General features: G+C 63.3%; 49 protein-coding genes and 2 tRNA genes (1 of these 51 running past the window's edge). 30 read left to right on the forward strand and 21 right to left on the reverse strand.

Annotated features, from left to right (window positions below; translation table 11 throughout):
* Positions 1-98 precede the first annotated feature (98 nt).
* Positions 99-174: transfer RNA gene (locus AACZ17_RS12085), tRNA-Asn, on the reverse strand.
* A gap of 158 nt (positions 175-332) precedes the next feature.
* On the opposite strand from AACZ17_RS12085, the gene uvrB reads away from it, so the two are divergent.
* On the forward strand, positions 333-2,351 hold the full coding sequence (gene uvrB / locus AACZ17_RS12090) for an excinuclease ABC subunit UvrB (RefSeq protein WP_290739753.1): 2,019 nt from the start codon (positions 333-335) through the stop codon (positions 2,349-2,351).
* On the opposite strand, the gene AACZ17_RS12095 is transcribed toward uvrB, so the two are convergent.
* Positions 2,344-4,416, reverse strand: a complete 2,073-nt coding sequence (locus AACZ17_RS12095; protein ID WP_290739756.1) for an ATP-binding protein — start codon at positions 4,414-4,416, stop codon at positions 2,344-2,346. The two genes, uvrB and AACZ17_RS12095, sit on opposite strands and share 8 nt — an antisense overlap.
* 3 nt (positions 4,417-4,419) lie before the next feature.
* On the reverse strand, positions 4,420-5,112 hold the full coding sequence (gene pdsR, locus AACZ17_RS12100; protein WP_290739759.1) for a proteobacterial dedicated sortase system response regulator: 693 nt from the start codon (positions 5,110-5,112) through the stop codon (positions 4,420-4,422).
* A 167-nt stretch (positions 5,113-5,279) separates the two neighbouring features.
* On the opposite strand from pdsR, the gene AACZ17_RS12105 reads away from it, so the two are divergent.
* Positions 5,280-7,421 carry a marine proteobacterial sortase target protein gene (locus tag AACZ17_RS12105; protein ID WP_290739762.1) on the forward strand — a complete coding sequence of 714 codons (2,142 nt, stop codon included), beginning with the start codon at positions 5,280-5,282 and terminating at the stop codon, positions 7,419-7,421.
* The gene (locus AACZ17_RS12110) at positions 7,405-8,022 is read left to right on the forward strand and encodes a class GN sortase (protein WP_290739765.1); all 618 of its coding nucleotides are present in this window, start codon (positions 7,405-7,407) and stop codon (positions 8,020-8,022) included. Before AACZ17_RS12105 ends, AACZ17_RS12110 begins: the two co-directional genes overlap by 17 nt.
* Here the strand turns inward: AACZ17_RS12110 and AACZ17_RS12115 are convergent.
* The gene (locus tag AACZ17_RS12115) at positions 7,976-9,649 is read right to left on the reverse strand and encodes an EAL domain-containing protein (protein WP_290739768.1); all 1,674 of its coding nucleotides are present in this window, start codon (positions 9,647-9,649) and stop codon (positions 7,976-7,978) included. The genes AACZ17_RS12110 and AACZ17_RS12115 overlap by 47 nt on opposite strands.
* A 372-nt stretch (positions 9,650-10,021) precedes the next feature.
* On the opposite strand from AACZ17_RS12115, the gene thrS reads away from it, so the two are divergent.
* The 11 genes from thrS to secF all read left to right on the forward strand — a co-directional run bounded on the left by thrS (position 10,022) and on the right by secF (position 19,202).
* On the forward strand, positions 10,022-11,953 hold the full coding sequence (gene thrS / locus AACZ17_RS12120; protein ID WP_290739771.1) for a threonine--tRNA ligase: 1,932 nt from the start codon (positions 10,022-10,024) through the stop codon (positions 11,951-11,953).
* Positions 11,949-12,485: a translation initiation factor IF-3 gene (gene infC, locus AACZ17_RS12125; protein ID WP_290740155.1), complete on the forward strand. Its 537-nt coding sequence runs from the start codon at positions 11,949-11,951 to the stop codon at positions 12,483-12,485. The genes thrS and infC overlap by 5 nt, the downstream gene beginning before the upstream one ends.
* 58 nt (positions 12,486-12,543) lie before the next feature.
* Positions 12,544-12,738, forward strand: a complete 195-nt coding sequence (gene rpmI, locus AACZ17_RS12130) for a 50S ribosomal protein L35 (protein WP_123035199.1) — start codon at positions 12,544-12,546, stop codon at positions 12,736-12,738.
* A 30-nt stretch (positions 12,739-12,768) separates the two neighbouring features.
* Positions 12,769-13,125, forward strand: a complete 357-nt coding sequence (gene rplT / locus AACZ17_RS12135) for a 50S ribosomal protein L20 (protein WP_027949006.1) — start codon at positions 12,769-12,771, stop codon at positions 13,123-13,125.
* A gap of 135 nt (positions 13,126-13,260) precedes the next feature.
* Positions 13,261-14,274, forward strand: coding sequence for a phenylalanine--tRNA ligase subunit alpha (gene pheS, locus AACZ17_RS12140; protein WP_290739779.1), 1,014 nt, complete (start codon positions 13,261-13,263; stop codon positions 14,272-14,274).
* A gap of 21 nt (positions 14,275-14,295) precedes the next feature.
* Entirely contained in the window at positions 14,296-16,695 is a 2,400-nt protein-coding gene (gene pheT / locus AACZ17_RS12145; protein WP_290739782.1) for a phenylalanine--tRNA ligase subunit beta, read from the forward strand.
* Between the two features lie 5 nt (positions 16,696-16,700).
* Complete coding sequence (ihfA, locus tag AACZ17_RS12150; RefSeq protein WP_101521943.1) at positions 16,701-17,006, forward strand: integration host factor subunit alpha; 306 nt, start codon at positions 16,701-16,703, stop codon at positions 17,004-17,006.
* Positions 16,984-17,346 (forward strand): MerR family transcriptional regulator, encoded by a 363-nt coding sequence (locus tag AACZ17_RS12155; RefSeq protein ID WP_290739789.1) that lies wholly within the window; start codon positions 16,984-16,986, stop codon positions 17,344-17,346. Before ihfA ends, AACZ17_RS12155 begins: the two co-directional genes overlap by 23 nt.
* A gap of 54 nt (positions 17,347-17,400) precedes the next feature.
* Positions 17,401-17,477, forward strand: a tRNA-Pro gene (locus AACZ17_RS12160).
* A 383-nt stretch (positions 17,478-17,860) separates the two neighbouring features.
* Complete coding sequence (locus tag AACZ17_RS12165) at positions 17,861-18,190, forward strand: hypothetical protein (protein ID WP_290739792.1); 330 nt, start codon at positions 17,861-17,863, stop codon at positions 18,188-18,190.
* 97 nt (positions 18,191-18,287) lie between these two features.
* Entirely contained in the window at positions 18,288-19,202 is a 915-nt protein-coding gene (gene secF, locus AACZ17_RS12170) for a protein translocase subunit SecF (RefSeq protein ID WP_290739794.1), read from the forward strand.
* Between the two features lie 2 nt (positions 19,203-19,204).
* On the opposite strand, the gene AACZ17_RS12175 is transcribed toward secF, so the two are convergent.
* The 4 genes from AACZ17_RS12175 to AACZ17_RS12190 form a co-directional block, all read right to left on the reverse strand.
* Positions 19,205-20,509, reverse strand: coding sequence for a malonyl-CoA decarboxylase (locus AACZ17_RS12175; RefSeq protein ID WP_290739797.1), 1,305 nt, complete (start codon positions 20,507-20,509; stop codon positions 19,205-19,207).
* Positions 20,510-20,592: 83 nt separating this feature from the next.
* Entirely contained in the window at positions 20,593-21,657 is a 1,065-nt protein-coding gene (locus AACZ17_RS12180) for a pectin acetylesterase-family hydrolase (RefSeq protein ID WP_290739799.1), read from the reverse strand.
* Entirely contained in the window at positions 21,654-22,121 is a 468-nt protein-coding gene (locus AACZ17_RS12185) for a Rid family detoxifying hydrolase (RefSeq protein WP_290739802.1), read from the reverse strand. The genes AACZ17_RS12180 and AACZ17_RS12185 overlap by 4 nt, the downstream gene beginning before the upstream one ends.
* 95 nt (positions 22,122-22,216) lie before the next feature.
* Positions 22,217-24,253, reverse strand: a complete 2,037-nt coding sequence (locus AACZ17_RS12190) for a TonB-dependent receptor (RefSeq protein WP_290739805.1) — start codon at positions 24,251-24,253, stop codon at positions 22,217-22,219.
* 159 nt (positions 24,254-24,412) lie between these two features.
* On the opposite strand from AACZ17_RS12190, the gene AACZ17_RS12195 reads away from it, so the two are divergent.
* Both AACZ17_RS12195 and AACZ17_RS12200 read left to right on the forward strand, forming a co-directional pair.
* A complete protein-coding gene (locus AACZ17_RS12195) occupies positions 24,413-26,371 on the forward strand; it encodes an NAD(P)/FAD-dependent oxidoreductase (protein WP_290739808.1) in 1,959 nt (652 codons plus the stop codon).
* 106 nt (positions 26,372-26,477) lie between these two features.
* Positions 26,478-27,341, forward strand: a complete 864-nt coding sequence (locus tag AACZ17_RS12200; protein WP_290739811.1) for an LLM class F420-dependent oxidoreductase — start codon at positions 26,478-26,480, stop codon at positions 27,339-27,341.
* 32 nt (positions 27,342-27,373) lie between these two features.
* On the opposite strand, the gene AACZ17_RS12205 is transcribed toward AACZ17_RS12200, so the two are convergent.
* Together AACZ17_RS12205 and AACZ17_RS12210 are read right to left on the reverse strand one after the other, a co-directional pair.
* Entirely contained in the window at positions 27,374-28,678 is a 1,305-nt protein-coding gene (locus tag AACZ17_RS12205; protein WP_290739814.1) for an amidohydrolase, read from the reverse strand.
* Positions 28,679-28,800: 122 nt separating this feature from the next.
* Positions 28,801-29,151, reverse strand: coding sequence for a hypothetical protein (locus AACZ17_RS12210; RefSeq protein ID WP_290739817.1), 351 nt, complete (start codon positions 29,149-29,151; stop codon positions 28,801-28,803).
* Between the two features lie 249 nt (positions 29,152-29,400).
* On the opposite strand from AACZ17_RS12210, the gene AACZ17_RS12215 reads away from it, so the two are divergent.
* From AACZ17_RS12215 to AACZ17_RS12230, 4 genes are read left to right on the forward strand one after another with little or no spacing between them, the layout of a single operon-like run.
* Complete coding sequence (locus AACZ17_RS12215) at positions 29,401-29,661, forward strand: hypothetical protein (protein ID WP_290739820.1); 261 nt, start codon at positions 29,401-29,403, stop codon at positions 29,659-29,661.
* 3 nt (positions 29,662-29,664) lie between these two features.
* Positions 29,665-30,348, forward strand: a complete 684-nt coding sequence (locus tag AACZ17_RS12220) for a response regulator transcription factor (RefSeq protein ID WP_290739823.1) — start codon at positions 29,665-29,667, stop codon at positions 30,346-30,348.
* Entirely contained in the window at positions 30,345-31,673 is a 1,329-nt protein-coding gene (locus tag AACZ17_RS12225; RefSeq protein WP_290739826.1) for an ATP-binding protein, read from the forward strand. The genes AACZ17_RS12220 and AACZ17_RS12225 overlap by 4 nt, the downstream gene beginning before the upstream one ends.
* Before the next feature lie 35 nt (positions 31,674-31,708).
* Complete coding sequence (locus tag AACZ17_RS12230) at positions 31,709-32,437, forward strand: SIMPL domain-containing protein (protein ID WP_290739829.1); 729 nt, start codon at positions 31,709-31,711, stop codon at positions 32,435-32,437.
* 302 nt (positions 32,438-32,739) lie between these two features.
* Here the strand turns inward: AACZ17_RS12230 and AACZ17_RS12235 are convergent, their stop codons facing one another.
* Entirely contained in the window at positions 32,740-33,468 is a 729-nt protein-coding gene (locus AACZ17_RS12235; RefSeq protein WP_290739830.1) for a hypothetical protein, read from the reverse strand.
* A gap of 19 nt (positions 33,469-33,487) precedes the next feature.
* Positions 33,488-33,949, reverse strand: a complete 462-nt coding sequence (locus tag AACZ17_RS12240) for an RNA polymerase sigma factor (RefSeq protein ID WP_290739833.1) — start codon at positions 33,947-33,949, stop codon at positions 33,488-33,490.
* Between the two features lie 173 nt (positions 33,950-34,122).
* Between AACZ17_RS12240 and AACZ17_RS12245 the strand changes: the two genes are divergently transcribed.
* Positions 34,123-35,790, forward strand: coding sequence for a S8 family serine peptidase (locus AACZ17_RS12245; protein ID WP_290739836.1), 1,668 nt, complete (start codon positions 34,123-34,125; stop codon positions 35,788-35,790).
* On the opposite strand, the gene AACZ17_RS12250 is transcribed toward AACZ17_RS12245, so the two are convergent.
* Positions 35,791-36,744, reverse strand: a complete 954-nt coding sequence (locus AACZ17_RS12250) for a surface lipoprotein assembly modifier (protein WP_290739839.1) — start codon at positions 36,742-36,744, stop codon at positions 35,791-35,793.
* Between the two features lie 207 nt (positions 36,745-36,951).
* Here AACZ17_RS12250 and AACZ17_RS12255 point away from each other — a divergent pair, with 207 nt between their 5' ends.
* Both AACZ17_RS12255 and AACZ17_RS12260 read left to right on the forward strand, forming a co-directional pair.
* Positions 36,952-37,770, forward strand: coding sequence for a DUF3445 domain-containing protein (locus AACZ17_RS12255; RefSeq protein ID WP_290739842.1), 819 nt, complete (start codon positions 36,952-36,954; stop codon positions 37,768-37,770).
* Entirely contained in the window at positions 37,763-38,626 is an 864-nt protein-coding gene (locus tag AACZ17_RS12260) for a sulfite exporter TauE/SafE family protein (protein WP_290739845.1), read from the forward strand. The genes AACZ17_RS12255 and AACZ17_RS12260 overlap by 8 nt, the downstream gene beginning before the upstream one ends.
* A 19-nt stretch (positions 38,627-38,645) precedes the next feature.
* Here AACZ17_RS12260 and AACZ17_RS12265 read toward each other — a convergent pair whose 3' ends face one another.
* The gene (locus AACZ17_RS12265) at positions 38,646-40,448 is read right to left on the reverse strand and encodes a DEAD/DEAH box helicase (protein WP_290739847.1); all 1,803 of its coding nucleotides are present in this window, start codon (positions 40,446-40,448) and stop codon (positions 38,646-38,648) included.
* A 175-nt stretch (positions 40,449-40,623) separates the two neighbouring features.
* On the opposite strand from AACZ17_RS12265, the gene AACZ17_RS12270 reads away from it, so the two are divergent.
* Complete coding sequence (locus AACZ17_RS12270) at positions 40,624-41,052, forward strand: CBS domain-containing protein (RefSeq protein ID WP_290739851.1); 429 nt, start codon at positions 40,624-40,626, stop codon at positions 41,050-41,052.
* A gap of 15 nt (positions 41,053-41,067) precedes the next feature.
* Here the strand turns inward: AACZ17_RS12270 and acnA are convergent, their stop codons facing one another.
* Entirely contained in the window at positions 41,068-43,803 is a 2,736-nt protein-coding gene (gene acnA, locus AACZ17_RS12275) for an aconitate hydratase AcnA (protein WP_290739854.1), read from the reverse strand.
* Between the two features lie 172 nt (positions 43,804-43,975).
* Between acnA and AACZ17_RS12280 the strand changes: the two genes are divergently transcribed.
* The 4 genes from AACZ17_RS12280 to AACZ17_RS12295 all read left to right on the forward strand — a co-directional run bounded on the left by AACZ17_RS12280 (position 43,976) and on the right by AACZ17_RS12295 (position 49,630).
* Positions 43,976-45,082, forward strand: a complete 1,107-nt coding sequence (locus AACZ17_RS12280) for an efflux RND transporter periplasmic adaptor subunit (protein ID WP_290739857.1) — start codon at positions 43,976-43,978, stop codon at positions 45,080-45,082.
* On the forward strand, positions 45,079-48,255 hold the full coding sequence (locus AACZ17_RS12285) for an efflux RND transporter permease subunit (RefSeq protein ID WP_290739859.1): 3,177 nt from the start codon (positions 45,079-45,081) through the stop codon (positions 48,253-48,255). The genes AACZ17_RS12280 and AACZ17_RS12285 overlap by 4 nt, the downstream gene beginning before the upstream one ends.
* A 1-nt stretch (position 48,256) precedes the next feature.
* Positions 48,257-49,273 carry an amidoligase family protein gene (locus AACZ17_RS12290; RefSeq protein ID WP_290739861.1) on the forward strand — a complete coding sequence of 339 codons (1,017 nt, stop codon included), beginning with the start codon at positions 48,257-48,259 and terminating at the stop codon, positions 49,271-49,273.
* Between the two features lie 84 nt (positions 49,274-49,357).
* Positions 49,358-49,630 (forward strand): DUF3144 domain-containing protein, encoded by a 273-nt coding sequence (locus tag AACZ17_RS12295; protein WP_290739864.1) that lies wholly within the window; start codon positions 49,358-49,360, stop codon positions 49,628-49,630.
* Positions 49,631-49,646: 16 nt separating this feature from the next.
* Here the strand turns inward: AACZ17_RS12295 and AACZ17_RS12300 are convergent, their stop codons facing one another.
* The 4 genes from AACZ17_RS12300 to AACZ17_RS12315 all read right to left on the reverse strand — a co-directional run bounded on the left by AACZ17_RS12300 (position 49,647) and on the right by AACZ17_RS12315 (position 54,886).
* Positions 49,647-51,962 (reverse strand): EAL domain-containing protein, encoded by a 2,316-nt coding sequence (locus AACZ17_RS12300; protein WP_290739867.1) that lies wholly within the window; start codon positions 51,960-51,962, stop codon positions 49,647-49,649.
* The gene (locus tag AACZ17_RS12305) at positions 51,959-53,485 is read right to left on the reverse strand and encodes a glutamate synthase-related protein (protein WP_290739870.1); all 1,527 of its coding nucleotides are present in this window, start codon (positions 53,483-53,485) and stop codon (positions 51,959-51,961) included. Before AACZ17_RS12305 ends, AACZ17_RS12300 begins: the two co-directional genes overlap by 4 nt.
* A 35-nt stretch (positions 53,486-53,520) precedes the next feature.
* Positions 53,521-54,483 (reverse strand): ELM1/GtrOC1 family putative glycosyltransferase, encoded by a 963-nt coding sequence (locus tag AACZ17_RS12310; RefSeq protein ID WP_290739872.1) that lies wholly within the window; start codon positions 54,481-54,483, stop codon positions 53,521-53,523.
* A 124-nt stretch (positions 54,484-54,607) separates the two neighbouring features.
* The gene (locus AACZ17_RS12315) at positions 54,608-54,886 is read right to left on the reverse strand and encodes a hypothetical protein (RefSeq protein WP_290739874.1); all 279 of its coding nucleotides are present in this window, start codon (positions 54,884-54,886) and stop codon (positions 54,608-54,610) included.
* A gap of 189 nt (positions 54,887-55,075) precedes the next feature.
* Here AACZ17_RS12315 and AACZ17_RS12320 point away from each other — a divergent pair, with 189 nt between their 5' ends.
* Entirely contained in the window at positions 55,076-55,849 is a 774-nt protein-coding gene (locus AACZ17_RS12320) for a Coq4 family protein (RefSeq protein WP_339638344.1), read from the forward strand.
* Here AACZ17_RS12320 and AACZ17_RS12325 read toward each other — a convergent pair.
* On the reverse strand, positions 55,846-56,205 hold the full coding sequence (locus AACZ17_RS12325; protein ID WP_290739880.1) for an EthD domain-containing protein: 360 nt from the start codon (positions 56,203-56,205) through the stop codon (positions 55,846-55,848). The genes AACZ17_RS12320 and AACZ17_RS12325 overlap by 4 nt on opposite strands.
* Positions 56,206-56,356: 151 nt before the next feature.
* Here AACZ17_RS12325 and AACZ17_RS12330 point away from each other — a divergent pair, with 151 nt between their 5' ends.
* Entirely contained in the window at positions 56,357-57,610 is a 1,254-nt protein-coding gene (locus AACZ17_RS12330) for an MFS transporter (protein WP_290739883.1), read from the forward strand.
* On the opposite strand, the gene AACZ17_RS12335 is transcribed toward AACZ17_RS12330, so the two are convergent.
* Positions 57,600-57,671: the 3' end of an alcohol dehydrogenase catalytic domain-containing protein gene (locus tag AACZ17_RS12335; protein ID WP_290739886.1), read on the reverse strand. Its footprint extends 870 nt past the window's final position; the window shows 72 of its 942 coding nt (coding positions 871-942); the start codon falls outside the window, past its right edge; its stop codon occupies positions 57,600-57,602. The two genes, AACZ17_RS12330 and AACZ17_RS12335, sit on opposite strands and share 11 nt — an antisense overlap.

Consider the following 57,671-nt stretch of genomic DNA (forward strand, 5'->3'; position numbering starts at 1 on the left):
GATTACTTCTTCCTGAAGATCAAAGCCGCCTTCCCCGGAAATGCGCGATGAACCAAAAAAAAGGGCTGCATCGCTGCAACCCCTTTTTGTCTCGAAAATGGCTCCGCCTGCTGGGCTCGAACCAGCGACCCATTGATTAACAGTCAATTGCTCTACCAACTGAGCTAAGGCGGAATGGTGTTAACCGAGGCCGCGTATGATAATGACGCGCCCCATACAGGTCAACAGCTCGCGGGGTATTTTTCGCAATCTGGCCTGCCCCCGTCTGCGGCTGCAAATCGCCTGCCAGTGGCTCATAATAACTGGTTCGCGAATTATCGGGCCTTTTCTCCATGTCCAAGCCGTTCAAAGTGCATTCCAGCTACGCCCCCGCCGGTGACCAGCCCCGGGCCATCCGGGAACTTGTGGAAGGCGTGAACGCAGGCCTGGCGTCCCAGACACTGCTCGGGGTGACCGGCTCCGGGAAAACCTTCACCATGGCCCATGTGGTGGAGCAGCTGCAGCGTCCCACCATCGTCATGGCCCACAACAAGACGCTGGCGGCGCAGCTCTACGGCGAGTTCAAGGAGTACTTCCCGGACAACGCCGTCGAGTACTTCGTGTCCTACTACGATTACTACCAGCCCGAAGCCTACGTGCCTTCATCGGACACCTTCATCGAGAAGGATGCGTCCGTGAACGAACATATCGAGCAGATGCGCCTGTCGGCGACCAAGGCGCTGATGGAGCGTTCGGATTGCCTCGTGGTGGCCACGGTGTCGGCGATCTACGGTCTCGGTGACCCGAAGTCCTATTTCAAGATGGTGCTGCACCTGTCGCGCGGCGAGATGATTGATCAGCGCCAGGTGCTGCGTCATCTCGCCGAGCTGCAGTACACCCGCAACGATGTCGACTTCCATCGTGGCACCTACCGCGTGCGCGGCGACGTGATCGACATCTACCCCGCAGACTCCGAGCGCGAAGCGGTGCGCGTGGAGCTGTTTGATAATGAGATCGACAATCTCTACTTCTTTGATCCCCTGACAGGTGTGGTCGAGCGCAAGGTGCCGCGGGTGACCATTTTTCCAAAGAGCCACTACGTGACCTCGCGCGATGTAATGCTGGAAGCCGTTGCGCACATCGAGGCCGAGCTCGAGCAGCGTGTTGCGCAGCTCAAGGAGAATGACAAGCTCGTTGAGGCGCAGCGCCTGCAGCAGCGTACGCGCTACGATGTCGAGATGATCCGCGAACTCGGTTACTGCAACGGTGTGGAGAACTATTCGCGCTACCTGTCGGGTCGTGGGCCGGGCGAGCCGCCACCAACCCTGTTCGAATATCTGCCGCAGAATGCGCTGGTGATTATCGACGAGTCCCATGCCACCATTCCGCAGATCGGCGGCATGTACCGCGGTGACCGCTCCCGCAAGGAGACGCTGGTCGAGTACGGCTTTCGCCTTCCCTCTGCGCTGGACAACCGACCACTGCGCTTCGAGGAGTGGGAGCGGCTGGTGCCGCAGGCCCTGTTTGTCTCTGCGACGCCCGGCCCCTACGAGCAGGAGCACGCCGGGCGCACGGTGGAACAGGTGGTGCGCCCTACAGGCCTCATCGACCCGGAACTGGAGGTGCGCCCCGCGACGACCCAGGTGGACGACTTGCTGCAGGAGATCCACAGCACCGTCGCAACGGGTGACCGCGTCCTGGTGACCACACTGACCAAGCGCATGGCGGAGGACCTCACCGAGTACCTCACGGAACACGGTGTCAGGGTGCGTTACCTGCACTCGGATATCGATACCGTAGAGCGGGTGGAGATTATTCGCGACCTGCGTCTGGGTGAGTTTGACGTCCTGGTGGGCATCAACCTGCTGCGCGAAGGCCTGGATATGCCCGAAGTTTCGCTGGTGGCGATCCTCGATGCCGACAAGGAAGGTTTCCTGCGTTCTGACCGGTCTCTTATCCAGACCATCGGGCGCGCGGCGCGCAACCTCAAGGGTCGGGCTATTCTTTATGCCGACAAGGTAACCGGGTCGATGGAGCGGGCGATGGCGGAAACCGCCCGACGCCGGGAGAAGCAGCTGGCGTACAACACCGAGCACGGTATTACCCCCGTGGGTGTAAACAAGTCCGTCAAGGACATCATGGAAGGGGCGCGACGCATGCCCACCCGGGGCCGCGCCAAAGGCAACAAGGTGGCCGAGCAGTCGTTGGCGTTCAGCGCGGATATTGCCCGCCTCAGCCCGGCGGCCCTCGCGCGGAAATTGCAGCAGATGGAAGCGCAAATGCAGGAACATGCGCGCAACCTGGAATTCGAGCAGGCCGCAGCGCTGCGCGACCAGCTGGCAGAGGCCCGCCAGCTCGCATTTCTCAGCTGACCCGTTCGTCGTCCCGGGGCAGCAGCAGGGTAAACACGGCACCGCTGCCATTGTCCCCGGTCGCGGCGTGCGCGCTGCCATGGTGATATTCGGCGATCAGGCGAACCACATACAGCCCCAGCCCGAGGTGCACCGAGTCGGCACTGCGTGATTCGCGCAATGAGACCATAGCCTCGAAGAGGCGACCCTGCATGTCGGAGGGCAGGGCAGGGCCGCTGTTGCAGACGCTGATTGCCCAGTCCGGCCCCTGCGGTAGCAGGCGCACTGCGATTTCGCTGCCACGGGGCGCAAACGATGCGGCGTTGTCGACCAGTTTGTCCAGCGCCTGAACCAGCAGGTCGGCAGCCCCGGTTACCCAGGCGCTCCCGCAGGGTACGGAAAGCGCGACAGTGTGCTCGCGGTATACGTTGCGATAGGCGGCACACAGTGACTCCAGCAGTGGCACCAGGTCCAGTCGCGTGACATCGCGCTGGCGCAGGCTTTCTTCCAGCCGCGTCGCCTCGGTCATGGCGTCGAGTATTCCGCTCAGGCGCGACAGGCCCTGGCGTGCGCGCTGCACGTAGACGTCGCGCTCGCCGGCCAGTTCGTTGGCGGCCAGGTTGTCCAGTGATGACTGGATGACGGCGATGGGGGTGCGCAGCTCGTGGGACAGTTTGCGACTCAGGGTACGCAGGTATTCATTGTACTCATGCAGTTCTTCCAGCAGGCGCGCATAGCTGCGCGACAGGTCGCCGATTTCGTCGCGCGCGCGGCTGCGCGGGAAGCGCGAAAGTTGCACACCTTCACGGCCGAGAACGCGGCTTGCCGCTAGGCTCAGGCGTCGTATGCGCCACGACAGCACGCTGGCGAACAGCAGCAGGCCCAGCGCCGCCGAGGCGAGTGTCAGGGCGCTGTAGCCGAGCAGGCGGCTGAACGCCCGGTCGGTGAGCGACAGATACTGCTCACTGTTCTGCTCCACCACAACAGCACCGATCACCTGTCCCGCATCGCGCACCGGGGCGGCGCCCGCCAACAGGTGCCGCCCTGCGCTGTCCGAGCGGTACCAGTGCTGAACGGTTGTTCCCGCCAGTGCGGCGTTGATTTCTTCCCCTTGCAAATAACCATTCCCTTGTGGCGCTGCCCTGTTGTCAGTGACCTCTTCCGCCAGTATGCGTCGGTATATGGCCTGCAGCAGCCAGAAGGTGTCTCCGTCATCATCGGTGCGGTCCGCGGCGGGTGCCAGCGCCTCCGCGAGTAATCGTCCGTGCCGGTCCGTGACGCGGAGCCGCTGGCCCGGCTGTGCGAACCGCGCCAGATCGGCTTGCAGTGCCTGCGGCGGGTAGATTAGCCAGGGCGGTGCCGTGAGGTCCATGGGGTCGGTATTGCCGGCGGTACGCCAGCCGCTGCTGCGATGCCCGTCGACATCAATGGCATACACACCGAGGCGTTGTCCGGTTATCGACAGTGGCAGTGCGAGCTCCAGCGCATAGCCCTCGCGGGTGTCCTGCCAGAAACCGCGAATCTGCCCGGCATCCACCCCGGGATGGCGCGGGCTGGCGTACTGGGCGCGCACGCTGCCGGGGGCGGGGGTGGCGATGACATAGTCCTGGCGCCTGTTGTCCAGCCAGGTGCGCAGTATCAGCCGGTCACCGTTGGGCTCCGGGCTCAGCCCGGGGTCGTGATAGGTGACGGACTCGTCTGTCACCTGCAGCATCAGGTAGAGCGTGCCGCCGTGCACGCCCGCGCGGTAGTTCAGGCGGGGCACGCGGGTCTCCAAACTGCTGTAGCGCCCCTGAATGGACGTGTCCCAGCCATCTTCATAGCCGTCCAGAAGCGGGGGGCTGTCCAGCATGGGCGCATACAGCGAACCGTCGGGATCATCCGCCGTGCGCAGACGTTCGCGGTTGGGATACAGGGCATCGGGCCGCTCGGCGAGGCTGGCGGCAACGGCGGTAGCGGCTGCGGCGACCGCCTGTGCCTGCCCCTGGCGCAGGGCGATCTCCATTTCCCGCAGGAACTGGCAGCCGGCCCAGGGCAGGGTCAGCAGCAGGAGGCTGACCAGCACGAGTTGTCGACGCAGGTTCACGCCCTAGCTGTCCTGCCAGCGATAGCCCATGCCGTAGGCGGTTTCGATGCAGTCGAAGTCGGGATCGAGTGCGGCGAACTTGCGGCGAATGCGCTTGATGTGCGATGTGATGGTGTTGTCGTCCAGTACGACATTGGCACTGTCCATCAACTGCTGGCGGTTCTTCACATGCCCGGGGTGCCGCGCCAGCGTGTGCACCATCCAGAATTCCGTGACGGTCAGGGGTACCGGTGTGCCGCTCCAGTGTGCGGTCATGCGCTCCAGATTGAGGCTCAGCGCGCCTTGCTCGACGACGTGCTCCTGTAGCTCCGGTGTCCGCAGTGCCTGCACTCTTCGAAACAGGGCAACGATGCGCGCCAGCAGGTGCGCCTGGCTGATGTTCTTGGTCAGGTAGTCGTCGGCGCCCAGGCGCAGGCCGGAGATGACATCCAGTTCACTGTCGCGCGCTGTCAGGAAGACGATGGGCACCACCGGACACAGGCTGCGCAACTCGCGGCACAGTTCAAAACCGCCTTCGATGTCATCCCCCAGTCCCACATCAATGATGGCGAGATCGGGCAGCTGGCGACGGAACGCGTCGCTGGCACTGCGCCGGTCGCCGAACAGCGATACCCGGAAGCCCTGGCGCTGCAGGGCATCGCGGTAATTCGCGGCCAGTGCGGCCTCGTCTTCGACAATGGCAATGTGGTGTCGCATGCAGTGCTACCCGCCGGGAGAGGCTGCCATGGTTCCAGAATCGGGCCGCCCGCTCAAGCGCTGCCACAATTGGTCACAATTCAGCATCAGCCTGCCACAGTGATGCCATCAGATCGACAGCTCCCGGCGCTTCAATAGCGCTGTCTATTACTGAGGGAGAGGTTACGATGGCGATGCATCTGTTGAATCGTGGCGGCACAGAGGAGGTCCTGCTGTGGGTCTGTTTCCGGATCCTGCCGCGATGGCTGGCGGCTTTGGTTTGCCTGTTGGCAGTGAGCGCGGGCACGGCACGAGCCGGCATCGACGAAGCCCCCGGCTCCGGCCAGCTGCTGCTCCAGCACCCGGGATTGCCGCCCGTGCCGGCATTGCTCCAGCACAGCCGCTTCGACGTGCAGGTGGCGGGCATGGTCGCGGTGGTGCGGCTGGAGCAGACTTTCGAGAATGCCAGTGCCGATTGGGTGGAGGGCGTCTATGTTTTTCCGCTGCCGGGTGATGCGGCAGTGCGCGCCATGGACATGCGCGTGGGTGACCGCCGCATTGTCGGCCGGGTGCGTGAGCGGCAGGAGGCGCAGGCGATGTATCGACAGGCGGCCAGCAGCGGGCGCAAGGCCAGCCTGGTCTCGCAGCAGCGGCCCAACCTGTTCCAGAATCGGATAGCGAATGTAGCACCCGGCGAGACGGTGACGGTGGTTCTGGAGTTCGTGCAACCGGTAGCGTTCGCCGACGACGTATTCAGCCTGCGGCTCCCCATGACACTGACTCCGCGCTACATTCCCGGGGTGTCACTGCCGCGGGAAGATGGGGAGCCAGCGGCGCCGGACTATCTGGGGTGGCACCCGGCCACGGACCAGGTGCCTGATGCGCCACTGATCACGGCCTGGCAGCACCCCGCGGAAGGCTCCGATGCCCTGCCGCTGAACCCGGTTTCGATTGCGGTCGAGCTCAATGCCGGTTTGCCCCTCGCTCGCGTGGACACGCCCAGCCACGCCATGCGCCTGTCGCGCGACGGGAACCGCTATGCACTGCAGCTGGCGCGCGGCCCCAGTGAGATGGACCGGGATTTCGTGCTGCGCTGGACGCCCGTCACCGGCAGCGAACCCCGGGCTGCCTTGTTCACGGAAGCCGTAGACGGGGATCACTACGGAATGTTGCTGGTGGTGCCGCCCGGGCTACAGCGGGCAGCGGACACGCCCCCGCGTGAACTCGTGTTCGTGGTGGATACCTCCGGTTCAATGGGCGGCGTGCCGCTGCAGCAGGCGCGCCAGAGCCTCGCCGCTGCGCTGGATGGACTCCGCCCCAGCGATCACTTCAATATCATCGCCTTTGACCATGGGTACCGGTCTCTGTTTCAGGAGGCACGCGCGGCGTCTGCAGACGCGCTGCAGCGAGCGCGCCGGTTTGTCGGCAGGTTGGAAGCCGGGGGCGGTACCGAGATGCTGCCGCCCTTGCGGCATGCCCTTGGCCAGGGGCGCGACAGCAGCGGTGAACGGCTGCGCCAGATTGTGTTTCTCACCGATGGTGCGGTGGGAAATGAACAGGCGATTATCGACATGATCGCAGCGCAACTGGGCGCTTCCCGCCTGTTCACCGTGGGTATCGGCTCGGCGCCGAACAGCTGGTTCCTGCGCAAGGCCGCGGAGCTGGGTCGCGGCCGTCACCTCCATGTGGGGGAGTTGAGTGAGATCAGCGCGCAGATGGACGCGCTGGTGGGGTATCTGGCGGCCCCCCTGTTGACCGATGTGCAGGTGCACTGGCCGCAGGCGGTTGTGGACGCGGCTGGCCCGGTGCCGGACCTGTACGCGGGGGCACCGCTGGTGCGCAGTGTGCGCTTCAATACGCCACCGCAGGGGGGTGTGATCCGGGTGACGGGTAACCTGGCCGGCCAGCCCTGGCAGCAGGAGCTGATGCTGGACGGGCAGACACGGTCGGCAGCCCCCGGGGTCGGCAGCCTGTGGGCGCGTGCACGTATACAGGCGCTGCTGGATGAACGCTTCACCGGCACCCGTGAGGAGGTGATCAGGGCCAATGTCCTCGCGGTCGCGCTGCAACATCAGTTGCTGAGCCCCTACACCAGTTTTATCGCCGTAGAGGAGCGGGTGCAACGCCCCGCCGATGTGCCGCTGAAACCCGACGCCGTGCGCAATACGCGTCCACGTGGACAGGATCCGCAGGGCTTTGCCTATCCGCAAACCGCAACCACTGCCGCGGCGAAACTGTTTATCGCCTGCCTGCTGTTGTTCTTTGCCCTGCTGGTCTGGGTGATGCGCGGACCGGAGCTGGACCATGTGCCCGATGACGCTGCCCAATAAGCAGTGGCGCCGAGTGCTGCTGATGCTGGTGCTGCTGCTGGCAGCCTGGCAACTCGCCGGCGCCGGGTGGATACACGCCAAGGCCATGCTTGCCCAGCACCTGCTGGCACGCGCCTGGGAGCATACCCGGGAGGAGGGCGTGCCGCACAAGCCCTGGCCCTGGGCAGACACCTGGCCGGCGGCACGCCTGCAGGCACCTGCATTGGGCGCTGACTACCATGTGCTCGCCGGCACTTCCGGTCAGGCGCTGGCCTTCGGTCCGGGGTTGCATGAAGCTTTCGACGGGTCAGCGGAGCGCTGGACTGTTATCGCCGGACATCGCGACACGCACTTCCGCTTCCTGCAGGCGCTGCAGCCCGGCATGACCCTGCGACTGGAGGACATCGCAGGACGGGTTCGACACTTTCGGGTGGTTGCCATCCGTGTGGTGGACAGCCGTGTGGAGACGCTGCAGCCGCCTGCATCAGGCGCCGACGGCCTGCTGCTGGTGACCTGCTATCCCTTTGACAGCTGGCAGACCAACGGGCCGCTACGCTATGTCGTTGAGGCGCAGCCTAGTCCAGCAGCTCGCCGACCTGTTCGGGACTCAGGGGATGGCTGAAATAGTAGCCCTGGCCCTGAATACCGTGCTGGTGGCGAATAAAATCGGCCTGCTCTGCATTCTCGATGCCCTTGGCGACGACCTTCATGCCCAGTGCCCGGCCCATGGCGATCACGGTGTTGGCAATGATCGCCTGCTCCGGGTCGCCCGGTACGTCGCGCATGAAAGCGGCGTCAATTTTCAGCGTTGTGACGGGCAGGGCGCGCAAGTACTCAAGGGCGGCGTAGCCCGACCCGAAGTCATCCACAGCGATGTCGACGCCCAGGGCAATCAGCGCCTTCAGGCAATCCCTGGCCACCGGTCGCTCGCCCAGCAGGGCCAGCTCCTTGATTTCGATCTGCAGATGATGGGCGGGAATGGCATAGTCGTGCAGTAGGCTGGCCACGGCCTCTGGCAGGGTTTCGTCGGTGAGTGAGTGAATGCTCAGATTCACGCTCACTGCCCCCGGATCATGCCTCTCCTCCAGCCAGCGGTGCAATTGCCGACACGCCGACTCCAGCGACCAGCGATCGAGGCGGCGGGCCAGCCCCGCCTGTTCCGCCAGCGTGATAAAACGCTGGGGCCCCAGGCTGTCGCGCCCCGGGCGAGGCCAGCGGGCCAGAGCCTCTACGCCGACGCTGCGCCCGGTCTCGCAATCGAACTGGGGTTGGTAGAGCTGGGTCAGGCTGTTGTCTTCCAGCGCAGCGCGCAGGGCCTCAATCAGCTCAAGGTGCTCCATCGCCGCGCGGGTCATGTCCGCCGTGTAGAAGCGCCAGTCATTGCGGCCCTGTTGTTTGGCCCGGTACATCGCCGTGTCGGCGTAACTGAGCAGGCGGGAGGCGTTGTCGGCGTCATCCGGGAAGATGCTGATACCGATACTGCAGCTGATCACCACTTCCGTACCCTGCAGGTCGAAGGGGGTGCACATGTCGTTCATCAGTTTTCGGGCAACGCCCGATGCGCTGTCAATACTCTCCAGATCGTCGAGCACGACCACGAACTCATCGCCGCCAACCCGCGCCAGAGTATCGCTCTCGCGCAGTGTGCCCTGCAGGCGCCGGGATGCCAACTGCAGCAGCAGGTCACCCGCTGCGTGCCCGAGAGTATCATTGACATCCTTGAACCGGTCGAGGTCGATGAACATCACGCCCATGCGCTGCTGGTTGCGCCTGGCAGAACGCACACTCTGCTCGAGCAGCTTGTCGAGCAGCGCACGGTTGGCGAGGCCGGTCAGGGCGTCGTAGTGAGCCATGGACTCCAGCTGTTTCCGCGCTTCGTGCAGCTCGCTGAAGTTACGCACGACACACACGGCCTGCTGGTGGTCACGCAGCGCGCTGATGCGCGCCTCGAACCAGGCATCCGCACCGCGGACGGAGAGCTGGTATTCGAAGGTGACCACGTTATCGGTCTGCGCGGCCTCGCTGAGGGCCTGTACGAACTGTGCAGCGACGGGTGCCGGCAGTACCTCTTCGACGTGTCGATCGAGAAAAGCCTCTGGCGGCACATACAGCTGATCCAGCTGGCGGCCGCGAAAATCCTTGATGACCCCGTCCAGACTCACGAGAAAATAGAGATCCGGCATGGCCTCAAAGAGGGCGCTGAGGAAGTCAATCTGCAGGTACTGCTGGGGGATCTGCGAGGAATTCACGACAGCGGCCGGCCTGGCAGGGGTGCAACTGGCTGCCGGAAGGCCCGACGAGGCCTGCCGGGTAGTGTCCTGAGCGCTCTGGTTCCCTGCATGGTGCCGCTCTCGAAGTGGGTGCGCGTGCCGGAGCCACTATAGAACACGTGGCGCCGATTTACTGCACACGCCGCGCTTTACAATCATGAGCAGCCTGTGCTCGCAGTGCCCGCGAGCGCCGGGCAGGCTGTAGTTTGTGACCTGTCGCGCGGCTTGTGTTATGCTGCGCGGCCCGATTTTCGGCGAAATGGGGCTGCACGAACACTGATCCTCAGCCTCCGATTGTAGCCCGCTCACGTGGCCTTTAGTAGGGGTCACCACTGACACCAAGGAAAACGCATGCTTTCTATTACCCTCCCCGACGGCAGCCAACGTCAGTTCGAGGCACCCGTATCGGTTCACGATGTCGCCAGCGCGATTGGTCCGGGCCTGGCCAAGGCCGCACTGGCAGGTGTTGTGGACGGGCAGCCGGTGGATACCAGCCATATCATTGACCGCGATGCCAGCCTGGCGATTATCACGGAGCGCGACGAGGCGGGCCTTGAGGTGATACGGCATTCCACAGCGCACCTGCTGGCCATGGCGGTACAGGAACTGTTCCCTGGCACCCAGGTGACTATCGGCCCCGTGATCGAAGATGGCTTTTACTACGATTTTGCCAGCGGCCACCACTTCACCCCGGAAGATCTCGAGAAGATCGAGCAGCGCATGGAGCAGATCGTCGCCGACGACCTGCCTGTGGAGCGACTGGTGATGGGGCGCGAGCGCGCCATCGAACTGTTCCGCAACATGGGCGAGCACTACAAGGTGCAGATTATCGAAAGCCTGCCGGCAGGCGAGGAGCTGTCCATCTACCAGCAGGGCCCCTGGATGGACCTGTGCCGCGGGCCGCACGTGCCCAGCACCGGCAAGCTCAAGGCCTTCAAGCTGACCAAGGTCGCGGGCGCCTACTGGCGCGGCGACTCCAACAACGAAATGTTGCAGCGTATCTACGGCACTGCCTGGGCCAACAAGAAACAGCTCAAGGAATACCTCACCCGCATCGAAGAGGCAGAAAAGCGCGATCACCGCAAGATCGGCAAGAAACTGGACCTCTTCCACACGCAGGAGGAGGCCCCGGGGATGGTGTTCTGGCACCCGGATGGTTGGACGCTGTACCAGGCGATCGAACAGTACATGCGGCAGGCGCAGCGCGCTCAGGGCTACCAGGAAATCCGCACGCCACAGCTTGTGGATATGTCGCTGTGGGAGCGTTCCGGGCATGCCGACAAATTCGGCGATGACATGTTTATGCTGCAGGCGGAAGATCGCCAGTTCGCAGTCAAGCCGATGAACTGCCCCTGCCACGTGCAGGTGTTCAATCAGGGTTTGAAGTCCTACCGCGACCTGCCGCTCAGGCTGGCCGAATTTGGCAGCTGTCACCGCAATGAACCCTCCGGCTCACTGCACGGCATCATGCGCGTGCGCGGTTTCACCCAGGACGATGCGCACATCTTCTGCACCGAGGAGCAGATCCAGCCCGAAGTGGCAGCGTTCATCGATTTCCTGCACGCCGTCTATGCTGATTTCGGTTTCAGCGAGGTCATCTACCGGCTGTCGACCAGGCCGGCGCAGCGCGTGGGCTCCGATGCCGACTGGGACCGGGCCGAAAAAGCCCTGGCGGACGCCCTCGACGCCCATGCGTTGCCCTGGCAGGAGCTGCCCGGCGAAGGGGCATTTTACGGGCCGAAGATCGAGTTTTCGCTGAAGGACTGCATTGGTCGCGTGTGGCAGCTGGGTACGATCCAGGTTGATTTTTCCATGCCGGGGCGTCTCGGCGCACAATATGTCGCCGAGGACGGCTCGCGGCAGGTGCCCGTGATGTTGCACCGCGCCATCCTGGGTTCGTTCGAGCGTTTCATCGGGATTCTCATCGAGCACTACGAGGGCGTATTCCCCACCTGGCTGGCGCCTACCCAGGCGGTTGTGCTGAATATCACGGATAAACAGTCCGAATATGCCCGATTTGTGGAAGATTCCTTGAAAAACAAGGGCTTTCGGGTCCAATCGGACTTGAGAAATGAGAAGATCGGCTTTAAAATCCGCGAGCACACTCTCCGTAAGGTGCCCTACCTGTTGGTGGTAGGGGATAAAGAGGTGGAAACACAGACTGTGGCCGTGAGGGCTCGTCGTGGTGAAGACCTGGGTTCAATGAGCCTGGAAGCGCTGCAAGCGCTGATCGCCAACGATGTAGCGCGTCGCGGCCGTATTGTATTGGAGAATCAGCATTAAGAAAGACATGGGAAAGGGCGCCTCCAAAAAAGCCCTGATAAATGACCAGATTACTGTCAGCCCCGTCCGCCTGATTGGCCCCGACGGTGAGCAAGTGGGTATTGTGCCCCTTAAAGAGGCGCTGGCCGTCGCGGAAGGCGCCGGTGAAGACCTCGTGCTGATCGCCGATTCCGATCCGCCTGTCTGCAAGGTGATGGATTACGGCAAGCATATCTTCGAAGCGAAGAAGCAGAAGAACCTGCAGAAAAAGAAGCAGAAACGAACACAAGTCAAGGAAATGAAGTTTCGTCCAGGGACGGAGGAAGGAGACTACCAGGTAAAACTACGCAACCTGGTGCGTTTTCTGGAGCAAGGCGATAAGGCCAAGGTCACGTTGCGTTTTCGCGGTCGTGAAATGGCTCACCAGGAAATCGGCATGGAGCTACTCAAGCGGGTAGAAGCTGATCTGGCCGAATTGGGCGCCGTCGAGCAATTCCCGAAAATGGAAGGCCGACAGTTGACCATGGTGATCGCACCCAAGAAGAAGAACTAGGGCCTGTGAATGCCTTTTTTCTTCACTTTTTATTGATGCCAATGCGGAGTATCTGACGATGCCAAAAGCAAAAATTCACAGCGGGGCGGCCAAGCGTTTCAAGAAAACGGCTGGCGGCTACAAGCGCAAAAGCGCTTACAAGAGCCACATCCTGACCAAGATGACCACCAAGCGCAAGCGCCAGCTGCGCGGAACCTCCATGGTTCACGCCAGCGACAAGGTGCACGTAGACCGCATGATGCGGGCCTGCTGACGCTTACCCATCTGACATTAGGAGTAGACTATGCCTCGCGTAAAACGTGGTGTAACGGCACATCGCCGTCACAAGAAAATCCTGAAACAGGCCAAGGGTTACTACGGTGCCCGCAGCCGCGTGTTTCGTGTTGCCAAGCAGGCTGTTACCAAGGCCGGCCAGTATGCATACCGTGACCGCCGTCAGCGCAAGCGTCAGTTCCGCGCGCTGTGGATCACGCGTATCAATGCCCAGTCCCGTGCCAACGGCCTGAGCTACAGCCGCCTGATCAACGGCCTGAAGAAAGCCGATATCGGCCTGGATCGTCGTGTCCTGTCGGACCTGGCGGTGCATGACAAGCCGGCTTTTGCAGCGATTGTGGAGCAAGCGAAGGCCGCTCTGGCCTGAGCCCACCCTGCCGCCTGTGCGGCTCGCTGGTGATACGAGAAAGACCAGAAGAGGGAAAGGGCAGAGCTCTTTCCCTTTTTTGTTTGTGGGCGCCATGCGCAGATTGAATACATTTACAGTGGATTAAACGAACACATGGACAACCTGACACCTCTGGCTGAAGAGGCCAAGAATGCCATTGCCAGTGCCGCTGACAGTGCGGCGCTGGAGCAGTTGCGCGTCGACTTTCTCGGCAAGAAAGGGCGCGTCACCGAGCTGCTCAAAGGCCTCGGTCAGCTGTCCGCAGAGGAGCGGCCGGCTGCGGGCGCCAGGATCAATGTGGTCAAACAGGAGCTGCAGGCGCTGATCAACGAGCGCAAGGTCGCACTCGAAGCCGCAGCGCTCGCCGAGCAGCTCGGGCGGGAAACGCTCGATGTAACGCTGCCGGGCCGCGGTCAGAGCACGGGTGGCATACACCCTGTAACCCGCACCATCGAACGTATGGAAGACTTTTTCGCCGCCGTCGGGTTTGAAGTGGTCGAAGGCCCGGAGATCGAGGATGACTACCATAACTTCGAGGCGCTGAATATTCCGGCCCACCACCCGGCCCGGGCGATGCACGACACTTTCTATGTCGATTCGACGACAGTGCTGCGCACGCACACCTCACCCGTTCAGGTGCGGGTGATGGAGAACAACCAGCCACCGCTGCGGGTGATATGCCCCGGGCGCGTGTACCGCTGTGACTCCGACCTCACCCACACGCCCATGTTTCACCAGGTTGAGGGGTTGTTGGTCGATGAGCGCTCCAGTTTTGCGGACCTCAAGGGTCTGATAGAGGATTTCCTGCGCGTGTTCTTCGAGAAGGACCTGTCCGTGCGATTCCGGCCGTCCTATTTCCCCTTCACCGAGCCCTCGGCCGAGGTGGATATCCAGTGTGTGAACTGTGCCGGCGCGGGATGTCGGGTGTGCAGCCAGACCGGCTGGCTTGAGGTGATGGGCTGCGGCATGGTGCATCCGAGGGTGCTGGAGGGCTCTGGCATTGACCCGGAGCGCTACACCGGGTTCGCCTTCGGCATGGGCGTGGAGCGCCTCGCGATGCTGCGCTACGGCGTCAATGATTTGCGCCTGTTTTTTGAAAACGACCTGCGCTTCCTTGAGCAGTTCTAGCAGACCACGGAGAGACAATCAGTGAAAATCAGCGAACAATGGCTCCGTGAATGGGTCGACCCGGCGCTCTCCACCGATGAGCTGGCGCACCAGATCACCATGGCCGGGCTGGAAGTTGATGCCGTAGAGCCGGTGGCCGGGCATTTCAGCGATGTGGTGGTGGCTGAAATCCTGCAAGCGGTGCAGCATCCGGATGCCGACAAACTGCGTGTGTGCACCGTCGATGCGGGAAGTGAGACGGTACAGATCGTCTGTGGTGCACCCAACGCTCGCGCGGGCATCAAAGTGCCGCTGGCCCGTGTGGGTGCCGTGCTCCCGGGCGATTTCAAGATCAAGAAAGCGAAACTGCGGGGTGTGGAATCCCGCGGTATGTTGTGTGCGGAAGCCGAGCTCGGGCTGTCTGATGCCAATGAAGGCCTGATGGAGCTGCCAGTGGATGCGCCCGTGGGTGCGGACCTGCGGGGCTACCTGCAGTTGGACGACCACCTGATCGAAATCGGCCTCACGCCGAATCGGGCAGACTGCCTCGGCATCGCAGGTATCGCCCGCGAAGTGGGCCTGCTCAACCAGCTGCCGGTGGCGGCGGCTTCCTGCGAGCCGGTAGCGGCGACCATTACCGATGCACTCACCGTGACCCTGGAGGCGCCAGAGCGTTGCCCGCGCTATGTCGGGCGCGTCATTCGCAACGTGGATGTCTCGCGGCCATCACCGCTTTGGCTGCAGGAAAAACTCCGCCGCTGCGGTTTGCGCAGCATCGATGCGGTGGTGGATGTCACCAACTACGTGCTGCTCGAACTCGGCCAGCCGATGCATGCCTTCGATCTGGACGCGCTGCACGAGGGTATTGTGGTGCGCACCGCACGCGCTGGCGAATCCCTGCAACTGCTGGATGGCCAGACTGTTGACCTGCGCCCCGACACGTTGGTGATTGCAGACCACCGCGGCCCCCTGGCCATGGCCGGCATCATGGGTGGTGAGCCCAGTTCAGTGGGCGAAGCCACCAGGCACCTGTTTCTCGAGTCAGCCTTTTTCGCACCGGGCCACCTGGCGGGGGAAGCACGCCGCTACGGTTTGCACACCGACTCCTCGCACCGCTTCGAGCGCGGTGTCGATTTCGCCCTGCAGCGTCGTGCGCTGGAGCGCGCAACGCAGTTGATACTCGACGTTGTCGGAGGTGAGGCGGGCCCGGTGGTAGAAACGGTAGTCGAAGCGCACTTGCCCGAGCGACCTGACGTTGTGCTGCGCCGTGCGCGCATCCGCCGTCTGCTCGGCTTTGAGCTTGTCGACGCCGAGGTTGAACGTATCCTGACGGGATTGGGCCTCGGCGTATCGGCGCTGGAAGACGGGTGGCGCTGTAGCATACCGAGCTGGCGGTTCGACATCAGCATCGAGGCCGATCTGCTGGAGGAGCTGGCGCGGGTATACGGCTACAACCGCCTGCCGGTCAGTCACGTGCAGGCGGATCTGGTGATTCCCGCGCAGCCGGAAGCGAAGCTCTCACTGCGCAGCGTGCGTCGGCACCTTGCTGCGCGCGGCTATCGCGAGGCGATTACCTATAGCTTTGTCGACCGCAAGTTGCAGCAGCTGTTTGATCCCGACGTGATGCCCATCGCGCTGGAGAATCCCATCTCTGCCGAGATGGGCGTGATGCGCAGCAGCCTGCTGCCGGGGCTGGTCGGCGCCGTGCAACGCAGCGTGCATCGCCAGCAGCCGCGCGTGCGCCTGTTCGAAACCGGCCTGCGATTTTTGCCCGGTTCGGAAGGCAACGGCCTGCAAGGGCTGCGCCAGACCCCATCGCTGGGCATGGTGATCAGCGGCCGGCGTTTCGACGAGTCCTGGTCTGTGGCCTCTGTTGCAGCGGATTTCTACGACATGAAGGGCGACGTTGAGAGTGTGCTGGGGCTTGGTCGCTGTGCCGGGCAGTTCAGCTTTGCCGCCGCGACGCACCCGGCGCTGCACCCTGGACAGACAGCCGCCATCAGCCGCAATGGCAAGCAGGTAGGGGTTGTCGGTGCCCTGCACCCGGATGTGCTGGGGGCGCTGGATATCAGCGGCCCCGTGCTGGTCTGTGAACTGGATCTGGATGCGCTGCTGAGCGCGCAACTGCCCGCCTTCAGCGAGCTGTCACGGTTCCCTGAAGTGCGCCGTGATATTGCTGTGATCGTCGACAAGGAGGTACCGGCCGCTGAACTCATGCAGCATGTGAGAGCGGCGGCAGGGGCTTACCTGCGTCAGTTAAGGTTGTTTGATGTCTATGAGGGCAAAGGTATTGATCCTAAAAGAAAAAGCCTTGCATTTGGTTTGACTTTCAGGGATCAATCGCGCACTCTAAGCGACGATGTGGTTAACCAGTCCATGAATCAAGTTATTGATTCTTTGGAAAAAAACTATAACGCTGAGCTCAGGAACCAGGCGCTGTAACAACGATGACCGCTCTCACCAAATCTGAAATGGCTGAACGCCTGTTTGAAGAGCTGGGGCTCAACAAACGAGAGGCCAAGGAGATCGTGGAGCTGTTTTTCGAGGAAATCCGCGCCAGTCTGGAGGGTAACGAGCAGGTAAAGCTTTCCGGCTTCGGGAATTTCGACCTGCGCGACAAGAGCCAGCGCCCTGGTCGCAACCCCAAGACCGGTGAGGAAATCCCGATTTCGGCGCGACGGGTGGTCACCTTCCGTCCCGGGCAAAAGTTGAAGGCGCGAGTAGAAGAGTATGCTGGAACCGAGTCACAATAACGAACTGCCGGCCATCCCCGGCAAGCGCTACTTCACCATCGGGGAAGTCAGCGAACTGTGTGCGGTGAAACCGCACGTGCTGCGTTACTGGGAACAGGAATTTCCCCAGTTGAAACCGGTCAAACGCCGCGGCAACCGTCGCTACTACCAGCGCGAGGATGTGCTGACCATCCGCCAGATCCGCAGCCTGCTGTATGACCAGGGTTACACCATCGGCGGCGCGCGGCAACGCATGACCACTGAAGAGCCCGATGCACTGCAGCTGGACATACAGGCGGTCATCAAGGAGACCATCGAAGAGCTGGAAGATGTGCTGAAGGTGCTCGCGCCGGGCAAATAGGCTTGTCATCAGGGGCTCATTCAGTATAATGCCGGCCTCGCATTCGCGACTTCTCGGGGCGTAGCGCAGCCTGGTAGCGCACCACACTGGGGGTGTGGTGGTCGCAGGTTCAAATCCTGCCGTCCCGACCAATTTGCACTGTAATATCTGCATCTTGCAAACGACCTTCCGGGGTCGTTTTTTGTGTTCGGGGGAAATTCGGGCTCTACCCACTTGACGGGGGATGCGCCGATCTTCACTAAACCCCTACGCCGCCCGGAGCAAGATCACTGCGGTTAAAAAAACTCTGACGAGAGCGGCAACCGTGCTCACTACCTCCAGGTTCAGGAGCCCTCACTGCTGCAGGAGCTTATCTTTCCGTGAGGACAGGTGGCAGTAGCTGGGCGGGCTGTGCACGTCCCCCGGAGGCCCTGTGCGCAGGGCCTCTCTCCTGATCGGTAAAATTCCCGCTATCAGTCCAGTCCGGAGCCGTGTATAACGTGCGCTATTCGCGCATTGAGTGCACTTTTGCCCCGTGTCTAACCCGCTTTGGATTGCCAGCATAGCCCGTTGTGGCGCGTATCTGCTTCTGTCCGGGGTCATTCTCTCCTGCCTGCTTGTCTGGCAATCTCCCGGCGCCGGTGAGGGCAAACTGGAGCCACTCTCGAGCTTTGGGTCGGCGCTGCCTGGCGAGCGGCCCGTGGGCGACACCACTGGCGACGTCGTGCCCGATGCAGCGTCGGTCGCCCACCCTTTTTCCATCTTCCATTACGTCCTGCACACTGTGCCGCTGGCTGAGGCCGCGGTACGCCTTCATGTTACCCGCTATCCGCTGATTCCCCAGGGGCCCCCCGGGCTCGTCTGATCCACTGCCCAATGCGGCGCTGCAAGCGCGTGATGCCGGATTCTCCGGTGTTGGCTGGTGCCGCGATCCAAGGTGTGTCTATGACGGGTAACTTTCGATGCAGGTAATTGATTTTATGGGCTGGCGCAAACTGGCGCTGGCTGTTTCCGCGGTGTTGCTGCTGGTATCAGTGGCGTCTTTTTTTGGCCGGCAGCTCGCCTGGGGCCTGGACTTTACCGGTGGTACGCTGGTTGAGGTGCACTTCGCCGAAAGTGCCAACCTGGCCGCAGTGCGCGGCACGTTGGAGCAGGGTGGGTTTCCGGGCGCCACTGTTGTCGCTTTCGGTACCGACCGTGATGTTCTGATCAGGCTGCCCCAGGGGCATTCGCAGCTGGCGGGTGAGACTGTGTTGAGCGTTTTGCGCGATGCGGCGGATGGGGGTGTAGAACTCCGTCGCACGGAGTTCGTCGGCCCGCAGGTGGGTGACGAACTGCGTGAGCAGGGAGGACTGGCGATGCTGCTGGCGCTGGGGCTGATTACCCTGTACATCGCCTTCCGCTTTCAGTTGAAGTTTGCCGTCAGTGCCGTGATTGCACTGGTACACGACATTGTCATTACCATCGGGTTCTTTTCATTGACCGGCCTTGAGTTTGACCTCACGGTGCTGGCGGCGGTGCTGGCAGTTATCGGCTACTCGCTTAACGACACCATCGTGGTGTACGACCGTATCCGCGAGAACTTTCGCAAGCTGCGCGGCCTGACACCCGCAGAGGTCATCAACCGCTCGATCACGGAGACACTGGGGCGTACCCTGGTGACATCATTGACCACGGTGCTGGTGTTGATCTCTCTGGCGATCTTCGGTGGCGACATGATTTTCGGCTTCGCGGTGGCGCTGCTGGTCGGCATTACGGTCGGCACTTACTCGTCGATCTACATGGCCTCCAACATTCTGCTGATGCTGGGCGTGACCAAGGAGGATCTGATGCTGCCGGTGCGCGAGGGCGCGGATCAGGACGGGCTCGCCCCCTGATATCAGCTGGCGAGCAGTTTTTTCACCGCCGGGGCGCAGGCGATTTCGCCCCGGTTGAGGAACGCTTCGTGGTGCTCTTCAACTTCCTCCAGGTCGTAGGCATAGTTCACAAGCAGCCCGGCCGATTGGCGCAATCCCTTTGCCGACGTGTCCCCCAGCCAGTTGAGCCGCGCCACGCTGGCGCCGTTGCCCAGGTGGAAGCGCGCGACCGGGTCCAGTGGCGAGCTGCCGCGTTTTTCCTGTACCAGGTAGCGGGCACAGAGTCGCATCAGCAGCGGCTTGAGGCGTGCCTGCAGGGCGCTGTCTTCGAGCCAGCGTGGCGTATCCAGTGCGGTGAGCAATGATGCGTCCTCGGCTGAGAGCAGCGGCTGCTGCTCGTTGGCCAGGACCGACGTCAGCCACTTGCGGAAGCCGGGAATCGGTGAGAGTGTCGCGAACTCGTTGAGTTGTGGCATTTCGTCCTTCAGTCGCATTACCACCTGCTTGATCAAAAAGTTGCCGAAGCTGATGCCACGCAGGCCGGGTTGGCAGTTGCTGATGGAGTAGAAGATGGCCGTGTTGATGCGCTGCTGTGGCACCACGCCCTCGTGGGGCGCGAGGATGGTCTGCACTGAACTGGAGATGGCCGTGACCAGCGCCACTTCCACGAAAATGAGCGGCTCGTCGGGCAGCGCGGGGTGAAAAAACCCGAAGCAGCGGCGGTCCTTGGCGTCCAGGCGCCGGCGCAGGTCGTCCCAGCCCTGCATTTCATGCACGGCTTCATACTCAATGAGCTTTTCCAGCACCACTGCCGGGGTCTGCCAGTCCATGGTGCGCAACTGCAGGAAGCCGGGGTTGAACCAGGAGCTGAGCAGGTGCTGAAGGTCATCATCCACCATGCGCAGTTCCGGATGAGCAGGCAGGCGCTCGAGCAGGTCTTCCCGCATGTTAACCACGGTGCGGGTGCCTGTCGGTGCCATGTTGATGCGCCTGAACAGGGTTTGCCGCGGTGATTCAACAGCGCGCGCCAGGGCACGGTAGGCCTCGGGTGTGAGCGCCGCTCGGTAGGCTTCGGCACAGCGATTGATCAGCTCTGGGTCGGGGCTGTAGTCGCGCAACAGCACATCGAAGAACGCTGATTTTTCGTCGCCGGTTAGGCCGTTATAGGCCTCCACTACTTCGTCGGCTAGCGCAATGCCAAGCGCTTCACCCTTGTTTGAGTAGAGTTCACTGCACAGTGATGCAATGGAGGGGCGCTCGCGTGTCGAGCGGCGCAGGAGGTGCTTGCCCGCGGAGGCGACTGAGTTCAGCCAGCGGTTGATAACCATGGGGTGTTCCTGTCGGCATGTGAGCCGCGGATGCTACCGCCTTCCGGTTGCTGTTGCCAACACACACATCGACGGCCAGATGGCTAGCGGCAGCCCTCCGGCCCGGCGCAGTGTATGTCCTCCACGGCGCCGCCATTGATCAGTGACCTCACCCAGTCAACGGCGCGCACGCCGCCGGTTTCCCGGGTGTAGAGTTCGCTGTAGCGCAGCAGGGTGTGGAATTCTCCCGGGCTGACGTAGCTGCGCAGCGCAGGGAGATCGGCCTGCAGTTCAGCCAGGTTGGCGTCCAGGCCGGGCAGCAACTCGGCATGGTGGCCCAGCATGCGCAGGAAGTCTTCCTGCACCGCGTCGTAGGCGTGGTCGAAAAGGTGGAAGCGGACAGTGGGCGCGGCAGCGGCGGCCAGCCGGTAGAGATCCGGCATGGTCAGGGTTTCCGGTGTTTCTCCCGGTGCGTTGTACCAGTCGGGAAACGCCTCGAAGACACCCCAGTGGCGCCAGAGTGCGGCGGGTGGTGGCAGGCGATAGCCGCCCGCACCGCCGGCGAAGTGGATCACGCGGGCCTGTGTGTAGTGTCGTGCGATGATAGCGGCGAACAGCGGCGATGACAGCGCGCCTGCGCTGCCCCCTGACACCACTACCTGCCCAGGTTCCGGAAACCTCTCGAACAGGTATTCCAGAGCCGCATTACTGTTGGCCCAGCCCTGGTGGGCAACGGTGAAGCGACTGCCGTCCGCTCGCGTGTACTCCCTGTCCTGCGTGCCGAGATGCACGTCCCCCGTGCAGTAGGAGACAAAAATCTGCGACCATTCCAGGAACGGGTTTTCCGCGTTATCCAGCGCAAAAGCGCCGTCAAAGTTGCGGGGGTCGTTTCCCGCCTCGGCAGTGGCAAAGGGACGATAGGTGGGGCGTGCAGTGACATCGCAGCTGTCTGCGTCCCAGCAGGCCCCGCCGCCGTTGAAGAAGATCATGACCCTGTTGGGGTCCGCCTCGCGCACATGAAGGTTAAAGGGGGTGCCGGTCGCACAGCGCGTGGCACCGCCCGGGTGGATGGTCTCCCAGGGGGTGTTGTCCTCGGCGATGGCCGCCAATGACATGAGGGTAAATACGCCACCCAGCAATGTGCGGGTTATGCGGCACGGCAGGCTCACGGGGCGGCTGCGCCGGAATCAGCCGCAATGCACTCGACCTCTGCACGGGCACCGAGGCCCAGTCCGTTGGCGCCAAAGGCACTGCGGGCCGGGTAGGGCGGGGTGAAGAAGCTGCGATAGACCTCGTTGAAGGTGCCCCACTCGGACATGTCGGCCAGCATCACCGTGCATTTCACCACGTCGCTCATGGAGAGGCCGTTGGCCTTCAACACCGCGGCGATATTCTCCATGGTCTGTCGGGCCTCGGCCTCTATGCCACCCTCGGCCAAATCCATCGTACCGGGCTTGATGCCCAACTGGCCCGACAGAAAATACAGGTTGCCAACCCTCACCGCCTCGGAGAAGGGCAGGTCCGGGGGCAGTGAGCCGCTGCCATTCAGGTGTTCGACATCGGTGGCGTTAGCGCTGGGCAGAGTGGCCGCCAGCAGCAGGCTGGCGGCAAGGTGGCGAAGGCTGGCAGGCATCGGGGGTGTCCTCGGTCCGGAATGGGGTTGTCTGTCACAGTGACAGTAGCCCGATTGCGCGGAGCAGTAAACAGCCAGTGCGCCATGCCCGGGGTTCAGAAGGTATAGCGCAGTTTCACCCAGCCCTGGCGCCCGGGCTCGTTGACGCGCACCGCATCGGGGTTGAACGGGTCCAGGTTGCCAGCGTTGACGTGGTAAGCGTAGGCGTGATCAAACAGGTTTTCGATACCGGCCTCCAGCAACAGCTGCCCTGTCAGGTTCCAGTGGCCGTAGGCGTGCAATACACCAAAACCCGCGGTGGGTGAATCGACGTCGACCGTAGGGTCGAAGTTGTTCTGCCGGGCCGCGGCAACCCACTCGAGGCCCAGAGCCCAGTCGCGTTGCTGGTAGTCCAGATTCAGTCGTGTTTCCAGCGGTGCGATCTGGGCTAGATCGCCGTTGTCGCCGTAGCCTCGTGTGTAGGCGATGCCCACCCGCGCGCGCCAGCGCTCGTTAATCTGCAGGGCCGCATCCAGTTCGGAACCAAACAATGTGGCGTCGATGTTGCGATACAGGTCTGCGCTGCCCTCGGCGAAGCGTTCGATATAGTCATCGACTTCATTCACGTACAGGCTCATGCTCCAGTTCAGGCGGCCGCTGTCGTGCAGGAGCCTGAGGTCCAACTGTTGATGCACTTCGGCGTCCAGAGTCGGGTTGCCCACCCAGAAATCGCCGTTTGCGCTGCGCGCAATCCACTGTTCCGAGCTGTCCGGCGTACGCACGGAGCGGCTCAGGTTCACGCTCATCAGATGCGCATCGTCCAGACGGCGATCCCATCCCAGCACTGCACTCACGCCGTGATCGTCGTTGCGGGTCTGGGTTGTCCCGTAATACTGCTCGTACAGGCGAACCGGGGTTGCACTGCCCATCATGCCGGCGCTCAGCTCAGCCTCGCGCACCTCGGAGTCGAAGCGATCCACTCGCAGGCCCAGCCGCAATGTATCCATGGCACTGCTGCGGTAGTCGGCTTCTGCGAACAGGCCTGCCTGGCGTTGCTGCGCCTCCGGCCACATGCGCGCAACCAGCATGTCATAGCTGCCGTCCTTGCCCATGTCCATGTACAGCTCGGCGCGGCGATCGTTGGCGCGATAATCGATGCCGGTGCGCAGCTCCGCCTCCGTCCAGGACAGGGTAGCGAGCAATCGACCACCCCAGGTGGTGGAGCTGGACGGCGCTGCGGCGCCATTGGGCATCATCGACCGGTTGCGCACGGTGTAGTTGTCCATCAGGTGATCGACGTCACTGAGGTAGGCGGTGAATTCCAGCGTTTCGATAGCACCCACGGACCGCTGTACCCACTTGGCACTGGTGCTGGCGGAATCGGCAAACACCGCGTCCATGCCGTTGCCCGCATACCAGACGTCGTCTTCGCTGGCCTGCTCGTGGCTGATCTCGAGGTAGGTCTCGGGGGAGAGGTCGATACCCGCCACCAGCCCGGCGCTGGTTGACTCGAAGGCGGAGGCCACGCGGTCTCCGTTGCCATCTTCATAATTCCCGGATTCGCGGATTGCGCCGAACGCGCGCAGGTAGGCCCGGTCATTGCCGAGGGCGAAATCGCCGCCCAGGCTGCCGAGGTCGGAGTTGCCGGTGTACCCGGTGGTCACTGAGCCGGTCATGCCGTCGCTGCCCAGTTCAGGGCGCAGGTGTTCGAAGATCAGGGTGCCGCCGCTGCCCCCCGCGCCATAGATGACCGAGCGGTGTCCCTTGATCACCGATACGGAGTCAAAGCTGTCGACGCCCACATAGGTGCTGGGCGGGTCCATACGTCCGGGGCAGGCACCATAACTGTAGGCGCCGTTGGCAATGACGTTGAGGTTACTCTGGCTCTGGCCGCGAATGATGGGGTCGAACCCGCGGCCGCCCCGGCGCAGTGCGGTCATGCCGGTCACTGAACGCAACAGTTCGCCTGCGTCATGTGTGGGGCGCGTGATGGGTGCCTCGCTGAGCAGCGTGTTACCGTCGGTGGGTTCGGCGCGCGCGGTGACCTCAACGAGTTCAATGGCGAGGTCGTGACCCCGGGCGGGTGCGACCATCGTGATGCTGGCCAGCATAACAGCTGTCGCCAGCGCGTTCGGTTTGCGGGTGAATCGCATGAGCCAATGTCCTGGTAACCATGTCAGGGGCGCTATTATAGAAACCGCGGCCCCCGGTGGTATGCGACATATTGGCGCACCCCTCACCCAAATGAAGGAGGACAGGGCGCTGCCGCCGAGGCATGATGGTGCCCCAATGTTTCCCCGGAGTGGCACCTCATGTCGTTGCAGTCCACACCCGCTTTGCAGCCGATTACAGAAAGCCCGGAGGTCATTGCGGGGTACCTGAAAGAACTCAATACGGCGGCACTGATCATGTCTGTCGTGCATATGACGGGCGATACGCGGTTGCTGCAGGAACTGCCCACACCCCGCACGCTGGACGTTGTGGCTGCCGGCGCAGAGGCCGGTGAGGAACTGCTCGAGGGCGGATATACGCCGGCTCAGGTAGCGGATCTGCACCAGCGGGCGCTGGCGGCGATCGCCGACTGGCAGGCGCGCGGCGCTACCCTGGAACCGCTCACAGACGCCACCATCCAGGCGCTGTACCGCTTCATGTGCGGTGCAGACGTCGACCCGGAATACCTCGAATTTATCGATGAGGAGGTCGCGATTGATGGTGTGGACCGGCGAGGCCTGCACTTCGACGATCCGGTGCTGCAGGCGCGCGCGGCCGATTTCCCCGTGGTTGTCATCGGTGCCGGCATGGGTGGTGTGCTTGCCGGTATCCGTCTGGCAGAGGCGGGGATTCCCTACACGATTATTGAGAAAAATCCCGGCGTCGGCGGTACCTGGTATGAGAACCGGTACCCCGGTTGTCGCGTTGATGTCCCGGGCCACAGTTACAGCTATTCGTTTGCGCCCAATCACGACTGGAGCAGTCATTTTCCGCTGGCAGATGAGATTCGTGCCTATTTCGACCAGTGTGCCCGCCGCTTCGGCGTAACACCCCATATCCGCTTCAGCACCGACGTTGTGGCAGCCCACTACGATGATGAGACTGCCCGCTGGCGGGTGCATGTACGCGATGCGCAGGGTGAGGAATCTGTGCTGCAGGCGCGTGCGGTGATCAGTGCGGTGGGCCAACTGAATCGGCCCAAAATGCCGGATATACCCGGTCTTTCCGACTTCCGGGGCCCCGTCGTGCACTCGGGGGCGTGGCCGCAAGGTCTGGACCTCGCCGGCAAGCGCGTGGCGGTCATAGGTTCGGGTGCCAGCGCTTTCCAGATTATCCCCGAGCTGGCAGCCACCGCGTCGCACCTGGTGGCTCTGCAACGCTCTCCAGTGTGGATGTTTCCCAACCCCGGCTACCACGCGGAGGTGGGGCACGGGCAGCGCTGGGCCCTGGAGAAGCTGCCGTACTATTCCAAGTGGTACCGGTTCTGGCTGTTCTACACCTCGGTTGAGGGCGTGTACAGCAAGACGCTGGTGGACCCGGAGTGGAACAGTACCCGTTCGGTGAGTGCATCCAATGACGAAATGCGGGAGGCCCTGACGGCCTGGATCGAGTCCCAGATCCGGGACCCGGAACTGCTGGCAAAGGTGCTGCCAACCTATCCCCCGTTTGGCAAGCGCATCCTGCAGGACAATGGCACCTACCTCGCTGCTCTGCAACGCGACAACGTCGAGGTGGTAACCGCCGGTATCCGCAGTGTCGATGGCCAGGGCATCGTCACCGAAGACGGACGTCATCACGCAGTGGACGCTATCGTCTGCGCGACAGGCTTTCACGCTGACCGCTTCCTGTTCCCCATGCAGTTCACAGGGCGCGGCGGGGTACAGCTGAATGCGCAGTGGTCGGAGACCAATGGCCGCGCCTACCTGGGCATCACGGTGCCCAATTTTCCGAACCTCTTCTGCATCTACGGGCCGAACACCAACCTCGTCGTGGCGGGCAGCATCGCACACAACGCCGAGTCCCAGGTGCACTACATACTCGAATGCATCCGCCTGCTGCTGGAGCACGACCTGCGCAGCCTGGAGTGTCGTCAGGATGTGCACGACCGCTACAACGAGCGGGTTGATGCGGTGAACGCGGCGACCGCCTGGGGCTCACCGCTGGTCGATAACTGGTACAAGAACGCCGCCGGGCGGGTCACCGCCAACCTGCCGTTTCGCATTATCGACTACTGGAAGATGACCCGGCACGCCAATCCGGATGACTTCCTGCTGCGCTGAGAAGGCTGTGCAGCCTGCCAGCGCTCCAGTATTCTGTCGGGCGCGGGTGAATTAGCTACGCGCCCGCCAATGGCGCAACCATAACCGAGAGGGAAGGAGAGTCCCCATGCATCTGGGCTTCAGTTTTATGAATACCCCGCACGACCCGGACCCGCGCGATCTGGCGCGGGCGCTCGAGGAGCGGGGCTTTGAGTCGCTGTGGACCGGAGAGCACAGCCATATACCGGTGTCCCGCAAGACGCCTTACCCCGCAGGCGATGAGTTGCCCGAGGCCTACAAGCTGATGGGTGACCCCTACATCACGCTGATGGCGGCGGCGTCCGTGACCTCCACGCTGAAGCTGGGGACGGGCATCGCCCTGCTCATGGAGCGGGAACTGTTCTCACAGGCCAAGACCATCGCCAGCCTCGACCGGTTGAGTGGAGGCCGGTTGATGATCGGTACCGGCGTCGGCTGGAACGAGGAAGAGTTCACCAATTGTACGCGGCAGCCCTGGGGTAAACGCTATGGCGTGATGCGGGAAACCGTGATGGCGACACGCGCCCTGTGGCGGGATGAAGAGCCCGAGTTTCACGGTGACTATATCGATTTCGATCCGGTGTGGTGCAACCCCAAACCCGCGCAGGCGGGTGGTCCGCCGGTCATCTTTGGCGCCATGGGGCCGTTGGGTGTCAAGCATGCGGCACAGTGGGCAGACGGGTGGATGCCGGTGGACGTGGCGATGGGCGATGTGCAGGAGGGCTTGCGCGCCTTCCGGCAGCAGGTCGCGGAGAACGGCCGCAACCCGGATGCTGTCCCGGTGACCCTGCAGACCCTGATTACCCCCGATCTGGACACCCTGAAGCGCTACCGCGACCTCGGCGTCGAGCGGGTTGTGGTCGGCGTCGCGGTGGACATGTGGGACCAGCCCGAGAAGATCATGCCGATGATTGACACATTCGCCGGACTAATCCCGCAGATCAACGCCTGACGCGGTGTCGCCGCGCCGGGCGTCAGTGGTTTTCAGAGGCCGCCGCGTTCCGCGTAGTCCATGGCGAACCCCACCAGCGTGCGCACGCCGACAATCAGGGCGTCTTCCTGTGCGGTAAAGAACGGGGAGTGGTTGGAGGGGCGCTCGCTGCGCGGCACGCTGGGGTCGCCGGCACCGAGCAGGATGAACAGGCCGGGAATGTGTTCCTGGTAGTAGGAGAAGTCCTCGGCGCCGGTAATCAGGCTGCCTTCAAATACGCGGTCTTCTCCCGCGGCGCGGACCAGGGTCGGCATCATCTGCCGCAGCAGCTGGGGATCATTGCCGGTCACCGGCGTCGAGTAGGTGACGTCCACCGTTGCGCTGGCACCGTTCGCCTCGGCGATGGCGGTGACGGTGGCATCCAGGCGTTCCAGCAGCCGTTCGCGCTCGCCCCGATCAAAGGTCCTGACCGTGCCCAGCATGGTCACCTCGTCGGGAATGATGTTGCCCCGTACGCCGCCCTGGATACTGCCGATAGTGAGCACGGCGGGCCCGCGTGTGATGTCAATGTGACGCCCGGGAATGCCCTGCAGGGCGCTCAGCACCTGGCCCGCTACATAGATGGGGTCAACCCCCAGCCACGGCGATGAGCCGTGGGTCTGGCGTCCGGTGATGGTGATTTCGATACTGTCCGCCGCCGCCATGAAGCTGCCGCCGCGGTATACGAGAGAGCCGGAATCATCCGGCCAGACGTGCAGCCCGATAATGGCTTCCGGAGCATCCGGCCCCTTCAGTATGCCCTCCTTGACCATCAGCGCCGCACCGCCCTCCTCACCGGGTGGCGCGCCTTCCTCGGCGGGCTGGAAGATGAACTTGACCGTGCCGGCGAGTTCGTCGCGGTGCTGCGCCAGCACTTCCGCCGCACCCATGAGCATGGCAACGTGGGCGTCGTGGCCGCAGGCGTGCATCACGGGCACGTCCTTGCCCATGTACTCGCCGCGGGCAGTGGAGGCAAAGGGCAGTCCGGTCTGCTCCAGCACGGGCAGTCCATCCATGTCGGCGCGCAGTGCGATCACGGGTCCGGGTTTGCCGCCCTTCAGTGTGCCGACCACACCGGTGTGCGCAATCCCGGTTTCGACCGCATCGAATTTCAGCGCGCGCAAATGTGCCGCCACTTTCTCGGCGGTACGGAACTCGCGGTTGGAGAGCTCCGGGTTCTGGTGCAAGTCGCGGCGCCACGCAATGACCCGCGGCTCGACTGCCGTGTAGGCGGCATCCAGCTGCGCCCGGTCGGCGGCCTGTGCAACGCTTGCTGTGAGCAGCATCGCGGCCGCGAGAAAGGTCGGTTTTATGGGCATGTGCGCATCTCCTGTGACTGTCAGCACTGGAGTGTAGCCTGATGGCCCTCCGGGTTGAAGGAAGTGCGCCGACAAAAAAAGGGGCCGATTGGCCCCCAAGGTCTCCTGTTTCTTGCCAGCGCCTACCGGTGTGGTGCGTAGTGCGCAGGGTGCTCGTGGCGCTCGCGGCAGCTGGCGCCCTGATGTTCATGCATCAGGCCGTAGGTGAGCGCGGAACCCAGCACGAACGCACCGACGGTGTAGCGGTGGTCGATGTCGTGGCGCTGTCTGGCCCCATACCAGGGCTGACGATAGTGCTTGTTCCGGTGCCAGCGCGCGGGAACCCGATAGTGTGGATGCACGGGATGCAGTGCCGCAGGATGACCCGCACTGTGATAGTAGGTGATGACTCCGTGGCTGTGCGCGGGGCCTGCCGCCGCGGGGGCAGCCGCCAACAGCGTGACAAGTGCGGGAAGAACGAGGTGTTTGTACATACTGTGACTCCAGGTTGCCGGTGTTACAGCTGCCATACTGCACACCTGTGCCTGAACCACGCCTGAACAACGGTCGGCTCATTTACGGCCCGCGTTCAGCGACGGTTCAGCTTGCAGTGGGTATGCTGGATATTTCCCGGGCGTCGGCTGCGCCCTGCATGGGCTCTACCACTGAGGGTGTGGCATCTGGCACACTCCTGCCTGTGGCGGCATGTCGCGGCCGGATTCGAATCGCGTGTGAGGACAGGTATGGGTGATCGTTTGCGGGTTTTCCTGCTGCTGGTATGCCTGCTGGTAGTCGCTGGAGGCTGGAGCGCGCCCACGCCGGTGCTGGCGCAGCCGGCGGGTTCCGCCGCCCAGAAGAGCGCCATGACCCCGCGCGAGGCGGCCGCCAAGGCCCGCGCACAGCATGGTGGCAAGGTCTTGAACGTATCGCGCCAGGGTAATGCCTACCGGGTGAAGCTGCTGCTCGACTCCGGTCGGGTCATCACTGTAACGGTCAAGGGTTGAGCCTTGCGCATGCTGGTGGTTGAAGACGATGTCCGCCTGCGACAGCGGCTCGTCGGGCACTTCAGCGCCCTGGGCTGGGTGGTGGGCGAGGCCCCGGGGGGCAGTGAGGCGGACTATCTGGCTCGTGAATTGCCCTGTGACCTGGCCATTGTGGATCTCGGTTTACCCGACGTGCCCGGCATCGAACTGATTGCGCGCTGGCGCGCCATGGGCCTGGCTTTCCCGGTGCTCGTCCTCACCGCCAGGGCGGATTGGCAGGAGAAGGTGCAGGGGCTGGAGGCCGGTGCAGACGATTACGTCACCAAGCCGTTCTATCTCGAGGAACTGGAGGCGCGCGTGAACGCCCTGCTGCGACGGGTGGCCGGCCGCATCACCGAGCGGGTTGACTATGGCGCCATCGTCATTGACTACAGTGCTCGCTCGGTAACCGTTGACGGCGCCGTGCTGGACCTGACGGCGTTTGAATACAACACGCTTGCCTACCTGGCGCATCGCGCGGGTACGGTGGTCTCGAAAACGGAACTCACCGAACACCTCTATCAGCAGGAGCACGACCGCGACAGCAATGTTATCGAGGTTTTTGTGGGCCGTCTGCGACGCAAGCTGGATCCGCAGGGCCACTTGCAGCCGATCGAAACGGTGCGTGGCGCCGGCTACCGCTTTGCGCTTGTGCCGGTGACCGAGTGAGATCGGGGCTGTCGCTTGCGGCTCGCCTGTCCCTTGCCAGCGCCCTGATGCTGCCCGTGTTTCTGGGGGCCACTGGCTGGTACCTGGAGCGCAGCCATCGGCTCAGCATAGAGGTCGCCCAGGCCGAGCGCCTGGAACTGCAATTGCTCAACCTGCTGGCACAGGCAGAATTCGACGCGGCGCTGGAAATGCCTGCTGATTTGCTGGAGCCGCGTCTGGCGCAGCCTGGGTCAGGGTTCTACGCCGTGATCAGCGACGCTGACGGCACTCTCCTGTGGTCGTCGCGCTCCGCGCTGAGCCTGGACCTCGGACGTATCCCCCTCGCCATGCCGCCACTGCGTCCGGGCGGTACTGCCAGCTCCCGGGTGAATGGGCTGCTCCGGGTTTCGCTACAGGTGCTCTGGGAGACAGCCTCCGGGTCGGACGTGCCTCTGCGTTTCACCGTACTTGAAACCACCGCGCCGATTGAGGCCGATCTGGCGCAGTACCGGCGCAGCCTGCTGCTCTGGCTAGGCGGTTCCGCGCTCGCCCTGCTGGGCTGTCAATTGCTGATTCTGGGCTGGGGCCTGCGCCCCCTGCGCGCGCTGGCGGTTGACATCGCACGCCTGGAGGCCGGTGAAACGGCCCTGCTACAGCGCCCCTACCCACGCGAGGTGGAGGTGCTCACACACAACCTCAATACCCTCCTGCAGGGTGAGCAACAGCGACGCGAACGGGTGCGGCGCACCCTCGGCGACCTTGCACACAGTTTGAAAACACCACTGGCGGTGATCAGGACAGCAGATCCGCAGGCTCGGGACTACCCCGAGGTGGTCTCGGAACAGACCAATCGCATGGAAGAGATCGTGAGTTACCAGTTGCAACGTGCGACGGGCGGCGGTGCCCGTCTGCTGCAGCGCGTTTCCGTGGCACCGGTTCTGGAGCGCTTGCGCAGCAGCCTGTTGAAGGTCTATGCGACCCGCGACCTCGATATCCAGCTGCTGGTGGAGGCGGGCTGCACTTTCCGCGGCGATGAGCGCGATCTCATGGAGATGCTCGGCAATCTGATGGACAATGCCTGCAAGTACGCGCAGCGACGTATTCGTATCAGCGCTGCCGGTGGCGAGGAACATCCGCTGGACATCATCGTCGAGGACGATGGCCCCGGCGTCGCCCCGGCGCTCTGTCGGGCTATTCTGCAGCGCGGTTTTCGTGCCGACAGCCGCGGTGAGGGGCAGGGCATTGGGCTGTCGGTCACGGCAGACATTGCCGCGAGTTATCAGGGCAGCCTGGCCATTGACTCCGGCGGCCAGGGTGGCGCGCGTGTCCGCCTGCGCTTTGACTGATGGCCAGAGTCGTCGTAAACGAAGGGAGACCTATCATGAAAAACCTGCCGCGCAGCATCCCGAGCCTCTTTGCCCTGCTGCTGTTGTTCACGTACACGGTCGTCGCAGCGGAGGACCGGCCCTATCCGCAGATCCGCGTCACCGGTGAAGGCGTGGCAACCCTGCCTCCGGATATGGCGCTGTTGTCCCTGGCGGTGACGCGGGACGCGCCGACGGCTGCACAGGCCCTCGAGGAAACCTCCAGGGCGATGCGGGATGTGCTGGCGGCCATGCGCAAGGCGGGTATCGAGGAGCGCGACCTGCAAACCGAACAGTTTGCCATTCACCCGCGATACCGCGATGAGCCAGCGCAGGTCAAGGGCGAGCCCCCTACACCGCGCATCGTCGGCTACACCGTGAGTAATGGGCTCAGCGTGCGTGTGCGGCAGCTTGAGAGCCTGGGCGCGATTATAGACATGTCGGTGCGGATGGGCGTGAATCAGGGTGGCGGCATCCAGTTTCTCAACGATGATCCGGCTGCCGCTATCACGGCGGCCCGCACGGCGGCAATGCAGGATGCCCTGGCTCGGGCCAGAACCCTGGCCGCCGCGGCCAACGTGGGCCTGGGTGCCATCCTCGATATCTCGGAGCAATCCTACCAGCCCCGCCCGATGATGATGGCGAGAGCAGACACGGTGATGGCCGAGGCCGGTGCTGTACCCATTGCCGGTGGCGAAAACAGCTATCGGGTGACGGTCAATGTGGTGCTGGCTCTGGAGCAGTGAGGGGCGCGGGGAAAAAATTACCCCTGGCAGGGAATAAGCGGCAGCTGCCAGACGTCTTAGGTTTGAAAGTGGAGTGAAACACTACTTTGAGGGGGCGGCGAAGTGCCGTTTGGGTAGTGCCCCGGATGCGCAAGCACCGGGGCACGCGGCCTTCCCCGTCAGCCTCCATTTTCGTTGAAGGTCCGCTGAACCTGAGCGTACAGAAGGTGCTAACCAACCGGCTGGGTGTAAAGGGGAGGGGAGTTTCAACGCCTCAGGACAGGATGGGGAACGCTAGCCCCCCAGCCCTGGAACTACAGGGTTTATTGCCAGCTTCTGGTAATAAGCCCTGCTTCTCTTTTCGCACTTGCCGCATCACCACTCGCATTGCTCTCCACGAAGGCGGCGACCGGGTCGCTATCCGCTGCACTGGCGGGTCGGTAGGCGTCTGCCGCATCGTCCTGCAGGGAAGTTTGCACTGCGGCTACGCGGGTTTCCCAGTGCCCATCATCACGGCAGGCAACACCGCGAATGGTTTGCGCTTCGTTGGCCAGGAGGTATTCCCGGCACCAGGTGCCCTCATGGTTGGGGAAGCTCAGTACCGGACGCAACTTGCTGCCATCGGCCAGTGTTTCCCAGCCGTCGGCTCGCGAAGGCAGCGCTTCCAGCGCCGCGGACAGCACCGCGCCACTGTCACCCTGTTGTTCGGCTTGCCATTGGGGTACCAGAAGCAATGCGGCAGCCGCCGCCAGTGATGCGGCAACGGCGAATCCGCGCGCGTTGTTGATGGCAAACCGGTGCAGGCGATGGGGTTGTGTCTGGATCCGCACCGGGGCGTTCTCCAGCAGTGCGCTCACCTGTTCAGGCAGGGACTGCCGTGCGGCCGCTGCATGCAGTGTCCCGCGCAATTGTGCCTGCAGTGCGCGCATCGCCTCCAGATTCGCCGCGAGGGCGGGATCCTCTGCCATACGCCGCTCGCAGGCCGCGCGTTCTGCGGGCGGCAGCTCGCCGTCCAGGTATGCTGACAGTACTTCCCAGTCCTGATCTGTCATGTTGCCTTTCACATCGTCCTCATTCCGGGGTCTCCCGGTTTTTCAGCAGCTGCGCCCTCGCCCGGGCCACCCTGCTCATGATGGTGCCGACGGGCACCTCCAATATGTCGGCTGCCTCGGCGTAACTTTTGCCTTCCACCGCAACCAGCGACAGGGCCATGCGCTGCTCGGGCGGCAAGGCATCCAGCGCCAGCGCGACCGCTTCCAGCGCACGCTCGCTGTCCGCGTCGTCCTCGGCCGACGGCGCTTCATCGGTGTCCCACGCCATCTGCAGCGGGTAACGCTGGCGGACCTCGCGGGAGCGAAGTTCATCAATCCAGGCGTTCCGGCACACCCGGTACGCCCATTTCGCCGCATCGGCATCATCGGGCATACCCTTCTCCAGGATGCGCTCTACGGTCATCTGCAGCAGATCGTCAGCGTCAGCCGACGTCCCGCTCAGTGACAGGCAGAACCGACGCAAATTGCTCAGTTCTGCCATCAGAACTTCTCGCTGTGAGTGGCTCAGCGATGGCATAATGATCCTGTTACTGGAGATGACGATTAGCCGCCGGATTCTATTCCATTTGGGGGAATTAATCGCGCTATGATTCGTCTTTACTATAGATGGCATTGGCCATGTGGAGGGTGAAAGCTGTGCGACAGTCTACCGTAATGTCCGCTTCTCAACGTATGGCACTCGCAGCGTGTTCCCCGCTGCGTGCCGCGATGCTGTCCTTCCCGGCCTGTGTGCTTGCCTCTGTGCTGTTCGCGCTGGCGCCCACCCAGGCGTTGGCGCAGGTTCCCTGCTGCCTCGATGAAGAGGAGTTCGAGGAGTATCTCGAAGAATCCATCGAGGAGGAGGTCGCGGAAAACGTCGAAGAGGAAGTGGTCGAGAATATCGAGGAAGAGCTCGAGGTAGCCGTTGACCAGGCGGTGGGAGAAACCATTGAGGACTCCATCGAGGATTCCATCGAGGAAACGATCGACGATTCGGTGGAGAAATCGGTTGAGGAAACGGTCGCCGACAGCGTGGAAGAGTCGGTGGAAGACGCCGTCGAAAGCACGGTTGAAGAGTCGGTGGCGGGTGCGGTAGAGGATTCCGTGGAAACCTCCGTTGAGCAGAATGTTGCCAGTGCGGTTGAAAAATCGGTTGAAGAAACCGTGGAGCAGACGGTAACCGCGTCGGTCGAGGGCCAGGTTGAGGTCGGCATCGCGGCGGCGATTGAAGATCGTCTGGAAAGCGAAATCGCGACTGTGCTAGAGGATCTCGAAAGTCAGTTGGAGATCGATGAGGCGCGCATCAAGACACAGCAGTGGCTGGTGATGGCAGAGCCCGAGGTATTCGACGAGCTGGCGGTCAAGGGATACCTATTTGACCGCGTGACAGACTTGCCGGGTATGGGGTTGCTGCTGGCAGAAGTGGAAGCCCCTTCCAGCTTTGAAATCTATGATGTGCGTGAAGGTGTCATCGATGTCGTGGGGCGCGGGCGCGCCGAAGTGGATTTGAACCACATTTATACGGCGAGCGCTCCGGTGCACCATACGGTAGAAGGCGCGAGACCGCGCAATGTATTGCATTTTCCTGCGGGAATGGACGATCTGGCGTTGCGTCTGGGCATGATTGACAGTCTGGTGGATACCGCGCACCCCGCGTTGCAGAAGGCCAATATTCACAGCCGTGCGTTCGCCACGGAAGGGGCCACGTTGCCTGCCTTCCACGGTACGGCCATTGCCTCGATCTTCACCGGTCGGGATGCGGACTACCTCGGCCTGGCACCCAGCGCTGAACTCTATGCCGCCGCCGTATTCGAGCAGGACGCGGCGCGCGGTGAAATCGCGAGCACCGTAAGTCTGGTGCGTGCCCTCGACTGGTTGATCTCATCCGGCGTCGACGTGGTGAACATCTCTCTGGCGGGGCCACCCAATCGCCTGTTGGAGAAAGCGCTGAGCCGCGCTGCGTCGCGTGGCGTGCTGATTCTCGCTGCAGCGGGAAACGGTGGTCCCATGGCCAAACCCATGTATCCCGCCGCCTATCCGTCAGTCATGGCAGTGACGGCAGTCGATGCCCACGGGCGCGTGTTCAGGCTGGCGAACCGCGGCGACTATGTTGACCTGGCGGCGCCGGGTGTCGGCCTGTTGCATGCGCGGTCCGGCGGTGGCTATGCCACCTCGTCAGGCACGTCCTTTGCCGTGCCGTTTGTGGCTACCGCCGCTGCCCGTTTGCGTCTGCTGTCGCCTTATGAAGATGTGCGGGAAGCGCTGCTCAGCAGTGTGCAGGACGAGGGTGTGCCCGGGCGCGATGATGTGTACGGCTACGGGGTGTTGCGCGTAAACGGCTGATTACCAGCGATAAACATAGCGGCTGCCGACAATGCCCTGTTCGAAGTCGCTGATCTGGAAGTTGGAGCGGTAGTCCCCGTAGGCGAAGTAGAGCTGCAGCGCGCCCTGTTTTGACAGCGGGTACTCCAGGTCCAGCTGCACCCGATGCCGCTCATCCCGACGCTGCTCTCCCTCTATGCTGCCTATTCCAGGCGTCAGTCCACTGTAATCGCGGTTTTCATAGCGGTAGGCCATTTCCAGCTTGAGCACTTTCTCACCAACATCGACCCGGCGTATGTAGCGCAGCTTGGCAGCGTGGGATGTGAAATCCAGACGCTCAAGGTTGGCGTCCTCAGAACGGAACCGGTAACCCATATTGAAGTAGCTGCGCAAGCCGCGCGCGAAAAAATAGACATCGATTTCCCCCGTGTGCGTGGTGGCGTCGCGCTCTGCACGCTCCTTGATCTGCTTGTCGGAGAAGACATAGGCGGCCCTGCTGAACCACTTCTGGCTGAGGAAGCCGGAGACATAAGGTGACGCCCTGTAGAGTTCCAGGAAGCCGTTGCCGTCCAGCAGTGAATTGACATAAAACGTGGAGAATCCGGCGTCAACGCGACCCGCCTGGGTTTTCAGGTTGGCGCCAAGGATATGCGTTTGCCGGTTCAGGTCTGAAAAATCCTGGTACATATCCTGGTTGAAGTCGTAGGTCAGGCGCAGGTCAGTCTCGGGACTGAAATAAGTGCGCATACCCAATTTGCCTTCAACGGTTACCGCGGAATCCCCTTCCCGTGTGCTGGCATCCAGTTCATCAATGGTGACGTTGGTATCGTACTCGGCACCTACGCCCAACTCGGCAAAATAGCTCGTTGGCGGAGTGCTTTCGGTTCTGGTGTCCTCTTCGGCTGCGGCACCCAGGGACATCAAGCACGCAGTCAGGGCGACGACTCCGGCCAGGTTAAATCTCGGCTGTGGCATGCCAAGGGTCCTGATGGTGGTCGAGACGGAAACGCGAGACTAACCAATGGCGGCGTTTGCGACAAGGGCTTGCGCGGTACTCTCGCCTATGCTCAGCGTCGGTGAGCGTAATTTGCTCCCGCCGACGCAACGGCGCAGAATGCGCTTCGACGATTGCAGCCCAGAGATCGCTATCCCGTGCCCTCGCCAATACCGTACCTACCGCACATGAGCAACTCGCAGGTGTTGAGCATGGGGCTTGCGCCACTTGATGCGCAGCGGTGGATAGAGCCCGATGCAGCGCTCCCGTTTTGGCACGCGCACAAGCAGGCGGTACGTGCCCGTCTCGGCAGCCGTGTTTGTTGCGCTACGCCGGAATCGTTGCCGGCACAGCGCGAGGCGAGCACGCTGTTGGCCACGCACCTGGTACGTGATCATCCCGATCTCTACCGTCGTGCCGGACCAAAACTGGATTGCGGGGAGTACGCCGTCGATATCGGTGAGGAGCACCCGGAGCCGCTGTGGGCGATATCACTGGCAGTGGCGGACGACCTGTTGCTCCTGCAACCCCGGGGTGACGAGTATGTGCTGACTGCTGCAAGTTTATGCAGCCCGAGCCACTGGCGTCTGGAGGAGAAATTCGAGCAGCCGCTGTCCACGATTCACGGCCCCATCCCGGGGTTTAACGCTGCACTGCAGCCGCGTGTGGCACGCTTTCTCCAGCACCTTCACGCTGCGCGTCCGGTCGAGCGCTTCAACTGGGGGTTGCAGCGGGGAGCTGCGCTCTGCGCCAGGGATAGCGTGGCGGCCGAAGGCGTCCTGCACTATCGTTGTGAGCGCCAGACATTGTACCGATTGCCCGGCACCGGAGCTGTCCTGTTTACGATACGGGTGTATCTGAGCCCCTTGAGCAGCCTGGAGGCGGTGCCCGGCGCGCTGCAGGCTCTGGTGCAGGCCATTGACGCCTGCCCGCCGGCACTGGCGGTCTACAAGGGATTCGATCGCCTGCAGGATGACCTGGACGACCTGCGGAATACCTATGTCTGACCTCGTCTGGTGGCAGATGACGCTGATCGGCCTGCTGTTTGTCTGGGGGGGCTTCGTGCGTTCGGGTCTCGGTTTTGGCGGCGCGGTGCTGACATTGCCCTTCCTGCTCATGGTATACAACGCACCGCTGGTCTACCTGCCGATCATCTCCGTGCACTTGCTGTTCTTCTCAGGATTGACCATCCTGCAGGCCCATCTGCGGGCGCGCCGGGCACTGCGCGGCGGCGCCCGGCGCAGCGACGCCCGGCGCGACGACGCCCGGCGCAGCGACGCCCGGCACGACGACGTAGCGGCTCCCGAGGCTGCGGGCACGGTGAATTGGCCGTTCCTGCGCTACGCCTTTACCTTGATGCTGGTCCCCAAGCTGATTGGCGTAGCCGGCGTGCTCACCCTGCCGGCGACGGTGGTCAGCAGTTTCATCTTTCTGGTGGTCGGGGCCTACGCGGTGAGTTATATCCTGCAACGCCCGTTCAAAAGCAACAGTCCGCGTGTCGACGCCGCCCTGCTCATGCTGGGGGGATATGTGAGCGGCACCTCACTGATTGCGGCGCCGCTGGTCGTGCCGGTGGCGGCGAGTCGGGTTGCCCGACACGAACTGCGCGACACCCTGTTCGTGCTCTGGTTTGTGCTGGTTGCGATAAAGCTGGCGGCGTTCGCCTGGACCGGCGTCGACCTGCAGTGGCGGCAGCACCTCTGGCTGCTCCCCTGCGCCGCGATTGGCCATGTCCTGGGTCTGCGTTTTCACGCCTATACCCTGCGTGCTGATACCGCTGTGTTCTTTCGCGTACTCGGTGTGGGCCTGCTCACGGTCAGCGTCGTGGGTCTGGTGCGCATGGTCAGCCAGTCCATGGGCTGACCGCGCGCAGGCCCCGCACTCAGGCGCGGGGCTTGCGCTTCGCCGGCTTTTTGCCAGGCTTCAATCCCGGTTTGCTGCTGTGCTTGCGGGCCGTCGCAGGTTTGCCGTCGGCTGCGTGGGCGGCGGATGAATCTCGCTGCAGGTTCAGTTTCTGCCCGCTGACCCAGACGCCGCGAAGGTGGTCGAAGATCTCGGCTGGCATGCCCTCGGGGAGGTCGACTGTGCTGTACTCATCGTGAATGATAATGCGGCCGATGTGCTCACTGTCGATGTCGGCTTCGTTGGCAATAGCGCCCACGATGTTGCCGGGCTTGACGCCGTGTTTGTGGCCCACCTCGATGCGGAACCGCTCCATGCCCTTTGACAGCTCGCTGTCACGCTCCTGTCGGCGCGGACGCTCCCGGGGCTCACGGGCCTCGCGCTCTTCCCGGGCAGGTCGCTCGGCACGCGCTGGCTTGTCACGTCCGCTCGCAGCCGCCGGGGCACTGTCCTGCGTCTTCCCGGCCACGTCTGCCTTGCCGCCGCCCGCCAACAGGACCAGCGCGGCAGCCACGTCAACCATGGGCACACCGTACTCATGCTGGTAGTCGCTGACCAGTTTGCGCGCTGCGTCCAGGTCGCGGGTGTCGAGGGTGGCCGTGATCTGCTGTTTGAAGCGATCGCTGCGCTTGTCCTGCACTTCCTGCGCACTCGGTAACTGCATGGGTTCAATGATGTTCGACGTGGCCCGTTCAATGGCCTTGAGCAGACGCCGCTCGCGGTTGGCCGCAAACAGAATGGCTTCGCCCTTGCGTCCGGCCCGGCCGGTGCGGCCGATTCGGTGCACGTAGGCTTCCACATCCTGGGGGATGTCATAGTTGATGACATGGCTGATGCGTTCCACGTCCAGTCCGCGGGCGGCGACGTCGGTGGCCACCAGGATATCGAGGTTGCCGTTTTTCAGCCGCTCGACGGTTTTTTCGCGTTGCTGCTGGGGGATGTCGCCGTTCAGCGGCGCCGCTGAATAGCCGCGCGCTGAGAGCTTCTCCGCCAATTCGGTCGTGGCGATGCGGGTGCGCACAAAGAGGATGATGGCATCAAAGTCCTCCATTTCGAGTATGCGCGTCAGTGCATCGAGTTTGTGCACACCGGCCATCATCCATACCCGTTGTCGAATCGACGAATTGGCCATGGAGGTCACCTGAATGGTGATTTCCTGTGGTGACTGCAGATGATGCTGTGCGATACGTCGAATGGCTGTGGGCATGGTGGCGGAGAACAGCGCGACCTGCCGGGTCGGCGGTGTCTGTTCCAGAATCCACTCGACGTCATCGATGAAGCCCATGCGCAGCATCTCGTCCGCTTCATCCAGTACCAGCGAGCGCAGCCCACCCAGGTCCAGTGAGCCGCGACGCATGTGGTCCATTACGCGGCCGGGTGTGCCGACAATGACGTGCACACCACGTTGCAGCTGGCGCAGTTGCCCACGGTAGTCGGAGCCGCCGTAGATGGGCAGCACGTGAAACCCGGGCAAGTGCGTAGCGTACTTCTGGAACGCTTCGGCAACCTGAATGGCCAGCTCCCGGGTGGGTGTGAGCACCATGACCTGCGGGGTTTTCTGCTTGATATCCAGCTTTGCCAGCAGCGGCAGGGCAAAGGCAGCGGTTTTGCCGGTACCCGTCTGCGCCTGGCCCACCAGGTCGCTGCCCGACAGCAGTGGCGGTATGGTGCGTGCCTGGATGGCTGACGGGGTTTCATAGCCGACATCGGTCAGTGCGCGGAGGAGGAAATCGGGCAGGTTCAGGTCCGCGAAGCGAGTCGCGTCGGAGAGTTCGGCGGTCATGGGGAGAATACCTTGGGGATGGAACTGCAATCGGGGGGATAGTATACAGGCATACGGAGCCACAACAACGCGGAGGTGGCGTGAATATGCCGTGTTCACCGGCGATGATTGACTTCCGTCCGCGGCCCCCTCAGCTATACTCGTGAGTGAATCAGCAACGCGCGGAGAACTCGCCATGACCCAACCCAGCACCGTCAACGACTGCATGCACCGGCAGCCCCTGACCATACGTCCGGACGCCAACCTGGTCGAGGCAGTGGGCATCATCACCGAGCACGGTCTCACAGGACTCACGGTCACGGATGCCAGCGGAGCGGTGCAGGGCGTGCTGTCGGAGCTGGACTGCCTGCGCGGCATACTGGCGGCGATCTATAACGACGGGGATCCGGAACACGCCCTGGTCAGCGAGGTTATGACGTGCCAGGTGAACGCCTGCGGCCCGCAGGACAGTATCGTCGAAGTGGCCCAGTCCATGCTGGAGACCCGTCAGCGCCGCCGCCCCGTTGTGGAAAACGGTGTGCTGGTCGGGCAGGTGAGCTCGCGGAACATCCTCTGGGCGCTGATGGAGCACTCCCGGCGCCGGTTGCAGGACCGGCGCCGCTAGCGGCAGCAGGCAGCTCTACTCGCCCTCGTCCGCCGTGCCGGCGAGTTTGCGCAGCACGTAGTGCAGAATACCCCCGTGTCGGTAATAGCTGAATTCATTCGGCGTATCAATGCGGATCAGGGCCTGAAACTCCCGGTCCTCGCCCGCCGCATTGCGCACCCGCACCGCGACGTGTTTCTGCCCGGGTTTCACCGCGCCGATACTGAATGCCTCCCTGCCCGTAAGGTTCAGGGTTTGAGCGGACTCTCCGTCGGCAAACTGTAGCGGCAGGATACCCATGCCGACCAGATTGGACCGGTGAATGCGCTCGAAGCTCTCCGCAATCACCGCGCGCACCCCGAGCAATGAGGGGCCTTTCGCTGCCCAGTCCCGCGATGAGCCGGTGCCGTACTCCTTGCCTGCGATAACCAGCAGCGGAACCCGTTGTTCACGGTAGTGCTCCGCGGCATCGTAGATGGACATCTGCTCGTCGTTGAGAAAGCAGGTGGTCCAACTGCCCTCGGTGCCAGGGGCCAGCTGGTTGCGCAGCCGGATATTGGCAAAGGTCCCGCGCATCATCACCTCGTGGTTGCCGCGGCGTGAACCATAGGAATTGAAGTCGTCGACGTCGATGCCCCGTTCCTGCAGGTATTGCCCCGCCGGACTGTCAGGCGCAATGGCGCCCGCGGGGGAGATGTGATCGGTGGTGACGCTGTCGCCCACCATGACCAGGCAGCGGGCCGCCTCAATACCGCGTACCGCGTCGGCCTGCGGCGGCATGTCATCGAAGAAGGTCGGTTTGCGCACGTAGCTGGATTCCGGCCACGGATAGCGCTCGCTGTCGGCAACAGGCAGGTCGTTCCAGGTGGTGTTGCCGCTGTATACGTCGGCGTATTTTTCCCGGAACATGGTGGCATCGACGGCATCGCCCACAATGTCGCGAATCTCCGCATTGCTCGGCCACAGATCGGCCAGCGTCACCGGGTTGCCGTCGGCGTCGTGCCCCAGCGCATCGTTGAGCAGGTCGACATCCATGTTGCCGGCCAGCGCATAGGCCACGACCAGCGGTGGAGACGCAAGATAATTGGCGCGAACGTCCTGGTGAATGCGCCCTTCAAAGTTGCGGTTTCCCGAAAGCACGGAGGTGACCAGCAGGTTGCCCTTGGCAATCGCCGCACTGATGTCATCAGGCAGCGGCCCCGAGTTGCCGATACAGGTGGTACAGCCGTAGCCGACGAGATAGAAACCCAGGGCCTCCAGGTCATCCATCAGCCCGGTTTTCTCCAGGTATTCGGTGACCACCTTGGAACCCGGGGCGAGGCTTGTCTTGACCCAGGGGCGTGACCGCAGGCCGAGGGCGCGGGCCTTGCGCGCAATCAGCCCGGCCGCCACCAGCACGGCGGGGTTAGATGTGTTGGTGCAGCTGGTAATGGCCGCGATCACCACGGCTCCGTGCTGCAGTTGGAACGACTCATCGCCCCGTTGCACGGTTATGCCATTGAGGGCCGTCGCTTCCTCGTCACTGACGGTGCCGCCTTCCTGCTCCCAGCCGCCTTCGTCTTCGGAGACTACCGTGAGCTCCTGGAATTCCCGCAGCACCTGTGTGAATGCCTGTTTGGCTTTGCGCAGGGGGACGCGATCCTGGGGTCTTTTCGGGCCCGCGATGCAGGGCTCGACATCGCCCAGGTCCAGCGTCAGCGTGGCGCTGTAGCGCGCCTCCACGCTGTCCGCATCGTGCCAGAGACCCATGGCCTTCATGTAGCGTTCGACCAGCCGCAGCTGGTCGTCGCTGCGGCCGGTGAGGCGCAGATACCGTACGGTCTCCTCATCGACCGGGAAAATGCCGCAGGTCGCGCCGTACTCCGGCGCCATGTTGGCGATAGTCGCGCGATCAGCCAGGCTCAGGTGAGCGAGGCCGGGGCCAAAAAACTCGACGAACTTGCCCACCACGCCGTGCTTGCGCAGCTGTTCTGTCACGGTGAGCACCAGATCGGTCGCTGTCGCGCCCTCCGGCAGCTGGCCCTGCAGACGGAAGCCGACCACTTCCGGGATCAGCATGGTGACCGGCTGTCCCAGCATTGCGGCTTCGGCTTCGATGCCGCCCACACCCCAGCCCAGCACGCCCAGGCCGTTGATCATGGTGGTGTGCGAGTCGGTGCCCACCAGGGTATCCGGGTAGGCCAGCGTGCGGCCGTCCTGCTCCGCACTGAACACGCCCCGCGCCAGGAACTCGAGGTTGACCTGGTGCACAATGCCCGTGCCGGGGGGGACAACCTTGAAATTCGCGAAGGCCTCCTGCCCCCAGCGCAGAAACTGGTAGCGTTCACGATTGCGCTCAATCTCAATCGCCGTGTTGCGCTCCAGGGAGTCCTCGCCGCCAAAATGGTCCACCATCACCGAGTGATCGATGACCAGTTCCACCGGGGACAGCGGGTTGATTTTTCCGGGCTCGCCACCCAGGTCCACCATGGCATCGCGCATGACCGCCAGGTCAACAATGGCGGGTACACCGGTGAAATCCTGTAGCAGCACACGCGCGGGAACGAAGGCAATTTCCTGGCTGGGCGGCGCGCTTGGGTCCCAGCGCGTCAGGGCTTCGATGTCGGCGTCGGTGACAAACGGCTCGTTGCCATGTCGCAGGAGGTTTTCCAGCAGCAGCTTCAGCGAGTAGGGCAGGGTTTGCGTGTCACCGCCGGCGGCGTCTAAGGGGAAGATCGTATACTGTGTGCCGTCCACATCCAGGGACGCTTCCTTGCGGTACTTTGTGCTCATGGCAATGCCTCTCATTCGGGTGAACAAGCGGGAACCTTGTGTCCCGTTCAGTTACCCTAGCACAGGTCGGCGTATCTGGCAGACTGAGACGATTTGCCGCGGAGCGCGTATCCAGCCTGTCGCCGGCGAACGCCGGGGGCCGGCAAATGCAGGTGAAAATCGGGAGAGCAGCGTGCAGCAGGGGACAGGACAATCGGGACGGGCCAGATTCAGGCGGGGGCGCAGTGGCGCGCTGTTGCTCTGGCTTGTGGCGGCCGTGTGCATGGCGGACGCGGGTGTTCGCGTCAGCCTGACCACGGTCGAGACGACCGAGATCCTGCGTGAGTTGCGCCTGACGGGCACAGTCACGGCGCAGCACAACGCGAGTCTGTCGGTTGCCGCCGCAGGACTGGTGCAGGATATCCTCGTCGACACTGGCGCCAAGGTGGCCCGGGACGATGTCCTGTTGCGCATGGATGCAGAGCTGGCCGAACTGCGCCACGCAGCCGCCAGAGCTGCGGTGGCCCAGGCGCAGGTGCGCGCCCGGGATGCCGAACGGCGCCTGCAGGAGGCAGAGTCGTTGCTCCCCCAGCGAGGCATTGCCGAGACCACGGTGCGCGAACTGGCCGCGAACCGTGATGCGGCACGGGCGCAGCTGCAACAGGTGACCGCAGAGGCGGCGCTGGCGCAGGCATTGCTCGACCGACATACGCTGCGTGCACCATTCCCCGGGGTGATCAGCCTGCGCCGCACGGAACGTGGAGAATGGCTGAACCCCGGTCAGGCCGTATTCGACCTGGTGGGGCTGGACGACCTGCGACTGGATTTTGCCGTCCCCGAGGATTATCTGTCATCGCTGCAGGTCGGCGCGCCACTCACTTTTAGCACTGCCGCCGATCCCACGCGGGAACTGACCGGCCGAGTCGCCAGCCTGGTGCCGGTTGCCGACACCGCGGCGCGCACCTTCCTGCTGCGTATTGCTCCCGCTGATGACGCCCGCTCCGGCCTGTTGCCCGGAATGTCGGTCAGCGCGCGTTTGGCCCTCGCCACCGGGCGCCGGGGTATCGCGGTGCCGCGGGATGCGCTGGTGCGCTACCCGGATGGGCGGGTAGTTGTCTGGACAGCGGAGGCGGATGGCGATGCACTGATCGCGCGTGAGAACACCGTGACCACCGGGTTGGCCTTTGGCGGGCAGATAGAAATTCTGCAGGGCCTCGCGGCGAACGAGCAGGTGGTGGTGCGAGGCAATGAAGCCCTGCAGCCGGGGCTGCTTCTGCTGCCTACGGGAGATGCGCAATGACCGAGGGCGCAGCGGGCTTCTTTGACCGCATCGTCGCCCGGGGCATTCTGGTCACCGTCGTCGCGCTGATAGTGACGGTGGTGGGGATCATCGCGGCGCTGCGGATTCCTGTGCAGATGATTCCCGACCTCGATGTCCGGGTGATCAGCATCCGCACCACCTGGCCGGGTGCGACGCCGCAGGACGTGGAGAAAGAGATCCTTATCGAGCAGGAGGAGTACCTGCGCAATCTGCCCAGTTTGTCCCGCATCGTGGCGACTGCGCGCGCGGGCAGTGCCGAAATCGAGCTGGAATTTCCTTTTGGCACCGATATCACCGAAATGCTGATTCGGGTCAGCAATGCCCTGAGCCAGGTGCCGGATTACCCCGAGAACGTCGATGAGCCACGTATTTTCGCCAATTCCTTTTCGGCGAATGCCTTTATGTTCTTCAGCATTACGCCATTGCCCGGTAACCCGCGGCAGGTGGACGTGGATCTGGCACTGGATTTTATTGAAGACACAGTAAAGCCGCGCATGGCCCGGGTACCGGGGGTCTCCGAAGTCGGTGTGGGAGGGGGTGCGGAACGGCAGATCCAGATTCTCATCGACCCCGCTCGCCTGGCGCAACGCGGCCTCACGCTCAGCGATGTGCGCGAGGCCGTGCGTGCGCGCAATCGCGATCGCTCGGCGGGTGACGTGGAGTCGGGTAAGCGGGAATACCTGTTGCGTACCATCGGGCGTTTCGAGGATGCGGCAGCGCTGGAGCAGCTGATTCTGCTGCGCCGTGGCGACGCAATTACGCGCTTGAGTGATGTCGCCGAAGTGAAACTGGGCAGCTTTGAGCAGCGCAGTCTGTCTTTCTTCAACGACCAGACCAACCTTTTCCTCTCTGTGCGGCGGGAATCCGGCTCCAACGTGATCGCCATAAAGCGGGCGATGATGGCTGAACTGGACGCCATCAATGAAGAAGTGCTCGCCCCAGCCGGGTTGGAGATGTTGCCGGTCTCGGACGATGTGCGTTACGTGCAGGATTCGGTGCGCAACGTCTGGCAGAACCTTCTGCTGGGCGCGATGTTTGCCACGCTGGTGATGTATTTGTTCCTGCGCTCTGCCCGTGCCACGCTGGTCGGGGTGATGGGCGTGCCGCTGTGTATTATCGTGGCGTTTCTGGGCCTGCTTCTGGCGGGGCGCACCGTGAACGTCATCTCGCTGGCCGGCATTGCCTTCGCCATCGGCATGACGCTGGACAACAGCATCGTGGTGCTGGAGAGCATCGCCCTGGAGCGCCGCCGGGGTGCCAACCGCCTGCGCGCCGCGGTGGAGGGTGTGCGCCAGGTCTGGCCCGCCGTATTTGCCTCCACTGCAACGACGATTCTGGTGTTCATCCCCGTCATTTTCGTGGAAGAGGAAGCGGGGCAGCTGTATTCCGATGTGGCGATCGCAATCTCGGCGGCAATCCTGGCTTCCATGCTGGTCGCCATTACCGTATTGCCGGCCGCCGCAGCGCGCCTCAACCTCGGGCGCAGCGGCAGCAGCGAGGGCGGTGCAGGGCGCCTGCGCGCACGCACGCTGGAAGGCGTCGCCTGGCTCCTGGCCCGTGGCAGTCGACGTGTTGCCTGCGTCGCCGGTGTGGCGACCGCCAGTCTGCTGGCGGTGATGGTTCTCACGCCGGCCGCGGAGTACCTGCCCGAGGGTGAGGAGCCCAAGGTGTTCGCCCTGATGAGCGCACCCCCCGGATACAACCTTGCTGCGATGGCAGACATCGCAGAAGAGGTACGCAGGGAGTTGCTGCCCTACGTGGACGCGGATCCTGCAGCATTCCGGCGCGGCGAGGCAAGCGTGCCGGCCATGGCCTACATGAACATGCGCGTTGCGCCCGACCAGGTGCGCATCATCGCCGAGCCGATCAATGCGGCGGATGTGGACGCCCTGATGGATGCGCTGTCCGCGGTGTTCGAGAGGTATCCCGGCATGCGCGCCTTTGCTGCACGCGGCTCGATCATTACCAGCAATGATGGCGGCACGCGCAGCGTGAACCTGGATGTGTCTGGTACGGAGTTGACAGACATTTATACCGTGGCGCTGGCCGCCTACCGCCGCGCCGACGCGGCCTTCGAGAATCCGCGTATCCAGAGCCGGCCATCGTCACTGACGCTGGCCCAGCCGCTGGTCGAAGTGCGACCAGATTGGGAGCGTGCCGCCGAACTCGGGCTGGATGCCGAGGCGATCGGGTTCACCGTGGCCGCGCTGACCGACGGTAGCTATATCGATGAATTCTTCCTCGCCGACGACAAGGTGGACATCTACCTGTACAGCGAGGCGGGTCAGTCCGGGTCGTTGGACGCCTTGCCGCATCTTCCGGTATACACGCCGGTCGGGACCGTCGTGCCGCTGGGTTCGCTGGCCAGCATTACCGAGACGGTGGACACCGCCCAGGTAAGACGAGTCAACGGGCGCCGCACGGTCACGCTGAATATTATCCCGCCAAGGTCGGTACCCCTGGAGACCGGCGTGGCGATTGTTCGTCAGGATGTGGTGGGTGGCCTGATGGCGGCAGGGGAGGTGCCCGCCGGGGTGACGCTGGCAATTTCCGGTGCCGCGGACCAGTTGGACGCCACGCGTGCCTCACTGCTGGGCAACTACCTGGTGGCGCTGCTGATTGTGTACCTGCTGCTGGTGGCGATCTTCAGTCACTGGGGCTATCCCCTGTTGATCATGACCTCTATTCCGCTGGGCATCGCGGGCGGCATGGTTGGCCTGTGGTTGCTGAATGCAGTGGGGGGCTGGCTGCCACTGTTCGGTCTGGCGGAGATTGTGCAGCCCTTTGACATGATTTCCATGCTGGGCTTCCTGATCCTCATGGGAACAGTGGTGAACAACCCCATTCTTATCGTGGATCGGGCGGTGGCCAATGTGAGCGCCGCCGGTATGGAGGTGGTAGCGGCCGTGCAGGAGGCAGTGGACGCGCGCCTGCGACCTATTGCCATGTCTACGATCACCACCCTGAGTGGCCTGGCGCCGCTGGTCTTGCTGCCGGGGGCCGGCACGGAACTGTATCGCGGCGTGGGCGTCATTGTCATGTTTGGCATTCTGGGCTCCGCAGCTGTTACCCTGACATTGCTGCCCGCTCTGACAGTGATTGTGCTGCAGTGGCAGCAGCGCCGTCGCGCTCTGCCAACAGGTGCTGAATGACATGAAATCCGCACTGGACAACGACTACCGCGCCTCGCTCTGGCCGCTGCCTCCAAGGCTGCACACCGCAGAGGGTGACGCTCGCCGGGTGGGCGTGGAACTGGAGTTCTCCGGCATCCGTCTGGAGCAGATCGCGAACCTGATTCGCGAGCAGCTTGGCGGCGAACTGGATACGGTGTCCCCCTACGAAAGCCTGGTGAGGAACACCGAGCTGGGTGACTTCAAGGTGGAGCTCGACTCGGCGTGGCTCAAGCGCCGCGGCCGCGAGCGGGCCGATGTGGCCTCGGATGAGCTGGCCACGCTGGGCGAGAACATGCTCAAACTGGCGGCGGAGCAACTGGTCCCGTTTGAGGTGGTCAGCCCGCCCATCGCCATGTCCGACCTTTGGCGCCTGGGCGCCCTGCTGCAGGTGCTGCAGCGTAGCGGTGCACGTGGCACCGCCGATGCGCCGCATTATGCCTTCGGGCTGCATCTCAACCCGGAGTTGCCCGGCCTGGATGCGGCTACCATTCTCGCCTACCTGCGCGCCTTCTGTTGCCTGTCGGACTGGCTCCGCATGCGCAGCAAGGTGAACGTCAGCCGGCGTATCACCCCCTACATTGATCCCTACGAGAAATCCTATGTCAGCCGGCTGCTCGCCCCGGATTACAACCCGGATGAGCAGCAGCTGATAGCGGACTATCTGGCGGCCAATCCCACGCGCAACCGGGCGCTGGACATGCTGCCGCTGTTTTCCCATCTTGATCAGCCGCGTGTCCGCGCCGCGATCCCGGACGACCGTGTGGGCTCGCGCCCGACGCTGCATTACCGGCTGCCGAACTGCGAGATCGATGATCCCAACTGGTCCCTGGCGCGGCCCTGGCGCGACTGGCTGCAGGTCGATGCACTGGCCTGCGATCCCGCGCGGCTGGAGGCGGCGGTGAGTCGCTACCGCGAGCATCTGGGGGGGATCAGCGGCGGGCTGTTTGGGGACTGGGCTCAGGCCAGCGCGGAATTTCTCCTGCCGGAGCTGTGCTAGGCGGCGTTTGTGCCCCCGTGCCGGTGAATACCGGCCCTTCTGGTGCTAAACTGGCGCGCATCACTTTCAGGAGAATGCCTAGCCATGAGTGCAGCTGACGCAGAAAACCATCAACAGTGCATGGAACGATTCATCGCACTGGCCAATACCATGAAGAACGAGGGCGTGCCCACGCGGGTGGTTTCCGCGGCGCTGATGACTGCGTCCGGGGTATATGCCACCTATTCTGTGGCGGGCAATTCCGGCGGCTTGCATGCATCAGGTGTGGAAAAAGTCGCTGCTGCCTACAAGCAGAATCTGGAAAATATCCAGCGCCTGAAGCGTGCGGAGTCCGGTGAGGGGCAGGGCGACGCCTGAGACCCTCGGGGAGGCATCACAGCTCGGCGCGAATCTCGCGAATCTGTTCCATGAAGTAGCCCGGTGCCAGCATCGGCTTCAGCTCCTCTGCCGTGACCGGGCGGCTGAACAGGTAGCCCTGGATGACGCTCGCACCCTGGGTGGTGAGGAAGTTGAACTGCTCGCTGGTTTCCACGCCCTCGGCGACGAGATCCAGGTTCATTGACTGGCCCATCGCGATGATCGCGCGTACCAGGCTTGCATCGTTCTCGCTCTTGTCAAAATCGATAACGAAACTGCGGTCTATCTTCAACTCGTCCAGCGGGAAGCGGCTCAGGTAGCTCAGCGAGGAATAGCCCGTGCCGAAGTCGTCGATTGACAGGCGCAGGCCCATGGCTTTCAGTTCGCGCAGCGTGCGCACGGTGGTTTCGCTGTCCTCCACCAGAATGCTTTCTGTCAGCTCCAGTTCCAGTGAGGAAGCCGGCAGGCCACTGGTCTGCAGCGCTTCGCGCACCATGGGGCAGAAATTCCGGGTGAACTGCAGGGCCGATACGTTGACGGCGATTTTGGGCAGCGCATAGCCCTGCTGTCGCAGATCCACCAGCTCGCGACAGGCCTGGCGGATGCCCCAGCTGCCCAGTTCGCCAATCAGGCCGATTTCCTCGGCCACAGGCACAAAGCGGAAGGGCGGAATCATGCCCTGCTCGGGATGCTGCCAACGAATCAGCGCTTCCACGCCGATCACTGTCCCGGTGCGCGTGTCGACCTGGGGCTGGTAGTGGAACAGCAGTTCGTTGCGTTCCAGCGCCTTGCGCAGGTCGGTCTCCAGACGCAGGCGCTCCACGCCGGCAGCGTCCATATCCCGGGTGTAGAACATGTAGGTGTTCTTGCCCTGGGATTTGGCGTGGAACATCGCGGTGTCAGCGGCCTTCAACAGTCCCTCGAGGTCGCTGGCATGGTCCGGCGCCATGGCGATCCCGATGGAGGGGGTAATCACCAGCTCGTGGTCACCGATCGACACTGGCTGCAGCAGCGTATCCAGCAGCCGCTGCGCCACGGTGCGCACCGCCCGTTCGTCCTCCACCTGATTCAGCACCACGGTGAATTCATCGCCACCCAGTCGCGACACATCAATCCGCGAATCCGAATCAACGAAGTGGGCCACCACGTCACTTTCGCGGACGCAGGCCGCCAGGCGCCGTGCAACCTCTTTCAGCAGCGCATCACCGGCGCTGTGCCCGAGGGAATCGTTCACGCGTTTGAAGTTGTCCAGGTCGAGAAACAGCAGCGCGAGCTTCTCGTTGTTGCGTTTGCTGAGGCGCAGTAACAGGTCCAGCTGTTCGGTGAAGAGCCGTCGATTGGGCAGCGAGGTGAGGCTGTCGAAATAGGCCATCTGGCGCAAGCGGTCCTTGGTCTCGGTGACCTGCCGCACAGCCTGGTTCAGCTCCTGGTTGCGCTGGGAGAGCTGGGCCGTACGCTCTTCTACCTTCATGCTCAGCAGCTGGTGGTCAACGCCGATCTGGGTCTTGTAGTTGTGCAGTCCGCCGATGATGGCGTTCAGGACATTGGCGATTTCCTTGACCTCGCCTTCTCCGTCTATGGTCAGCGGTTCGCCAACGTTGCCGGCGGTAATGTCATCGGCCATCCGCGCCAGTCGCGCCAGCGGTCCCGTCAGTTTGCGTGTGTAGCGGGTGACGATGAGGCTGCCGACCAGCAGCAGCCCCAGGGCGATGCCCGCCAGTGTGCCAAGGGTGGGCAGCAGCAGGACCAGCAGCATGCTGCGGCTGATGCCCACATGCACGTAGCCAGCGACGAACTGGCTGCCGGTGGGTTGTGCCAGTGACTCGCCGAAGTCGCGGCGGGTCAGGTCCTCGCGCAGTGGATTCAGCCCGGACAGAATGGGGATGGAGGCATTCAACACCAGCTCGCCGCCGGTCAGGCTGGCCATCAGGCGCGCCGCTTCCGGAGGCGGCAGACCCCGCTGCGGAGACAGGCCGGTATCGGCATGGGTCGCGCCGCCGCGCAATACGTTCAGCGGCGGCAGCTTGCCCTCGATCTCCTCAATGCGCGACTGCTCCACAACTTCAATGCCGTCCACGGTATCGATGCGCACATAGCTGATGGCAGGCGACAAGGTCTGCAGTCGTTCCAGGAAGTCATGCAGGGTGCGTCGCTCGCGCAGCTGCAGGTCGGCGGCCAGCGCGGTTTCCCGGGTGATTTCGGTGGTCAGCTCGCGGACAAGCCCATCGCGCAGCACGAAATACTCCCTGATGCCGCTGCTGACGAGGATGAGCAGCGCCATGACGCTGGCCGTGCTGACCACCATCAGGTTGATCCTGCCCGCGACGGTCAATGGATTGCCCTCGTGTTGCTGCCGTTACTGGCCTGCGGTGAGATGTAGACCTCGGACAGGGGCACAGGCAGCCCCTGGGGATTGATGACCCGGGCGTGCCGCCGGTCGAGCAGGCGCGGCTCTGGCACGCCGCAGGAGTGGGCGATGATTTCCACCTCGTGCATCAGGTTGGTGGCGTAACTTGCCACGCGCACTGCCTTGTCTGTGGGGTCGAGGCCGCGCTGCAGGTCGGGGTCGTGGGTGGTGACGCCGGTGGGGCAGGTGTTCTTGTTGCACTGCAATGCCTGTATGCAACCCAGCGCGAACATGAAACCGCGGGCAGAGTTGACGCAGTCGGCGCCCATACACAGGGCAGCGGCAACGCCGGAGGGGTTGATCATCTTGCCGGAGCAGATCACCCGGATGCGACCGCGCAGCCCATACTCCAGGAGTTTGTCGACCACCAGCGGCAGGCTGCTGCGCAGGGGCAGTCCCATCAGGTCGATCAGGCTCTGCGGTGCCGCGCCGGTGCCGCCATCGGCACTGTCGATGGTCACAAAATCCGGCGCGTAGTCCAGCCCCAGCTCATTGATGCGCTGGCAGAACTCGTCCAGCCAGCTGCTTTCTCCCAGTGCGAACTTGATGCCGGTGGGTTTGCCGGTGACTTCGCGCACGTGGCGGATCATGCCCAGCAGATCGTCGATTGTGCGCACCTCGGGGTGCCGATTGGGGCTGATGGAATCCTGTCCCTCCGGAATACCGCGTGTGGTGGCAATCAGCTGTGTGACCTTTGCCCCGGGGAGGATGCCACCCTTGCCGGGCTTGGCACCCTGGGACAGCTTGATCTCGAACATCCGCACCTGCTCGTGGCTGGCGATTTCCCGCAGCCGATCGTCGCTCAGCCGGCCCTCCGCATCACGCACCCCGTACTTGGCGGTGCCTATCTGGAAGACAATGTCGCAGCCACCATCATAGTGAAAGGGCGAGATGCCGCCTTCCCCGGTGTTCAACCAGATGCCGGCCCTGGCTGCGCCGCGGGACAGGGCGCGCACCGCAGGCTCTGAAATGGCGCCGAAGCTCATTGCCGAAATGTTGAAGAAGGACAGGGTGCTGTAGGGCGTGCGGGCATGACCCTCGCCAAAAACGATGGCCGTCCGCGCCGGTATTTCTTCATCCAGCGGCGGAATCAGTGCGTTGAGAAAAATAACGTCCCCGGGTTGATTCAGCGGCAGGGTGGAACCGAATGCGACCGTGGAGTCGAGGTTCTTCGCTGCGCGATAGACCCAGGAGCGCTGTGCGCGGTTGAACGGCAGCTCTTCGCGATCCTGGGAGAAGAAGTACTGGCGAAAAAAGCCGCCGATGAATTCGAAGAAGTAGCGAAACCGGCCGAGCACCGGATAATTGCGACGAATACTGTGCGTGGTCTGGCGCACATCAACGATGTACATCCAGCACACCGCCACGATCAGGCACAGCACCGCCAGCGCGAAAAGAAAAGTGAAGGCGTCGAGAAAACCGGCGGTGAAGTGTTTCAGGGTTTCCATGCATTGCCCTTTTGCTGTGCAGGGGTAAAGGTACGTTATTTGTCCGGTCTGGAGCAATGGCCTTCGTGGCTCCAGGCGATCTGGCGCGCGCGCAGCGCAGCGGCCGCGCGCTGGGCTTCATGCAGGGGCGGGCGGGCGGCGGGCATGGCCCCCGTGCGCTCAACCGTTTCCAGTTCCGCCACGTCGCCCTGCGCAATGAGCTTCTCCAGCCCCGCCTGCAGCCGGTTTGCCCCGCAGGGTTGCAGGTTCAGCACGCCCACGGCGGCGGCGCCGCTGAGTGCCTCGTAGAGCATTGCCGCGCTGTCCGCTGTTACCCAGGCAATGCCGCGCTCCCGATAGTGCGCCGCCAGGCCGCGCGGCGCGGTCTCTGCGGCGGTGAGCACGCGACAGTGTTGATCGGCAACAGTACGCAGGGCGTGGACGAAGTCCTCCGGCGTGCGGCGCGATGTGGCCAGCAGCCACTCCACCCCGGGCAGTGCATTGCGCAGTCGCTGTATCTGTTGCAGTACACCCTCGCTATCCCAGTGAAAGTGACGCGACGGACCGCCGACCAGTATCAGCCCGCGTTGTGGATCGCCCTGTCCGGCGGGCTGCAGGGGATTGAGGGGGCCTCGCGTGACGATAGTGCGAGGCGAGACCCGCAGCCCATCGTGTTCCGGCACGATGCAGGCATCAAACAGCCGGCGCAGCAGGCCCGGGTTCATCAGGGCCACCAGTTTGCCGCCATGCCGCCAGCGTGCACGCAGGCCCGCCCAGTGGGTGCGCCTGCCGCACACCAGAATCAGCTCCGGTGGGGGCAGGCCGCGCGGAGAAGCGGTGTAGGGCAACCAGTACACCGCGGCGTTCTGCTGTATCTGCAGGGCCTGTGCCAGTCCTTGCAGCTGCTGCCGGTGACCGGCCCGGGTGTCGTGTATGCACCAGACAACGCGCGGCCAGCCACCCCCGCTCTCGCGGTATGTCACAATCTGTTGCGGTATCTGCCTGGCGGTCCTGAACATGAATCGATGAGGCCTGGTTTGATGGTGGCTATACGTTCAAGGACCCAGATTAGCGCCGCTGTCGCTGCTTGTGGACGGCAAATGGCAAAAAAGTGCAAAAAGAGCCCTTTACCGGTCGTTTCACTCAGCGCAGCCGGTTGCCCCAGTGGCGGCAGCGCAGTGCGTTGAAGCGATCCTTGAGATCGCTGCGCTGGCGCTTCCAGCGGTCCATCTGGCTCGCTGATGCCCCGTGCTGGCGCCGGTCGTCGAGACGCTCAATTTTCTGTTGCAGCTTGCGGCAGGTTTCCAGGCTGGCGTCCGGCTCCTGGGCGCCGGCGCTGGCATGCGGCAACAGCAGGGCCACAGCGCAGAGCAGCACACGCGGGCCTGTTACCCGCAGGGGTGGAATGTCGGAGACTGGCACGGCTGGACCCTCCCTGGTCATCGTGTTGCCTGCACTGTAGATGCCAGCGCTGCCCGATGACAGCAACCGGTCGCGTTTGATGGAAATACGTCGCATTGCGGCGGTGGGCGCGATGATAAGGGTAGTGCGAACTGCTATAGTTGGAGTGGTGAGGTGCAGGGGACACGCGGTGTTGTGGCAGGAGCGACGATGGTGCTGAAAGCGGTTTCAAGGATACTGGCGAATCGAGTCCGCCCGCTGCAGGCGCTGTTGTCGGTGCGCCGTCTGATCGCCAACCCGGATGCAACAGAGGAGGTGTTTCGGGTTATCGAGGCGCTCAAGGGAGACAGCATCGCCCGCGCGGTGACGCGTCTGCGGCAGACGCCCGAAGGCCGTAGCCTGCTCGAATCCCGGGCGCAGATTCTGCCCCTGCTCTGCGATCGTGCGCGGCTGCAAGCCCTGCCCGAGGGCACGGTGGGTCGCAGCTATGTCGACCTGATGGAGCGCCAGGGCATCACGGCAGAGGGTCTGGTCGCAGCCAGCGCTTCCTCACAGCGACATGCCGGGCTTACCGAGGATGAACAGTGGCTCGCCGACCGCCTGCGCGACATCCATGACCTCCAGCATGTGCTCACGGGGTACGGCCCCGATCCACTGGGTGAGCTGTGCCTGTTGTCCTTTATGACGACACAAACCTACAATCGGGGCATCGCCTTCATTGTTTTCATGGCCCGCCACAGCGCGCGCAGGCGCTTTCCTCCGGGTGTTGATCTGGATGCCTGTATCGAGGAGGGCGCCGCCTTGGGCCGGGCATCGCGTTGGCTGCCTGCGCTGCGGCTCGAGGATTGTCTGGCGGATCCCCTGGCAGAGGTCAGGGCCCGGTTGGGTATGCCGGTGCCGCAGCGGTACCTGGAAACGCTCGCGAGCTTCAGGGAGCCGGGCGACTCCCAGGTCGTCGCGACAGGACAGGTCCAGCGGGTCTAGCGCGAGAGGGTCGAGATGTGCTCGTCGACCACGAACATGCGCGTGCATGATCGGTCCAGGAACTGCTCTTCATCCTCGGCGATTCTGCGGGCGGTTTCGGGGTTGGCGCAACGTTCCATGGCGGCCTCATACGCTGCGCGGTCGGCAAACCACAGTTCGGTGATCACGTCGTAGTCGCGCGTGGCGGCACCCGGGTTCAGAAAGGCTCCCTCGCTGTGAATGAAGTTGCGTCGGTAGCCGCACACTTCCGGCAGCAGCGCGCAGATCAGCGGCGCATGCCGCGTTTCGTAGTAGTCGATGAACTGTTCCCGGGTCAGTTCCGGCTTGCACTTCAATAGCGCCATGGACTTGTACATCAATCCTGCTCTCCCTTCGCGGTAATCGTATCGAGCGGGTCCGGTTTACCTTGACCCCCGCGCGATCCACTCATTAAGATTAACCGTAGTATAAAAATCAAATCCTGCACAGGCATGCAACCATGAAAACCCTGTTTGAGGCGCTTGGCGCATGATACGCACGCAGCACTGGCCCTGGCTGCAGCTGGTGGTTGCTTTTCTGATCCAGGCCACCGGTGCCGGTGCCCTCAGCTACTCCTACAGTGTGATCGCGGTGCCCCTGGCCGAGACCTTCGACGCCAGCCGGATGGCGCTGATGCTGGGTCTCACCTGCATGACGCTGGGGGCCGGCGTTGTGTCGCCGATGGCGGGGATTGCCATCGATCGGCTGTCACTGCGCCTGATCATGATTTTCGCCATCCTGATGACCGCCCTGGGTTTCGTGCTGCTTTCCATGACCACCGCCATGTGGCAGGTGCCGGCAGTTTACGGTCTGATATTCTGTTTCGGTTATGTGCTGCTGGGGCCACTGTCAGCGTCCACCCTGCTGGCACGCTGGTTTACCCGCAAACGGGGCCTCGCCCTGGGTATTGCCGGGGCGGGGACGTCCTTCGGGGGCTTCCTGTTTCCGCCACTCATCAGCTGGCTGACCGATCTGCTGGGCTGGCGTGTCGCGCTGCAGGTATTTGCCGCGGTGATTGCGCTGATTGCCGTCCCCGTGGCCCTGATGGCGGCCGATCGCCCGGCGGTCAAAGGTTACACGCCGCCGCTGCCGGAGGGTGATGCTGACCACGAGGCACACACCGGCGCGCGCTTCAACTCCACGGACACGATTATTCGGCACCGGGCGTTCTGGGTAATCGCCGTATCGGTGGGTTTCATGTTCGCCGCGTTCACGGCTACGGTGGGCAGCCTGACGCCGTTTGTCCTCGATACCGGCGCCACGCGCGAGCAGGGTGCCATGCTGATTGCCAATCTGGCGTTGGCGGCGGTGCCCGGGACGCTGTTGTTCGGGTGGTGTGCCGACCGCTTCGATGTGCGGCTCGCGCTCGCCGCCATCATGCTGTTGATGATGCTGGGCCTCGCGCTGTTCTGGGGCACACCGGACATGCCCAGGCTGCTTGCGGGCAGCCTGATTCTGGGGCTGGGTGGCGGCGGCATGCTGCCGGTGTGGAGCTCGTTGCTCGCCCAGATCTACGGCGTGCTCAACTATGGCAGGGTCATGGGGCTGATGTCGCCGGTACTGCTCCCGTTCAATCTGCTGACACCGCCCCTCGCGGGCTGGATCCGTGATGTTACCGGGTCCTACGACATGGCCTTCATGGCGTTTGTGCTGCTGTTATTGCTGGCCGTGGTGATGATCCCGTTGATCGAGCGCAGCGGCCCGGGTTCGCGCCCCGCAGAAGGGGCGGCCGTCAAGGGCTGAAGGCCACCTTGATCGCACCCTGCTTGCGGTCGGCGGCAATCGCAAATGCCTCGGCGGCCGC

The organism is uncultured Haliea sp., from assembly GCF_963973825.1.
Taxonomy (GTDB): domain Bacteria; phylum Pseudomonadota; class Gammaproteobacteria; order Pseudomonadales; family Halieaceae; genus Haliea.

Coding starts and splice junctions, on each gene's coding strand:
- uvrB (WP_290739753.1), top strand. CDS start 333: ATGTCCAAGCCGTTCAAAGTGCATTCCAGCTACGCCCCCGCCGGTGAC.
- pdsR (WP_290739759.1), bottom strand. CDS start 5,112: ATGCGACACCACATTGCCATTGTCGAAGACGAGGCCGCACTGGCCGCG.
- AACZ17_RS12105 (WP_290739762.1), top strand. CDS start 5,280: ATGGCGATGCATCTGTTGAATCGTGGCGGCACAGAGGAGGTCCTGCTG.
- AACZ17_RS12110 (WP_290739765.1), top strand. CDS start 7,405: ATGACGCTGCCCAATAAGCAGTGGCGCCGAGTGCTGCTGATGCTGGTG.
- thrS (WP_290739771.1), top strand. CDS start 10,022: ATGCTTTCTATTACCCTCCCCGACGGCAGCCAACGTCAGTTCGAGGCA.
- rpmI (WP_123035199.1), top strand. CDS start 12,544: ATGCCAAAAGCAAAAATTCACAGCGGGGCGGCCAAGCGTTTCAAGAAA.
- rplT (WP_027949006.1), top strand. CDS start 12,769: ATGCCTCGCGTAAAACGTGGTGTAACGGCACATCGCCGTCACAAGAAA.
- pheS (WP_290739779.1), top strand. CDS start 13,261: ATGGACAACCTGACACCTCTGGCTGAAGAGGCCAAGAATGCCATTGCC.
- ihfA (WP_101521943.1), top strand. CDS start 16,701: ATGACCGCTCTCACCAAATCTGAAATGGCTGAACGCCTGTTTGAAGAG.
- AACZ17_RS12155 (WP_290739789.1), top strand. CDS start 16,984: ATGCTGGAACCGAGTCACAATAACGAACTGCCGGCCATCCCCGGCAAG.
- secF (WP_290739794.1), top strand. CDS start 18,288: ATGCAGGTAATTGATTTTATGGGCTGGCGCAAACTGGCGCTGGCTGTT.
- AACZ17_RS12175 (WP_290739797.1), bottom strand. CDS start 20,509: ATGGTTATCAACCGCTGGCTGAACTCAGTCGCCTCCGCGGGCAAGCAC.
- AACZ17_RS12185 (WP_290739802.1), bottom strand. CDS start 22,121: ATGCCTGCCAGCCTTCGCCACCTTGCCGCCAGCCTGCTGCTGGCGGCC.
- AACZ17_RS12190 (WP_290739805.1), bottom strand. CDS start 24,253: ATGCGATTCACCCGCAAACCGAACGCGCTGGCGACAGCTGTTATGCTG.
- AACZ17_RS12195 (WP_290739808.1), top strand. CDS start 24,413: ATGTCGTTGCAGTCCACACCCGCTTTGCAGCCGATTACAGAAAGCCCG.
- AACZ17_RS12200 (WP_290739811.1), top strand. CDS start 26,478: ATGCATCTGGGCTTCAGTTTTATGAATACCCCGCACGACCCGGACCCG.
- AACZ17_RS12205 (WP_290739814.1), bottom strand. CDS start 28,678: ATGCCCATAAAACCGACCTTTCTCGCGGCCGCGATGCTGCTCACAGCA.
- AACZ17_RS12210 (WP_290739817.1), bottom strand. CDS start 29,151: ATGTACAAACACCTCGTTCTTCCCGCACTTGTCACGCTGTTGGCGGCT.
- AACZ17_RS12215 (WP_290739820.1), top strand. CDS start 29,401: ATGGGTGATCGTTTGCGGGTTTTCCTGCTGCTGGTATGCCTGCTGGTA.
- AACZ17_RS12230 (WP_290739829.1), top strand. CDS start 31,709: ATGAAAAACCTGCCGCGCAGCATCCCGAGCCTCTTTGCCCTGCTGCTG.
- AACZ17_RS12235 (WP_290739830.1), bottom strand. CDS start 33,468: ATGACAGATCAGGACTGGGAAGTACTGTCAGCATACCTGGACGGCGAG.
- AACZ17_RS12240 (WP_290739833.1), bottom strand. CDS start 33,949: ATGGCAGAACTGAGCAATTTGCGTCGGTTCTGCCTGTCACTGAGCGGG.
- AACZ17_RS12245 (WP_290739836.1), top strand. CDS start 34,123: ATGTCCGCTTCTCAACGTATGGCACTCGCAGCGTGTTCCCCGCTGCGT.
- AACZ17_RS12250 (WP_290739839.1), bottom strand. CDS start 36,744: ATGCCACAGCCGAGATTTAACCTGGCCGGAGTCGTCGCCCTGACTGCG.
- AACZ17_RS12255 (WP_290739842.1), top strand. CDS start 36,952: ATGAGCAACTCGCAGGTGTTGAGCATGGGGCTTGCGCCACTTGATGCG.
- AACZ17_RS12260 (WP_290739845.1), top strand. CDS start 37,763: ATGTCTGACCTCGTCTGGTGGCAGATGACGCTGATCGGCCTGCTGTTT.
- AACZ17_RS12265 (WP_290739847.1), bottom strand. CDS start 40,448: ATGACCGCCGAACTCTCCGACGCGACTCGCTTCGCGGACCTGAACCTG.
- AACZ17_RS12270 (WP_290739851.1), top strand. CDS start 40,624: ATGACCCAACCCAGCACCGTCAACGACTGCATGCACCGGCAGCCCCTG.
- acnA (WP_290739854.1), bottom strand. CDS start 43,803: ATGAGCACAAAGTACCGCAAGGAAGCGTCCCTGGATGTGGACGGCACA.
- AACZ17_RS12285 (WP_290739859.1), top strand. CDS start 45,079: ATGACCGAGGGCGCAGCGGGCTTCTTTGACCGCATCGTCGCCCGGGGC.
- AACZ17_RS12290 (WP_290739861.1), top strand. CDS start 48,257: ATGAAATCCGCACTGGACAACGACTACCGCGCCTCGCTCTGGCCGCTG.
- AACZ17_RS12295 (WP_290739864.1), top strand. CDS start 49,358: ATGAGTGCAGCTGACGCAGAAAACCATCAACAGTGCATGGAACGATTC.
- AACZ17_RS12305 (WP_290739870.1), bottom strand. CDS start 53,485: ATGGAAACCCTGAAACACTTCACCGCCGGTTTTCTCGACGCCTTCACT.
- AACZ17_RS12310 (WP_290739872.1), bottom strand. CDS start 54,483: ATGTTCAGGACCGCCAGGCAGATACCGCAACAGATTGTGACATACCGC.
- AACZ17_RS12320 (WP_339638344.1), top strand. CDS start 55,076: ATGGTGCTGAAAGCGGTTTCAAGGATACTGGCGAATCGAGTCCGCCCG.
- AACZ17_RS12325 (WP_290739880.1), bottom strand. CDS start 56,205: ATGTACAAGTCCATGGCGCTATTGAAGTGCAAGCCGGAACTGACCCGG.
- AACZ17_RS12330 (WP_290739883.1), top strand. CDS start 56,357: ATGATACGCACGCAGCACTGGCCCTGGCTGCAGCTGGTGGTTGCTTTT.